The organism is Actinocatenispora comari (genome assembly GCF_017312725.1).
Taxonomy (GTDB): Bacteria; Actinomycetota; Actinomycetes; order Mycobacteriales; family Micromonosporaceae; genus Actinocatenispora; species Actinocatenispora comari.
Map to the genome: position 1 here is coordinate 1 of NZ_BOPO01000042.1, position 43,344 is coordinate 43,344.

The window sequence follows — 43,344 nt, forward strand, 5'->3', positions numbered from 1 at the left end:
ACCGTGCGCACGGCAAGCACCCGCGCCACGCCGGGTCGGACCGCGAGCACCCGGGCCACGGCGGGTCGGACCGCGAGCGCGCGGCCCGCGGCCAAACGGTCGACGGCTCGCACGGCAAGCACTCGCGCGACGGCGGCTCGGACCGCGAGCGCCCGCGCGACGGCGGCTCGTACTGCGAGCGCCCGGGCCGGGGCAGCTCGTTCGGCTGCGGTGCGTCCGCGGACGGCGAGCGGTACGGGCGGCTCGGCCGGCGGACGCACGGTGCGGCGCACCGGTGGCGTGGCCGCGTCCCGGCAGTCCGGGGCCCGGCGATCATCGGCGGCCCGGTCGGTGACCCGGCCGAGTGCCGGCAGCGGGCGGCCGGCGACCAGGGTGTCGGCCCGGCCGAGCCGACGCAGCGGTGGCGCGGTGGGCGCTCGTGGCGCCACCGCCGTCCGACGGCCGCGTACGGTTGCCGCCCGGCGCGGTTGACCGAGGCGGTGTGCCGGATCGCGAGGTCCGGTACACGGAGGTAGCCCGGTGTGGGCCCCGAGCGAACGCCCGGGGCCCACACCGCGATCCGGCGCCGCATCGTGCGGCCGAGAGCCAGGGCGGTGCGGGACCGCGGACGCGCATCGTGCGGCCGAGAGCCAGGCGGTGCGGAAGGCGCGGACGCGGCGGGGTTGTTGTGCGGAAGGCGCGGGTGCGGCGGGGTCGTGCGGAAGGCGCGGGTGCGGCGGGGTCGTGCGGAAGGCGCGGGTGCGGCGGGGTCGTGCGGAAGGCGCGGGTGCGGCGGGGTCGTGCGGAAGGCCACGTCGCGGGCTGGGCCGGCGTCCTACCGGCGGTGCGGTTGAATGGTGGCATGCCGTTTGATGCGAGTGTGCTGCCCGATGTGTCCGGACTGACGGTGGGTGTCCTCGGTGGCACCGGCCCGCAGGGGAGGGGCCTGGCGTACCGGTTGGCACGGGCCGGCCAGCGGGTGGTGCTGGGGTCGCGCAACGCCGAGCGCGGGATCGCCGCGGCGGCCGAGCTGGCGCAGCTGCCCGGGGCGGACGCGGGCGAGGTGTCCGGCGGCGACAACGCGGTGGCGGCCGGCTGCGACGTGGTGATCGCCGCCCTGCCGTACGAGGGTCATGCCGAGACGTTGACCGCGCTGCGCGGCGAGCTGGCCGGCCGGATCCTGGTCGACTGCGTGAACCCGCTCGGGTTCGACCAGCGCGGCCCGCACGCGGTGCCGGTACCGGAGGGCAGCGCCGCCGAGCAGGCCGCGACGTTGCTGCCGGACACCCGGGTCACGGCGGCGTTCCATCACGTCAGCGCGGTGCTGCTGACCGACCCGTCGGTGGCCTCGGTGGACACCGACGTGCTGGTGCTGGCCGACGACCGACCCGCCGCGGAGACGGTGCAGGCGCTGGCGAGCCGGATCACCGGCATCCGTGGCGTGTTCGCCGGACGGCTGCGCAACGCCGGGCAGATCGAGGCGTTGACGGCGAACCTGATCGCGATCAACCGGCGGTACAAGGCGCACGCCGGCATCCGCATCACCGACGTCTGACCCCCGCCGACCGGAAGGCGTTCGATGGCTGGCGAGTCGAGCCGGCGGGGGCCGTTGCCGCCGGGGCCTGGGCGGCCGGTGCCGTCCCGGGTGGTGTCGCTGGTGCCGTCGCTGACCGAATCGGTGGCACTGACCGCGCCGGAACTGCTGGTCGGCGCCACCGACTGGTGCACCGAGCCGGCCTGGCTGGACGTGCCCCGGGTCGGCGGCAGCAAGTACCCGCGGGTCGACGACGTGCTGGCGCTGGCGCCGGACCTGGTGCTCGCCAACGAGGAGGAGAACCGGCTCGCCGATGTCGAGGCGCTGCGCGCGGCCGGTGTCGAGGTCTGGGTCTGCTTCCCGCGCACCGTCGAGACTGCACTGTCCACGTTGGACGAGATGGTGCGGGTGCTGGGCGTCCCGCGGCCCGGCTGGCTGGACGCGGCACACCGCGCCTGGGCCGCCCCGCCGCCCGTCGCCGGTGCCGGCGTGGCCCGCCGGGCGCTGGTGCCGGTGTGGCGGCGGCCGTGGATCTGGCTGGGTACCGACACGTTCGCCGCGGACGTGCTGCGCCGCCTCGGTGTCACGGTGCCGCAGATCGGCGCGGACCGGTCCCAGCGGTACCCGCGGCTCGCCGTGCCGGCCGCGATCGAGCAGGCCGAGCCGGACCTGGTGGTACTGCCGGACGAGCCGTACCGGTTCAGCGCCACCGACGGCCCCGAGGCGTTCGGTGGCCTGCCCGCGGCGCTCGTCTCCGGCCGCCATCTCACCTGGTACGGCCCGTCCCTCGCCGAGGCGCCCCGGCTGCTGTCGGCCGCCCTGCCGCCGTCCTGACTCCGGCTACCGGACGCCGGCTCCGGCGTGCCGCCGCCGTCCACGCGGATCCCATCCGGTCGCCGGCGCCCGAATCCCGCCTGCGTACGGGGGTGGCCCGGCCGCGGTTGCGACCGGGCCACCGTCGGTGGGTCAGAAGGTGTGTTCCTCGGCCGGGAACGTGCCGGCGGTGACGTCGGCGGCGTAGGCTCGGGCCGCGTCGGCGAGCACGTCGTGCAGGTTCGCGTACCGCTTGACGAAGCGCGGCGTGCGCCCGGTGCGCATCCCGGCCATGTCCTGCCACACGAGCACCTGCGCGTCGCACTCGGGTCCGGCACCGATGCCGATGGTCGGGATCGCGAGCTCGTGCGTGATCCGCTTGGCCACCTGGCCCGGCACCATCTCCAGCACCACGGCGAAGGCGCCGGCCTCGCACACCGCGCGGGCGTCGGCGACCACCGCATCGGCCGCCTCGCCGCGCCCCTGCACCCGGTACCCGCCGAGCAGGTGCTCGGACTGCGGGGTGAAGCCGATGTGCGCCATCACCGGGATGCCGGCGTGGGTCAGCGCCTCGATCTGCGGCTTCATCCGGACGCCGCCCTCCAGCTTGACCGCCTGCGCGCCGCCCTCCTTCATCAGCCGTACCGCCGAGGCCAGCGCCTGCGCCGGTGACGCCTCGTAGCTGCCGAACGGCAGGTCGGCCACCACCAGCGTCCGGGTCGTCGACCGGGTCACCGCCGCCACCAGCGGCAACAGCTCGTCCAGGCTGACCCGTACGGTGGTGTCGTAGCCGTACACGTTGTTCGCCGCGGAGTCGCCGACGAGCAGCACCGGGATGCCCACCTCGTCGAAGATCCGCGCCGAGTACTGGTCGTACGCGGTGAGCATCGGCCACCGCTCGCCGCGCTCCTTGGCCTCGCGCAGGTGCGCGATGCGTACCCGTTTGATGCCGGGCCCGCCGTACAGGCTCGGTGTCCCGTCGGCGCTCTTGTCCGTCATGGCGTGCGTTCTCCCTTCCTCAAGGCCCATTCGGGTCCCTGGGTGCGGAAGCCGCCCGTCGACGGTGTGCTCGCCGACGCTGGCGTGCTCCCGCAGAGGATCTTCACATCCGAGTGTCGCATCGCGGCAGACCCGGGTTGAGAAATTCACACCGGAATCGGACCGCTCACGCCTCGCGGAAACGGTTGGTGATCGGCAGCCGGCGGTCCCGGCCGAACGCCTTCGGACTGATCTTCGGGCCGGGCGCGGACTGCCGCCGCTTGTACTCGGCCCGGTCGACCATGCCGATCACCCGGTCGACGACCGCCGCGTCGTGGCCGCCGGCGACCAGGTCGGCGCGGCTCGCGTCCCCGTCGACGTAGCGGGCCAGGATCGCGTCCAGCTCGTCGTACTCGGGCAGCGAGTCGGTGTCGAGCTGACCGGGGCGCAGCTCGGCCGACGGCGGCTTGCTGATCGAGTTCGCCGGGATCGGTTCGGTGCGCCCGCGCCGCTTCGCGTCGGCGTTGCGCCACCGGGCGAGCTGCCAGACCAGCGTCTTCGGCACGTCCTTGAGCGGGTTGAACCCGCCGACCGAGTCCCCGTACAGGGTGGAGTAGCCGACCGCGAGCTCGCTCTTGTTGCCGGTGGTCAGCACCAGGTGACCCTCCTGGTTGGACAGTGCCATCAGGATCACCCCGCGCACCCGCGCCTGCAGGTTCTCCACCGCCATCCCGGACAGCTCCAGGTTCGCCAGGAACGTGTCGACCATCGGCGCGATCGGCTGCACCCGGTAGTGCAGCCCGGTGCGTTCGGCCAGGTCCGCGGCGTCGGACTGGGAGTGCTCCGAGGAGTACTCGCTGGGCATCGACACGCCGTGCACGTGCTCGGCGCCAATCGCGTCGCAGGCGATCGCGGCGACCACGGTCGAGTCGATGCCGCCGGACAGCGCGATCACCACCGAGGAGAACCCCTGCTTGACCACGTAGTCGCGCAGCCCGGTGACCAGCGCCGCCCACACCTCCTCCTCGTCGGCGATCCGGTCGGCGATCCCGTAGGTGGCGCGCGGCGCCGGCGGCGTCGGCAGCTGCTCGGAGAGCACCGTGTGCTCGATCGCCATCCCGGCGCCCTCGGCCGGCGGGGTGCCGGTCGCGGCCGGCAGCTCCAGGTCGAGCACCATCAGCTCCTCGGCGAACTGGGCGGCCCGCGCCAGCGGCGCGCCGTCGGCGCCGACCACGATCGAGTCGCCGTCGAACACCAGCTCGTCCTGCGCCCCGACCATGTTCACGTACGCCAGCGTCGCGCCGGCCTCCACCGCCCGCCGGGCGCACAGCTCGGCGCGCACGTCGTCCTTGTTCAGCTCGTACGGGGAGCCGTTGACGTTGACGACCAGGCCCGCGCCGGCGACCCGGGCCGCGGCGAACGGGCCGCCCGCCTGCCACAGGTCCTCGCAGACGGTCAGCGCCACGTCGACGCCGCCGATGCGCACCACCTGCAGCGCGTCGCCGGGGACGAAGTAGCGGTCCTCGTCGAACACCCCGTAGTTGGGCAGGTGGTGCTTGAAGTAGCGGGTCACCACCCGGCCGCCGGACAGCAGCGCGAGCGCGTTGCGCGGGCCGCGGGCCGGGTCGGCCTCGGCGCTCATCCGGGACGGGCCGTCCGCGTCCAGGTAGCCGACCAGCACCGCGAGCCCGCCCAGGCCGTCGGTGTCCAGGTCGGCCGCGAGCGTCTGGAGCGCGGCCCGGCTGGCCCGCACGAACGACTCCCGGAACACCAGGTCCTCCACCGGGTACCCGGTGAGCATCATCTCGGGGAACGCGACGAGCTGGGCTCCCGCGTCGGCGGCCCGCCGGGTGGTGTCCCGAACGATCCGCGCGTTCCCGGTCAGGTCGCCCACGGTCGGATCCACCTGGGCAAGAGCAAGACGCAACGTCGGCATGCCCCCATCCTCGCGCACCCGGCCCGGACCGCCGATCGTCTCCCGGCCCGGCACGCCGTGGAGTCCGTCACGCCCCGGCGGCGCGCTCAGAGCGTGCGGGTGGGCGACCAGGAAAGGGCGCTCATGGTGGGGGACAGGTCGATCAGGGCGCCGGCGGCGTCGCCGGTCAGCGGCAGGGTACGGATGCCGGCCGGGGTGTCCAGCGCGCCCAGCAGCGCGGCGGCGAGGTCCGAGCCGGCCAGCGCCGGCAGCGGCCGGCCGTCGGCGAACCGCAGCGGCGGGTGCGGGTCCGCCGCGGTGGCCCGGTCGCGCCGCAGCGCGGTCTGGGTGTTGGCGTAGTCGGTCTGGGCCAGCCCGACCTCCCAGGCCGGCCACACGTCGTCCGGCGTCGGCCAGGCCAGCCGCAAGATCGTCAGGTCGATACCGGTGGCCGTCGCGGCGGCCCGGACCGCCTGCTCACCGAGCCGCTTCGTCAGCCCGTACGGGTCGGTCGCGTCCGGCTCGTCGTCGGCGTGCAGCTGCCGGCTGCCCAGCGCCGCGAACACCGACAGGCTGGACACGAACACCACGTGCCGCACGTCCGCCTTCGCCGCGGCGAGCACCGTCAGGTACGCCGACTTGACGTGCACGTCGAACGCGGTGGACGGATCGACCCGGTCGTCCGGCGTGGTCGGCGCCATCGCCATGTGGATCACCGCGTCCATCCCGGCGCAGGCGCGCGCCAGGTCGGTCGGGTCGGTGGCGTCGCCCTGCCGGTACTCGCAGTCGGCCGTCGGTGGATGCAGGTCGAGCACCCGGACCTGGTGGCGCCTGGCGAGGCCGGGCAGCACCAGCCGGCCGACGTAGCCCGCCCCGCCGATGACCAACAGCCGCATTCTTCCTCCCACGATGCCGGACCGGTGCCGGGCGGACACCGGCACGTTGGGCCGGGAAACGCACCGCGCCTCCGGCCACTGCACCGACAGCCTGTCACACCGGACCACCGGCCCTGGCGCGCGACGGGCCCCTTCCGGTGTGCCGCCCCGGATGCCGGGCCCCCGGATGTCGGCGCCCCGGATGCCGGGCCCCCGGATGCCGGGCCGTGGTCGGCGGGCCGGCCCGGGCCTCGTCCGGCGTCCGGGGCGGCACAGGCGACCCGCCGTGCCGCCGCGCCGATCCGCCGCCCGGCCAGCCGAACAATACGGTCATAAACGGTCATACGGCGACGGCCGGCGGTCTCGCGGTCCCGACATGCTGCGAGGTTGCGTGCCGAGTGCCCATCGACCGGTACGGCGAGGCACACTTCCCACATGGATCGTCAGCAGGAGTTCGTGTTGCGCACCCTGGAGGAGCGCGACATCCGGTTCCTCCGCCTGTGGTTCACCGACGTGCTCGGCACCCTCAAGAGCGTGTCGGTGGCGCCGGCCGAGCTGGAGGCCGCCTTCGAGGAGGGCATCGGGTTCGACGGCTCGGCGATCGAGGGGTTCGCGCGGGTACACGAGTCGGACATGATCGCCGTGCCGGACCCGGGGACGTTCCAGGTGTTCCCGTTCGAGGGCGGGGCGTCCGGCGAGTCGGCCCGGATGTTCTGCGACATCGCGATGCCGGACGGCTCGCCCGCCTGGGCCGACCCCCGGCACGTGCTGCGCCGCACCCTCGCCCGGGCCGCCGAGCGCGGCTTCACCTTCTACACCCACCCGGAGATCGAGTTCTTCCTGCTGGAGGACCTGCCCGCGGACGGCAGCGAGCCACGCCCGGTCGACACCGGCGGGTACTTCGACAACACCACGCACCCGGTGGCCCGCGACTTCCGCCGGCAGACGGTGCTCGCGCTGGAGCGCATCGGCATCTCGGTGGAGTTCAGCCATCACGAGGTGGCGCCCGGCCAGCAGGAGATCGACCTGCGCTACGCCGACGCGCTGACCACCGCCGACAACGTGATGACGTTCCGGCACGTGGTCAAGGAGGTGGCGCTGTCGCAGGGGGTGCGCGCCACGTTCATGCCCAAGCCGTTCACCCACCAGCCGGGCAGCGGCATGCACACCCACCTGTCGCTGTTCGAGGGCGAGCGCAACGCGTTCCACGACCCGACCGACCCGATGAAGCTGTCGCCGGTGGCCCGCTCGTTCATCGCCGGCCTGCTGCGGCACGCCCGGGAGTACACGGCGATCACCAACCAGTGGGTCAACTCGTACAAGCGGCTGTTCCCGGAGCCGATGGCCGACAACATCAACGAGGTGCCGGCGTTCGTCTCCTGGGGGCACCTGAACCGGTCGGCGCTGGTACGCGTCCCGGCGTACGGCAAGCCGAACTCGGCCCGGGTGGAGATCCGCTCGATGGACACCGCCTGCAACCCCTACCTGGCGTACGCGATGCTGCTCGCCGCCGGGATGAAGGGCATCGAGGAGAAGTACGACCTGCCGCCCGGCGCCGAGGACGACGTGTGGGCGCTGTCCGACGCGGAGCGCCGCGCGCTGGGGTTCGAGCCGCTGCCGCAGGACCTGGCCGAGGCGCTGGACGTGATGGCCGGCAGCGACTTCGTCGCCGAGACCCTCGGTGAGAGCGTCTTCGACTTCTTCCTGAAGAACAAGCGGGCCGAGTGGGAGGCCTACGCCAGCCGGGTCACCCAGTACGAACGCCGCCGCTACCTCAACATCTTCTGACCGGCACGCTCCGCGACGGAGCGGGCCGCGGGGCGGTCGTTCGCGGGCGGGTGCGGCCGGCCGGTACGACCGTTGAGCCTCCGCCGGTGGAATTGTCGCCGGGCGGGGTGCCGGGACGTGCGGGCGTTCGCTACCGTTTCGGCATGTACCCCGACGGTTCAGCCGGCGATCCCGCGAACGCGCAGCCGCAGTACAACCCGACTACGCCGATGCCGACGCCCGCGCCGCCGGCGCTGCCCGGCTACCAGCAGCAGCCTGCCTACCCGCAATCGGCGCCGCCCGCCCATCCGCAGTCGGCGCCCCCGGCGTACCCGCAGAGCCCCGCCTACCCGCAGACCCCGGCGTACCCGCAGTCGTCGCCACCGGCGGTCGTGCCGCAGTCCGGGCCGCCCGGGTACCAGCCGGCGGTGGCGCCGCAGCCGACCAGCGACCTGGTGCCGGTCACCGACCCCGCCGCGTCCTACGGCAGCGACGGCACCGCGCCGTACGGGTCGGAACAGACGCTGGTGCAGATCGGCCAGATCACCGTCACCGCGACGACCGTGCACACGCCGAACGGGTCGTTCCCGCTGCGTGGCTCGCAGTGGGTGGTCAACGACCACGTGTACACCACCCAGAAGATCGCCACCTGGGCCATCGTCTGCGCGATCGTGGGGTTCTTCTGCCTCACCGTGTTCAGCCTGCTGTTCCTGCTGTTCAAGGAGACCAAGCACAGCGGCTTCATGGAGGTCGCGGTGTCCGGCGCCAACGGCAGCGGGTTCGTCACCCAGGTCCCGATCAGCAGCCAGGCCGGCTCCGCGCAGGTGCACCAGCAGGTCAACTACGCCCGCTCGCTCGCCATGCGCTGATCGCCGCGGGTGGTTATCGCGTTGCGGAAGGGTCCGCGCGGCGGGGTATGCTGCGCGGACACGTGATGGGGGAGTCGGCATGACGCGGACGGTCGGGACGGCGGCGCTGCGGCGCTCGCTGCCGGCTGCGCCGCGACCGACCAGCCTGCGACCGACGGGCCCGTGGCGGGCCGACCGGCGACCTCGCCGGCCGGTCGGCGTGGCCTGACAGGCGTCCCGCCCCGGCTCCCGGCCCGGCCATCCGGCCCGGCCCCAGCCCTGGCACGAGCCCGTTGCGGGCCGTGACCGACCGGCGACTCGTTCGTCCACGCGGACCCGCGACGACGGGTCCGCTCCCGGTCACGTTGCCAAGGAGTACCCACGATGAAGATGTCCGGGCTGTTCGGCGCCACCCTGCACACCGCGCCGGGCAGCAGCGAGTCGGCGGGCCACCAACAGCTGCTGCGCGCCGGGATGGTGCGACAACTGGCGCAGGGGATCTTCTCCTACCTGCCGCTCGGTTGGCGCAGCATCCGCAAGATCGAGCAGATCCTGCGCGAGGAGATGGCCGCGGTCGGCGGCCAGGAGCTGTCCATGCCGGTCACCCAGCCGGCCGAACTGTGGCAGGCGTCCGGCCGGTACGACAAGGTCGGTGCGGAGCTGGCCCGGTTCGCCGACCGGCGTGGCCGCGGCATGGTGCTCGCGATGACGCACGAGGAGGCGGTGACCGAGCTGGCCCGTACCGAGGTCGGCTCGTACCGGGACCTGCCGCGGATGGTGTTCCAGCTGCAGACGAAGTTCCGGGACGACGCGCGGCCGCGGGCCGGGCTGATCCGGGTCCGCGAGTTCGTCATGAAGGACGCGTACAGCCTGGACCGCGACGCCGCGGGGCTGGCCCGGCAGTACGCCAACCAGTACCGCGGGTACTTCCGGGTGTTCGGCCGGTGCGGGGTGCCGGCGCTCGCGGTGGCCTCCGAGGTCGGGATGATGGGCGGCGAGCTCGCGCACGAGTTCATGTACCCGACGCCGATCGGCGAGGACACCCTGCTGCTCTGCGACGCCTGCGGCTACCGGGCCAACCGGCAGGTTGCGACGTTCGCCAAGCCGGCCCCGCCGGTCGAGGCGGCGCGGCCGATGCGGCGCGTCGCCACGCCGGACGCGGCGACCGTCGCCCAGCTCGCCGCCGCGGCCGGGGTGCGCCCGGACCGGATCGCCAAGGCGGTGTTCGTGCAGGCCGACCTCGGCGCGACCGAGGAGCCGGTGATCGCGGTGGTGCGCGGCGACATGGACCTCAACGAGGCCAAGCTCGCGGCCGCGCTGGGCGCCGCCGACCTGCGGCCGATGACCACCGACGAGATCACCGCGATCGGCGCCGTCGCCGGCTACGGCTCCCCGGTGGGCCTGACCGCGGCGCGGGTGGTGGTCGACGAGCTGGTGGCGGCGACGCCGAACCTGATCGCCGGCGCCAACCTCGACGGGTACCACCTGCGCGACGTCAACGTGGGCCGCGACTTCGCCCCGGATGCGGTGTGCGACATCGTCGCGGCGCGCGGCGGCGACGGCTGCCCGCGGTGCGGTGCCGCGCTGCGTACCACCCGCGGCGTCGAGATCGGGAACATCTTCAAGCTCGGCGACCGGTACTCCGCGGCGCTCGGCGCCACGTTCACCGACGCCGACGGGGTACGCCGGCCGGTGCAGATGGGCTGCTACGGCATCGGCGTGGGGCGGCTGCTCGGCTGCGCCGCGGAGGCGCACCACGACGAGCGCGGGCTGACGCTGCCGATCACGATCGCGCCGTACCAGGTGCACCTGTGCCAGCTCGGCGATGCGGCCGCGGCGGCCGCGCACACCCTGTACGAGCGGCTGGGCGCGGCGGGCGTCGAGGTGCTGCACGACGACCGCGGGCAGCGGGCCGGCAGCCAGTTCGCCGACGCGGACCTGATCGGTGCGCCGCTGCGCGCCACCGTCGGCGCGCGGTCGCTGGAGCGCGGGGAGGTCGAGCTGCACGACCGGGCAACCGGCGAGTCCTGGCCGGTACCGGTGGCGGCGGCGGCCGGCACGATCACCGCCGCGGTCGCGGACCGGCTGGCCAGGGCCAACGCGGTACCGGCGGTCGACCTGCCGCCGGAGCTGGCCGCCGGCTGACGGACCGGTAAGCGTCCGGGACGTCGTCACACCGACCTGCCGGCGGCCGTCGGCCGCACCCGGCGGCGAGCCCCGGACACCGGGCGCCCACCGCCGGCAGGGCACCGGCGGCGGGTGCCGACACCGGGCGGGCGACCGGCCGGTAACCGACCGAGCGGGCGGTGCGGCGGTCCGATCGGCCGCTGTGCCGTAACGCCGGAGAAACCGCGGTCGGGTCACCGATCGCGGTTTCGGGCGTTGTATCCGGCAGACGCGCCGTACCGAGCGTGTCGCCACGCAGACCAAAGCCGGGGGGCTGGGCGAGTGAGTACCGCTGTCATGCAAGCACCGAGCCGGGTACGGCAGGCCTCGCCGTGCGCGCTGAAGGTGGTCGTGTTGGGCGGCGGTCGCGCGGCGGGACTGGCCCGCGTCGAGGACCGCTTCGTCGACCTCGTGTCCGATGTGGACAGTGCCGGTTCGGTGCTGCGGTACGGGCAGTGCGGGTTCTCCGACCGCCTCGCCGTGCACCTGTACGGGATGCCGCCGCAGCAGCGGTACTGGTTCATGTGGGACGCGCTGTCCGCCGGTGCGGTCGCCGCGCTGGTGCTCGCCGATGCCAGCCGGCTCGGCGACTGCTACCCGGCGCTGGACTACGTCGCCGCCCGCGGCCTGCCGCACCTGGTCGCGGTGACCGGCGCCCAGCGGTACCAGCTGGCCGAGGTGCGGCAGGCGCTCGCCGTCGGCGCCGAGGTGCCGGTGCTGCTGACCGAGTCCGACCGGCCCCGGCCGGCCCGCGAGGTGCTGCACGCGCTGGTGCGGTACGCGATCGCCCGGCGCAACTCCACCGCCGCCTGACACCGCACGTTTCCGGTCGTGGCTGGTGGGTACGGGGCTGGGACGTCTGCACCTACCCGAGTGAGGAGTCCGCAGTGCTCGCGCTGACCGAGAACGCGGTGACAGTCATCCGTACGCTCACCGAACAGTCCCAGGCGCCGGATTCTTCGGGCCTGCGTATCGCCACCGAGCCGACCGGGCCGGCCGACGCCGACCAGACGCTGCGGTTGCTGATGTCCGAGGCGCCGCAGGAGGGCGATCAGGTGCTCGACGCCGGTGGTGCCCGGCTGTTCCTGGACACCTCGGCCGCCGACTTCCTCGACGACAAGGCGCTCGACGCCTCGGTGGACGGCGACGGCAACGTCAACTTCGAGGTGGCCCTGCAACCCGAGCAGTGACCCGACGCCGGGCCCGAAGCGGGGACGCCCGGGGCGGGTTCCGGCGGTACCGGACGAGGCGGTTTTCGACGTCCGAAAATGTCATACCCAGGCCGTAACGTCGGGGTATGAACCGGACCGAACGTTTGCATGCCCTCGTCGACGCACTCCGCGCGGTGGCTCCCGAGCCGCGCTCCACACGATGGCTCGCCGAGCGTTTCTCGGTGAGCGTGCGCACCATCGAGCGCGACACCGCCGCGCTCGCCGAATCGGGCGTCCCCCTCTTCGCGGTGCCCGGCCCGCAGGGCGGGTTCGCCATCGACGACACCGGCGACCGCGAGCTGCCGCCGGTGGCGTTCACCCCGGACGAGGCGGTCGCCGTGGCGGTCGGCCTCGCCCAACTGACCGGGTCGACGTTCCACGGCGCGGCCGATGGGGTGCTGGCCAAACTGACCGCCCGCTATCCGGGGCTGATCGGCGCCGCGGCCGAGGCGGTCGCCACCGGCGACGGTCTCGAGCTGCCCGCGGAAAACGACCAGTTCCCGGCGATCCCGGTCGTGTTGCAGCGCGCGCTCGCCACCGAGCGGGTGCTGGAGCTCGACTACACCGACGCCACCGGCCGCTCCAGCCGCCGCGTCGTCGAGCCCATCGGGGTGCTCACCGCGCCGGGCGACGACGGCCCGCACTGGCTGCTGCTCGCCTGGTGCCGGCTGCGGCACGGGGTGCGCGGCTTCCGCATCGACCGCATCCGCCGGGCCCGGCTCGGCACCGAGCGGGTGCCCGCTCGCCGCGCGCTGGCCGAGCTGCACGTGCCCGGCCTGATCCCCACCGAGCCGGACATTCCGGCCCAACGCCGCTCGCGGGCCGACCGCGCCGCGGGCGGCTCGGCCCGGAACGGCTCGGCCGCGGTCCCGGCGCGGAGTGGTTCGGCCGCCGGCGCGGGGCAGGCCCGCCCCGACGTCGCGCAGTGAGGTGACAGCCTGCCGGCCGGCGCGAGCGGCGCCGGCCGGCAGGCTGCGGATAGCCTTTGCCTCGTGAGTGATGCACGGACGCTTGTGGTGGAGAACGACCCGACCGACGATGTGCGGCTGCTCGGCGACTGGCTCACCGAGGCCGGGCTGACCCTCGAGGTGGTGCGGCCGCACGCCGGCGAGCCGCTGCCGGACGAGCTGTCCGGCTACGCCGGCCTGGTGGTGCTCGGCGGCGGCCTGCCCGACACCTCGTGGTACGAGCGGGAGCAGTCGCTGTTGCGCGTGGCCGGCCGGCAGCGGGTCCCGACGCTCGCGGTGTGCCTGGGCGCGCAACTGCTCGCGCTGGCGTTCGGCGGCTACGTCGAGCCGGCCGCGGCCGGCCCGGAGATCGGCCCGAAGCTGGTCGCCAAGCGCGACGCGGCCGGCCTCGACCCGCTGTTCGCCGACGTGCCGCTGATGCCCGACGTGATCGCGTTCCACCACGACGAGGTCACCGAGCTGCCGGAGGGAGCCACCCTGCTCGCCGCCTCCCCGTCGTACCCGCACCAGGCCTTCCGGTACGGCGACCGGATGTGGGCGCTGCAGTTCCACATCGAGTGCGACCGCGACATGCTGGCCGGCTGGATCGCCGACTCGCCCGACGTGGCCGCCGCCGGCCTCGACCGGGAGGCGCTGCTGGCCCGGTGCGTGCAGGTCCTGCCGGACGTGGCGGAGACCTGGCGGCCGTTCGCGCACCGGTTCGCCGACCTGGTCGCCGGTCGCAGCTCGGCGCGTACCTCGTTGCCGCTGCTGGAGGGTTGACCCCGGTGCAGTGGCGGGACCCGCAGCAGACGCCCGCCGGGAGCCGGTCGCCCGACGACCGACCGGCGCCACACCGGTCGTCGTCCGACCGGCCGGCCTCGGACCGACCCGGGTCGGATCAGCCGGCGTCGGAGCGACGCGCGCCGGAGCGTTCGGGGTCGGATCGACCGGCACCGGAGCGGTCTGCGTCGGGTCGACCGGCACCGGAGCGGTCTGCGTCGGGTCGACCGGCACCAGATCGGCCGGCGCCGGAGCGGTCTGCGTCGGAGCGGCCGGCGCCGGATCGGCGTGGGGTGGCGCGGCTGAGCCGGCTCGGTTTCGCCGAGGCGGACCGGGCGTTCCTGCTGCTCGGCCCGGCCGACGACGGCCTCGGTTGGTGGCGGGCCGAGCCTGCCGGCCCGGCCGACGCGCGGGCCGAGGAGCTGGTCCGGGCGGTCGCCGCCAGCGCCGACCCCGACCTGGCGCTGCACCAGTTGCAGCGGCTGGTCGCGGTCGTACCGGAGCTGCCGGCGGCGCTGCGGGCCGACCACGCGCTGGCCCGGCGACTGTTCGCGGTGCTCGGTGCGTCCGACGCGCTCGGCGACCACCTCGTCGGCAGCCCGGGCGACTGGGCGGTGCTGGCGAGCTCCGCCGACCCGGACGATCGGCGCGGCGTCGCCGCGCTGCGCGGCGCGCTCGCCCCGGCGGGACCCGCCGGCGGCCCGGCCGCGGTCGAACAGCTGCGGAGCTCGTACCGGCGGGTGCTGTTGCGGGTGGCGGCGGCCGACCTGACCGGGGTCCGGACGGTCGACGACGTGATGGCCGAGCTGACCGATCTGGCCGACGCGACGCTGGCCGCCGCGCTGCAGATCGCCCGGTCCGAGCGCGACGACGCGGACGAGGCCCGGCTGGCGATCGTGGCGATGGGCAAGACCGGTGGCCGCGAGCTCAACTACGTCAGCGACGTGGACGTGCTGTTCGTCGCCGAGCCGCCGATCGTGGACGGCCCGGAGCCGGCGCAGCCGGCCGACTCGGCGGCCGCGCTGCGGGTGGCGAGCGCGCTCGCGGTGCGGGTGATCGACGTGTGCCGGCAGGTCGCCTGGCAGCTGGACGCCGGGCTGCGGCCGGAGGGCCGGGACGGCCCGCTGGTGCGCACGGTGGCCAGCTACGACGCGTACTACCGGCGGTGGGCGAAGGGCTGGGAGTTCCAGGCGCTGCTCAAGGCGCGGTACGCGGCGGGCGACGCGCAGCTGGCCGACGAGTGGCTGGCCCGGGTGCACCCGCTGCTGTGGCAGACCGCCGGCGGTACCGAGCGCCCGTCCATGGTCGCCGAGGTGCGCGCGATGCGCCGCCGGGTCGAGGACCAGCTGTCCACTGTGGATGCCGAGCGGGAGATCAAGCTGGGCCGCGGCGGGCTGCGCGACATCGAGTTCGCGGTGCAGCTGCTGCAGCTGGTGCACGGCCGCTCCGACGCCGAGCTGCGGGGCACCAACACGTTGCGGGCGCTCGCCGCGCTGACCGCCGGCGGGTACGTCGGCCGGACCGACGGTGAGGAGCTCGCCGCCGGCTACCGGTTCCTGCGCACCATCGAGCACCGGTTGCAGTTGCAGCACCTGCGCCGCACCCACCGCATCCCGGACGCCGAGCCGGGGCTGCGCTGGCTGGCCCAGTCCCTCGGCTACCGCGGCGAGCCGAAGCGCAGCGCGGTCCAGGGGTTCCTGGCCGACTGGACCAAGCTCGCCCACAACGTGCGCCGGCTGCACGAGAAGCTGCTGTACCGGCCGCTGCTGGAGGCGGTCGCCCGGGTGCCGACCGACTCGCTGCGGCTGACCTCGGGCGCGGCCGAGTCCCGGCTCGCCGCGCTGGGTTTCGACGATCCGGCCGGCGCGCTGCGCCACCTCGGCTCGCTGACCGGCGGGGTGTCGCGCTCGGCGGCGATCCAGCGCACCCTGCTGCCGGCGCTGCTGCCCGAGTTCGCCGACGCGCCCGAGCCCGACCACGGCCTGCTCGCGTACCGGCAGGTGTCGGAGAAGCTCGGCCGCACCCCGTGGTACCTGCGGCTGCTGCGCGACTCGGGGCCGGTGGCGATCCGGCTGGCCCGGCTGCTCGGCGAGAGCCGGTACGTCACCGACCTGCTCACCCGCGACCCGGAGGCGCTGCGGCTGCTCGCCGCCGACGCCGAACTGGTGCCGCGCGATCCGGGGGTGCTGGCCGAGGCGATGGCCGCCGCGGTGGCCCGGCACGACCGGCCGGCGGACGCGGTCGCCGCGCTGCGCGCCCTGCGCCGGCGCGAACTGTTCCGGATCGCCTGCGCCGACCTGCTCGGCCGGCTCGACGTGGTCGCCGTCGGCGCGGCCCTCACCCAGGTCACCGACGCGGTACTGGCCGCGGCGCTCGCGGTCGCCCGGCGTGCCGCGGGCGTACCGGAGGCGCTGTCGTTCGCGGTGATCGGGATGGGCCGGTACGGCGGGGCAGAGCTCGGCTTCGGCTCCGACGCCGACGTGCTGTTCGTGTACGACGACGCGCCCGGCGCGGCCGATCAGGCGCACCAGGTGGCGGAGACGCTGCGCGCGCTGCTCGCCGCGCCGGCACCCGACCCGCCGCTGGTGATCGACGCCGACCTGCGCCCGGAGGGCCGGCAGGGCCCGCTGGTGCGCAGCCTCGACGCGTACCGCAGCTACTACCGTCGCTGGTCGCGGGTGTGGGAGGCGCAGGCGCTGCTGCGAGCCAGGTTCGTGGCCGGCGACGCCGATCTGGGCGCCCGGTTCACCGCGCTGATCGACCCGGTGCGCTATCCGGCGCACGGCCTGAGCCGCGAGCAGGTGGTGGAGATCCTGCGGATCAAGGCGCGGGTGGACGCCGAACGGCTGCCCCGCGGCGCCGATCCGGCCACCCACACCAAGCTCGGCCGGGGTGGCCTCGCCGACGTGGAGTGGACGGTGCAGCTGCTGCAGTTGCGGCACGCCGCGCACCTCCCGGAGCTGCGGGTCACCGGTACGCTCGAGGCGATGTCGGCCGCGGTCGGCGCCGACCTGCTCGGCGCCGCCGAGGCGGACGCGCTGGGCCAGGCGTGGCGGCTGGCCGGCTCGGTGCGCAACGCGATGATGTTGGTGCGCGGTCGCGGCTCCGACCAGCTGCCCCGGCACGGGGTCGAACTGGCCGGCGTGGTGCGCGCGCTCGGGTTCGCCGCGGACGATCCGGGCGAGTTCGTCGACGAGTACCTGCGCACCGCGCGGCACGCCCGGCAGGTGGTCGAGGCGCGGATGACGGTGGACGGCACGGGAGGCGCAGCGGGCGGATGACCGACGAGCCCGACCGGGATGCCGACGGGTTGGCGTCCACCCAGCCGATCGAGGCGGTGGCCGACGACCCGGACGAGGCCGGCCGGATCCCGCCCGCCGGCGGCCCGCACCGCACCGAAACCGCCCCCCGCCGCGCCGGGAACGACCGCCGCACCGGGAGCAACCGCCGGATCGGGAACGAGCGCCGCGCCGGCAACGGCGCCGGAGGGGCCGGGGACGCCCAGCGCCGGGACGGAGAGGCCCAGCGCCGCAACGGGGACGTTCCGGGTCGGGGTGCGCGTTCCGGCGCGGGCGCCGGGGACCCGCACCGGGTGTACGTGGAGGCGACCTCGCCGGCGCTGATCCCGCGGATCGGCCGGCAGCGTGACTGGGTCGACCTGGTGGACAGCTGGTTCCCGGAGCGCTACCGGGTGCCGATGATCGCCACCACGGCGACCTCGCTCGCGCTGACCGTGGCGTTCCTGTTCCTGCCGCTGGCCGGTACCGATCTCGCCGCGCAGGTCGCGCGCGGCCACTTCTTCTCCGCGCACGGCTGGTACACCATCGATTTCCGCTGGTACGGGGGGATCTATCCGTTCGGGTACAGCGTGCTCGCCGGGCCGCTCAACGCGGCGATCGGGTCCCGCGGTGTCGGTGCCGTCTCCTGCGTGCTGGCGTCGGCGGCGTTCGCGTTCCTGCTGGCCCGGTTCGCCGTGCGGCGGCCCACCCTGGGCGGCGTACTGGCCGCCATGGTCGGGGTGTTCAACCTGGTCAGCGGGCGGACCACGTTCGCGCTGGGCATCGCGATCGGGATGGCGGCGCTGGTCGGCGTGTCGCTGCCGGGCCGGGTACCGCGGTGGCTGCGGCTGGTGCTGGGCGGGGTGCTCGCCGCGCTGTCGGTGGCCGGCAGCCCGCTCGCCGGCCTGTTCGTCGGGCTGGCCGGCGGTGCCCTGCTGCTCGCAGGGCTGCGCCATCCGCCGGCATCGGCGGACGCGCCCGGCCCGGTCGCCCGAATCACCCGGTATCTGACCGGCAGGTGGCGGGAGGGGCTGGTGCTGTGCGTCGGCGCGCTGGTCGGGCTGGTGCCGAGCATGCTGTTCCCGGACGGCGGGGTGCAGCCGTTCAACGGCGACTCGATGAAGGTCTTCCTGGCCGGCGGCGTGGTCACGTTCTTCCTGATCCCGGCGCGCTACCGGGCGCTGCGGACCGGCGCGGTGCTGATGGTGGCGATGGTGCTGTTCGCCTACCTGGTACCGAGCCCGATCGGGTCGAACATCACCCGGTTGCCGATGCTGTACGCGACGCCGTTGATCGTCGCGGTCGGCACCATCGACCGCCGGCTGCTGGTCGGGGCGGTGGTGGCGCTGACCTGGTGGCAGCCGCCGCTGGTGACCGGCGATCTGGGCAGCGCGGGCGACCGGGCCGCGCAGTCGGCGTTCTACCAGCCGCTGATCGCCGAGCTGGACCGGCGCAAGCCGATCGGTCGGATCGAGGTCGTCCCGCTCTACGACCACTGGGAGTCGACGTACGTGGCGGAGGCGGTGCCGCTGGCCCGGGGCTGGGAGCGGCAGGTCGACGTGCACCGCAACCCGCTGTTCTACCGCGACACCGTGGCCCCGGACGACTACCTGGACTGGCTGTACCGCAACGCGGTCGGCTACGTGGCCGTGCCGCAGGGCACCAAGCTGGACAAGTACGGTCGGCAGGAGGCGGACCTGATCGCCGCCGGCCTGCCGTACCTCAAGCCCGTCTGGTCGAACTCCGACTGGCGGCTCTACCAGGTACGCAACGCGCAGCAGCTGGTGTCCGGGGTCGGCGTGCTGGTCGACTCGACCCCCACCGGGCTGGTGTTCGACACGACCGACTCCGGTCGGGTGCTGGTGCGGGTGCGGTGGAGCCGCTGGTTGACGCTGTCCGGCCCGGATGCCTGTTTCGGCCCGGCCCGCGAGGGTTGGGTGGAGGTCACGGTGAACGGGCCCGGCCGGTACCGGATCTCCAGCGGCTTCGTACCGCGGCAGGCCCACCGCTGCTGAAGGTTAGTGCCGTCGTAGGGTCAGGGCGGGTAATTTAGCTCCGTCAGTGGCGCTGACCGGCAGGTGGCGCCGGCCGGGAACAGGAGGCCGAGTGGACAGCACCGAGCTGGCCGGGCGACTCGCCGGGATCGTCGGCGAGCGGCACGTCCGTACCGCCGAGGGCGACCTGGAGGCGTACGCCCGGGACGCCACCCCGCTGTTCCGGCACCGGCCGGACGTGGTGGTGTTCCCCGGCGACACCGCCGAGGTCGCCGCGGTGCTGACGCTCGCCACCGAGCTGTCGGTACCGGTGGTGCCGCGCGGCGCGGGCTCCAACCTGGCCGCCGCCACCGTGCCGCTGCACGGCGGCATCGTGCTGGTGCTGACCCGGCTCACCGAGATCCTGGAGATCTCCGGTCCCGAGCTGCTGGCGCGGGTGCAGCCCGGGGTGTCGACCAAGGCCCTGGCCGAGGCGGCCGCCGGGCACGGCCTGCTGTACGTGCCGGATCCCGGCTCCCAGGTGGTGTCGACCGTCGGCGGCAACGTCGCCACCTGCGCCGGCGGGCTGCGCGGCCTCAAGTACGGGGTGACCCGCAACTACGTGCTGGGCCTGGAGGTGGTGCTGCCCACCGGCGAGGTCATCCGCACCGGCGGGCGGCTGTGGAAGGACGTCGCCGGCTACGACCTGACCCGGCTGCTGACCGGCTCGGAGGGCACCCTCGGGGTGATCACCGAGGTCACCGTCGCGCTCGTGCCCAAGCCCGCGGCGGCCCGCACCGGCGTCGCGTACTTCGCCGACCTGGCCGCGGCCGGCCGTGCCGTCGCCGCCGTGATCGAGGCCGGCATCACGCCGGCGACCTGCGAGTTCCTCGACCGTACCTGCGTGGCGGCGGTCGAGGACTACGCCCACCTCGGCCTCGACACCGAGGCCGGTGCGCTGCTGCTGTTCGGCGACGACGGCGACCCGGAGGTGGTGCAGGCGAGCCTGACCCGGATCGGCCAGGTGTGCACCGAGCACGGTGCGACCGGCGTGACCCTCGCGGAGAGCGTCGCGGCCAGCGAGGAACTGCTCGCCGCCCGGCGCTGCTCGCTGCCGGCGCTGTCCCGGCTCGGCTCGCTGACCATCCTGGAGGACGCCACGGTGCCGCGGCCGAAACTCGCCGAGATGGCCGACCGGATCGCCGCCATCGCCGCGAACCACCGGCTCACCATCGGTACCTTCGGGCACGCCGGCGACGGCAACCTGCACCCCACCTGCGTGCTGGACGTGCACGACACCGACGCGATCGAACGCTCGCACGCCGCGTTCGGCGAGATCTTCGCCGCCGCGATCGAGCTCGGCGGCACCATCACCGGCGAGCACGGCGTCGGCGCGGCGAAGCTGCCGTACCTGGAACGCCGGCTCGGCGCCGACCAGCTGGCGCTGCTGCGCCGGATCAAGACCGCGTTCGACCCCGCGGGCATCCTCAACCCCGGAAAGCTCGGTTCCTGATGGCAGGCGACAAGATCTTCGACGACGACCTGCTGAGCCGGTGCATGTCCTGCGGGTTCTGCCTGCCGAGCTGTCCGACCTACCAGCTGACCGGCGAGGAGGCGTCCTCGCCGAGGGGCCGCATCACGCTGATGCGCGCCGTACAGGAGGACCGGCTCGACGTGACCGACCCGACCGTGCTGGCGCAGTCGGAGTTCTGCCTGGGCTGTCGCGCCTGCGAGCCGGTCTGCCCGGCCGGTGTCCAGTATGGACAGTTGCTGGAGCAGTGGCGGGACACCGAGTGGCAGGGCCGGCGCCGGCCGCTTTTGGCCCGCGCGCTGATGGCGATGATGTCCTGGCTCGGGATGGCCGGCATCACCCTGCTCGGCGTGGTACGCGGCGCCGCGCTCACCCGCCGCGGCACCGCCGACGCACCGCACCTGATGCTCGGCTGCGTCGAACGCGTGCTCTATCCCCGGGTGTCCCGCTCGGCCCGCCGGCTGGTACCGGCCCTGCGCGCGCCGGCTGTGCAGGGATGCTGCGGTGCGCTGCACGCGCACAACGGCGAGTCGGGCAAGGGCCGCCGGATGGCGCAGCGGCTCGGCCGGCAGCTGCCCGGCACGATCGTCACCACCTCCGGCGGCTGCTCCGCGCACCTGACCCACGAGCTCGGCGCCGACCGGGTGGTGGAGTTCTCCGCCTGGATCGCCGCGGGCAACGGCCCGGATCCAGCCTCGCTGCGCCCGATCATGCTGGACGAGCGGGGGAAACCGTTGCCGCCGCACGCATCCGGTGGACGGCCGGCCCGGATCGGGTTGCAGGACTCCTGCCACCTGCGCAACGCGGTCGGCGTCTGGCGGCAGCCGCGCGAGCTGATCGCGCACCTCGGCGAGTACGTCGAGGTGCCGAACGCGGCGGGCTGCTGCGGCGCGGCCGGCTCGTACTCGGTGCTGCGGCCGAAGGACTCGCGCGCCGTGCTGGCGCCCAAGCTCGACGCGCTCGCCGAGCTCGACCTGGACTACCTCGCCGTGGTCAACCCGGGCTGCTACCGCCAGCTCGCCGGCGCGCTGAAGGGCAGCCGTACCAGGGTCGTGCACCTCGCCGAGCTGCTGGCCGCCGCCGGCACCGACTGAACCCGTTCGGCCGCGCCGTCGCCCTTCAGGGGACGCCGCCGGGCCCGGGACCGCCGGCCGGCGCCGTCGCTCGTCGACTCCCTGCACGGCCGGCGCCGGCGGTCGCTGACGCTGCGTGACATGGCGCATTGCGGCTCGCGCCCGGGCGCGGCGTGGCAGCCTGAGACGATGGCAGGACTGCAGGCCCGCCGTGCGCTGGGCGCGCTGGCCGCCGTGGCCGCGTTGGTACTGGTCGTGGCCGGGTGCGGTGGCTCCGGAGGCGGCTACGGCGACTCGTCGGCGAGCCCGTCGCCGCAGCGGACCACGCCGGGCGCGCTGGCGAGCCAGCCACCACACCTGGAGGCCGCGCCGCAACCGAGCGGCTCGCCCGGGTTCCCGGCGCCGACGACCGAGGCCGGCCGCCGGCAGCTGCTGACCGCGGTGTTCGACGACGCGCAGGACATGTGGGCGAAGATCTTCGCGAACAGCGGAATGCACTACCAGCAGGCGAAACTGACCATCTTCACCGGCGACGTGCACACCGGCTGCGGCGAGGCGTCGAGCGACCTCGGACCCTTCTACTGCCCGGCCGACCACGGGGTGTACCTGGACACCTCGTTCTTCACCGCGCTGCAGCAACGGTTCGGCGTGCAGGGCGGCCTGCCCCCGGCGTACGTGGTGGGGCACGAGATGGGGCACCACGTGCAGAACCTGGTCGGCACGCTGGCGAGCGTGCAGGCCGCACAGCAGGCCGCGCCGGCGCAGGAGAACCAGCTCTCGGTCCGGCTGGAGCTGCAGGCCGACTGCTACGCCGGGGTGTGGATCCACAGCAGCTACGCCCGCGACCTGGTCAGCGATGCGGACCTGAACGACGCGCTGCACGCCGCGACGGTGATCGCGGACGACTTCCAGCAGCACAAGGCGACCGGCACGGTACGGCCGGACCAGTGGACGCACGGCTCGGCCGCGCAGCGCCGGCAGTGGCTCGCCACCGGCTTCACCAAGGGCGACCCGGACTCGTGCGACACGTTCTCGGCCCAGTGACCGCTGGCGGACGTCTCAGCGCGGGTAGGGCAGGTTTCCGGTGTCGCGCGGCATGCTCGGCCGCAGCTCGTCGGGCGCCAGCACCTCCTGCGGCGCCGAACCGCCGTGCGCGAACAGCACGTACAGCGCGACGATGTTCACGCCGATGATCATGATGGCCCAGAACGGGTAGGACGGCATCACGACCATCTGGGTGAAGATGTCCAGCACGATGGTCAGCGCCGCGAGCCAGCGCACCGAGGAGATCCGGAACAGCAGCAGCACACCGCAGCCGGCCTGCACCACCGCGATCGCGAGCAGCGCCCAGCCCCAGGCGTTCAGCGGTCCGAACACCAGCACCGCGGAGGCCACGAACACCCGGGAGCCGGCGATCGCGGCGATACCGTCCAGGCCGTTCATCACCGCCAGGACGATCAGCAACAGGCCGGCGAGCGCGACGCTGTGCCGCACGTGCCGGCGTACTCGATATCCCTCGCTCGGTGCCGCGGCACTCATCGCCACACCTCCGGTCCGGCACGGATCGCGGTGTCGCGTTCCCGCGATTCGTGCCCAGTATCGGTCCGCGCCGCGGCAACCACCGGCGAAACCGCCGAAACCGCGCCGGATCCGTGGCCGGCGGCGCGCACCCGCCACCGTCGAGGGTGGCGACGTGCACGCCTCGGAGCGCCGGCCCGGTCCGGCCGGGCGGTGTGGCAGCATCTGTCGGCGTGAGCGATGTCGGTCTGTACCTGCGGCGGATGGTGGGTCGCGACCCGGGCGAGGAGCATCGCGCCTCCACCCCGCTGGAGTTGCTGTTCGACCTGTGTTTCGTGGTCGCGGTGGCGGCCGCCTCGGCCCAGCTGCACCACGGCGTCGCCGAGGGGCACCACGTCGCGATCCTGCAGTACGCGATGGTGTTCTTCGCGATCTGGTGGGCCTGGATGAACTTCACCTGGTTCGCCTCCGCCTACGACACCGACGACGTGCCGTACCGGCTGCTGACGCTGCTGCAGATCGCCGGTGGGCTGGTGCTCGCCGCCGGCGTGCCGAGCGTGTTCCACCACTACGACTTCACCGTCGTGACGGTCGGGTACGTGGTGATGCGGGTGGCGATGGTGGGGCAGTGGCTGCGGGCGGCCCGGCAGGACCCGACCAGCCGCGGCGCCACCCTGCGGTACGCGGTCGGGGTCAGCGTGGTGCAGGTCGGCTGGGTGCTGCGGCTGCTGCTGCCGGGCGTGGCCGGGCTGGTCGGGTTCCTGGTGCTGCTCGTCGCGGAGCTCGCGGTGCCGGCGTTCGCCGAGGCGCACGGCCGTGAGACGCCCTGGCACCCGGGCCACATCAACGACCGGTACGGCTGCTTCACCCTCATCGTGCTCGGCGAGTGCGTGGCCGCGGCCACCGTCGGGGTGCAGTCGGCGATCACCGACCGGGGCCTGTCCGCCGGCCTGCTGGTCACCGCGGGCGGCGGCCTGGTGCTGCTGTTCGCGATGTGGTGGCTGTACTTCAAGCACGAGGCCACCGCCGGCCTGAAGATCAAGCAGAGCCAGAACCTGCTGTGGGGGTACTCGCACTACGTGGTGTTCGCGTCGGTCGCCGCGGTGGGCGCCGGCCTGACCCTGGCCGCTGACGGCGAGACCCCGGCGACGGTGGTGGCGTTCGCCATCGCGGTACCCACCTGCTGCTACCTGGCCACCAGCGCCTACCTGCACGGGTTGCTGCTGCCCGGCTCGGTACCGGTGGTGACGTCGGCGGCGACGATCGTGCTGATCCTGGCGACCGCGGCGGTCGCCGGCGCGCTCGGCCTGCCCGCCAGCGTCGCGGTGATCGCCGTGCTGGTCACGGCCCTGCTGGTCGTGTCCATCCGGGCGGCCCGGCCGGCCGAGCCCGCCCCGACGAGCTGACCGCCCGGGCACCGCCCCGCGCCGGCCGACCGGCACGGAGAGCGGACCGGCCGGACGGGGTTCACCGGGCGACCGGCGGGAGCGGGCCGGGTGGGTGGCGCTCAGCCGACGCGGACGCTCTCGGCGAGACGGCCGGCCAGCCCGCGCGCCACCGACTCGGCATGGGTACCGCTGACGCGCAGGTTCAGCACCAGGTTCGCCCGGCGCACGATCACCCGGTAGGTCGAACCCGACGAGTACTCGGCGCCCAGGCAGCCGCCGTCGCCGGCGCCGTCGAGCGGCTCGGCGCCGGACAGGCGGGCACAGGAACTCGCGGTCAGCCGCGCCGCGCTGGCGGCCGACGAGCTGACGAACCAGCCGTCGTACCGGCCGACGACCAGCCGCACGTAGCTGACCGGCAGCGCGTCGTCGGGGCTGGCACCGGCGTCGGCCGGCTTGTCGGTCGAGCGGTACCCGCAGCTGTCGAAGTCCGCATCCAGGTTGCTGCCGCGCTCGATCGAGCGGTGCGGCAGGTCGCGGTCCAGGCCGGCGGTGACGAGCAGCCGGCAGGCGTCCGGGGTGTCCCGCACGGCGGCGCTCCACGGCCCGAGCACGCCGTACCGGGCCGCCTGCGGAGCGGCCGGCAGCAGCACGGCGACCAGCAGCGCGGGCCAGATCAGCGCGCGCAGCCCGCCGGCCGGCCGGGGAGCCGGCCGCGGCACGGCGGGCGGCAGCCAGGCCTGCAGCTCGGCCAGCTCGCGGCGGAACCGCCGGTCCGGCCACCACGGCACGGACTGCGGCGCGGCCAGCGTCACCGCCGTGCCGTGCCGCCGGCGAACCCGGACCTGCCAGGCGATCGGGGTCCAGCGCGCCCGCAGCTCGACCACCTCGTACCAGGGGATCGAGACGGTGCGCCGGGAGTACCCGAACGGCACCACGGTCAGACCGGACGCGTCGACCAGCACCCGGCTGCGGTCGGCCAGCTTGAACAGTGCCGCGAACGGCGTGCCCACGACGATCGTGAAGGCCAGCACCACCAGCGGCATGGTCAGGTCGTACGGGAAGTCGCCGAGCAGGACCGGCAGCGTCGCGGCGACCGACAGCACCACCATCAGCGGAAGCACGCCCAGCAGGACCTGCAGGTACCGGGTGCCCGAGACCCGGTACACGGCGACGGGGTACATGCCGGACATGGTGCCGGGCGCGCGCAACAACCGCGGTCCCGGGTCGGGCCGGCCGGCGGCGGGAAACGTCACCGGGCGGCCGGGTCGCCGCGGCGGGTCGGGCGCCGGTCGGTACGGTGTGCGCGTCGGGAGGCCACCCGGCGCCCCCCATCGGTACCTTCGCGGGAGTCACCGTGCGCGACATCGCCGTGTTCACCGGTTCGGCCCATCCGGCGCTCGCCGCCGAGATCTGCGAGCACCTGGAGGTGCCGCTGCAGCCGGCCCGGGTGGACCGGTTCGCCAACGACTGCCTCGAGGTGCAGTTGCAGGCCAACTGCCGGGAGCGGGACGTCTACCTGGTGCAGCCGCTGGTCGCGCCGGTGCAGGAGCACCTGGTCGAGCTGCTGCTGATGGCCGACGCCGCCCGGGGCGCCTCGGCCGCCCGGATCACGGTGGTGATGCCGCACTTCGCGTACGCCCGGTCGGACAAGAAGGACGCGCCGCGCATCTCCATCGGCGGCCGGCTGGTGGCCGACCTGCTCGTCACCGCCGGCGCCGACCGGGTGTTGACGATGGCGCTGCACTCCCCGCAGGTGCACGGCTTCTTCGCGGTACCGGTGGACCACCTGCACGCGTTGCGCGAGCTCGCCCAGCACTTCCGCGGGTACGACCTGTCCCGGGTCACCGTCGTGTCGCCGGACCTGGGGTACGCGAAGTCCGCGTCGGCGTTCGCCCGGCTGCTGGACGTGCCGGTCGCCGCCGGTGCGAAGCAGCGGTTCTCCGACGACCGGGTGGAGATCACCTCGGTGATCGGCGAGGTCGCCGACCGGGACGTGATCGTGCTGGACGACGAGATCGCCAAGGGCAGCACGATCCTGGAACTGCTGGCCCGGCTGCGCGAGCAGGGTGCCCGCAGCGTCCGGGTCGCCTGCACGCACGGGCTGTTCGCCGCCGGCGCGCTGGACCGGCTCGCCGCCCAGCCCGACGTCGCCGAGATCGTCTGCACCAACACGGTTCCGGTGCCGCACGAGTCGGTGACCGACAAGCTCACCGTGCTGTCGGTGGCGCCGGTGCTCGCCGAGGCGATGCGCCGCATCCACAACGGCGAGTCGGTCAGCGCTCTGTTCGACACCGCCTGATCCCGTTCCTCCCGCGGGCACGCCCGCCGTTCGGCGTGCCGGCGGTGCGGCACGCCCGCGGTCCGGCGTGCCCGAATTGCCCCGATGGTGTTGACGTGCCGACCTCGATCCGGTAAACAACCTTTACATTAAATGCGGGCTTTGCCCGCATACCGGGCATCGAGGAGGGAGACCCCATGGGGGACGGACGCTGGAAACGACCGCTGGTCACCGCGGCGGTGACGGCGGGCATGATCGGCGCCGCGGTGCTCGGTGTCTCGACGCCGAGCCAGGCCGCGGTGGGCGGCGCCGCGCCGTACGTGGACATGTCCAACTCGCAGGTCGGCCTGCTCGACCAGGCCGCCGGGGCGGGGTTGACCCACTACACCGCGGCGTTCGTGATCGGGTCCGGCTGCAACCAGATCTGGGGCGACACGCTGCCGGTCGGCAACGACCCCAACGTCGACGGGGAGATCGACAGGGCCCGGTCGGAGGGTGCCGAACCGATCATCTCGTCCGGTGGCGCGGCCGGCCTGCCGCTCGCCTGGACCTGCACCGACCAGAACACCATCGTCGCCGGCTACCAGGCGCTGCTCGACATCTACCAGGTGAAGTCGCTCGACTTCGACATCGAGGGCGCCGCGATCGCCGACACCGCCTCGATCCAGCGGCACTTCGCGGCGGTCAAGACGCTGGCGGCGAACAACCCGGGGCTCACCGTCTCGGTCACTCTGCCGGTACTGCCGAGCGGGCTCACCGGCGACGGGGTGAACCTGGTGCGGGCGGCGCACGACGCCGGCGTCAAGATCGACATCGTCAACCTGATGACGATGGACTACTACCAGGGCGACCAGGACATGGGCCAGGCCGCCGAGCAGGCGACCGACGCGACGCTGGGCCAGTTGCAGGGCATCGACGGCAGCTACTCGTACGCGAACCTCGGCATCACGCCGATGATCGGGGTCAACGACGACGGTTCGGTGTTCACCCTGGACAACGCCCGCTCGGTGGCGAGCTGGGCGGCCGACAAGGGGGTCGGCCGGCTGTCGTTCTGGTCGATCAGCCGGGACCAGTCCTGCGGCTCGGCGGCCGGCGCGGTGCACCCGGACGCGTCGTCGACCTGCAGCGGGGTGGACCAGAACCCGCTCGACTTCACCAAGGCGCTGAGCTGACGACGCACCGGATCGCGGCCCGCCCGGCCACCGAGCCGGCCGCGATCCGGTTGCCACACCGAGCATCCGTCGATCACACCGAGGATTCCGTTGCTGCGCCGGGGATCCGTCGCTCCTGCCGGGCATCCCGTTGCCACCCCGGGGACTCGTCGGGCGCATCGAGGATTCCCTTGCCACGCCGGGGATTCCGTTGCCACGCCGGGGACTCGTCGGTCGCGCCGGGGATCCGGCGGTCAGGCCGGGGATCCCTCGTCCGGGCGGGCCCAGATTCCGCGCACGTCGTGGATGTGGCTGACCATCAACCGTTCGGCCAGCGGGCCGTCCCCGCTGACGATCGCGTCGAGCAGCTCGATGTGGTTGCGCGACGACGCGGCCAGCTCGTCGCGTTCGGCCAGCACCGGCACCCCGTACAGCCGGGACCTGTTGCGCAGGTCGCGGACCACCTCGACCAGGTGCGCGTTGCCGGCCAGCGCCAGCAGCGCCAGGTGGAACCGCCGGTCCGCCTCGATGTAGGCGAGCACGTCACCGGTGGTCGCCGCCGCCACCACCTGCTCGGCCAGCGGTCGCAGCCGCTCGATGGTCGCCGGATCGACGGTCTCGGCGACCTTGCGTACCGCGGGCGCCTCGATCAGGGCCCGGATCTCGCTGTACTCGTCGAGCTGCGCGTCGGACAGCTCGGTGACCCGGAACCCCTTGTTGCGTACCGGTTCCACCATGCCCTCGCGGACCAGGTCGAGCATCGCCTCGCGGACCGGCGTGGCCGAGACCCCGAACCGTTCGGCCAGCACCGGCGCCGAGTAGAGCTCACCCGGCCGCAGCTCACCGGTGATCACCGCGGCGCGCAGCGCGTCGGCGATGCGCTCCCGTACGCTGCGCGGTGGTTCGAAGGAGGGCAGTGCCCCCAGACCGCCGCGGCCCGATCGACTCACCGCTCGACCTTCCTCCCCGGTCCGGCCGCGGCCAGGCGCGCGTGGGCCGCCGCCGCGACGACGATGTCCTGCCAGGCCATCCCGACGCCCTTGAACAGCCGCGGTACGTCCCGCCGGACGGTCGCGGTGCGCAGCTCGGCCAGGTTGACCAGGCGGCGCCCGTCGACGCCGGCCAGCAGCAGGTCACCCGCCTCGCGCAGCGCCGCCGACCGCGCCTCCACGTACAGCTGGCAGCGGCGCACCGTGGCGGTGTCGACCTCCCGCGCGGCCGGTTCGTGCGAGCCCATCGCGACCACGGTCGCGTGCTCGGCGAGCAGCCTGCCGTCGAACAGCGGGGTGCGCGCGCTGGTGCAGCAGACGACCAGGTCGGCGGCGCCGACCGCGCGGGCATCGTCGGCGGCGCCGACCGCGCGGGCATCGTCGGCGGCGCCGACCGTGCCGGCGTCCGCGACCTCGGCGGCCACCCCGGCCGCGACACACCGAGCGACGAACCCGGCGGTACGGGCCGGGTCACGCCCGACCACCCGCAGCCGGCGGACCGTGCGTACCGCCCGCACCGCCTCGACGTGCCCGGCCGCCTGCGGCCCGGTCCCGTACAGCAGCACGTCGAGCGGCCGGTCCTCGGTGAGCGCGGCGATCGCGACGGCCGACACCGCCGGGGTACGCAGCGCGGTCAGTGCCGGCCCGTCGAACGTGGCGAGCGGCTGCAACGTGGCGCCGTCGAGCAGCAGGTAGGTCCCGGTGATCCGGGGCAGGCCGCGGGCCGGGTTGGCCGGCGCCACTCCGGCGATCTTGACGCCCGCGTACCGGGCCGAGGACGCCGGCATCAGCAGCAGCTGCCCGGCCGGCACGTCGACGGCGGTACGGGCCGGGTCGGCCTCCGGGTCGAGGCCGTCGGACAGCGCCGCGCCGATCGCCGCGATCGCCGCGTCCATCGGCAGCAGGGCGCGCAGCGCCGCCGCGGTCAGGTGCCGGGGGACCGGCGGGTCCGCGCTCATCGCAGGACGAAGCCGGGCAGCGGGTCACGGGGATCGAGGGTGAACGCGTGCTCGCCGGTCCGGTACGCGCAGCCGTCGATCTCGGTGTGCACCGCGGGCCGGCCGTCCGCCTCGGTGGTGCCGACCACCCGGCCGAGAAACGTGCTGCCGACGATCGAGTCGTGCGTCAGCACCGCCCCGCCGGCCAGCTCGTCGGCGAGCAGCGCGAGCCGGGCCGAGGTACCCGATCCGCAGGGCGACCGGTCCACCTGGCCGTCGGCGAACACCGTCACGTTGCGCTGCCGTGGCCCGGACTCGGTCGCCGGCAGCTCGTCGTACAGGATCGTGCCGTAGACGCCGGACAACCGGTCGTCGCCGGGGTGCCGGGCCGCCTCGGTACCGGCGAGCGCGAGCTGGACCGCACGGCCCGCGGCGATCAGCTCCCGGTGCCGGTCCGGCGTCACCGTCAGGCCGAACGCCGCGGCCGGGACGCTGGCGTAGATCGCGCCGCCGTACGACACGTCGACGGTCACCGTGCCCAGCTCGGTGGCCAGCCGCAGCCCCCGGGCCAGCACGTAGGACGGCACGTTGCGAAACGTCACCGACTCGACCGCGCCAGCGCGGCAGTGCACCCGGGCGGTGACCCGCCCGGACGGTACGTCGATGCGGACGTCGGTGTCCCCGTCCGGATCGGCGGCGACCCGGCCGGACTCCACCGCCCAGGCGCCGAGGGCGATCGTGCCGTGCCCGCAGGCGGTCGAGAACCCGTCCCGGTGCCAGAACAGCACGCCGAGATCGGCGCCGGCGTCGTCCGGCGGTACCAGGAAGCAGCCGTACATGTCGGCATGGCCGCGCGGCTCGTGGCACAGCAACTGGCGCACCCGGTCGACCGGCTGGCTCGCCGCCGCGGTCACCCGCCGCTGCGCCACCGTGGTACCGGCGATCTCGGCCAGCCCGCCGGTGACGATGCGAAACGGCTCGCCGGCCGTGTGGTAGTCGACCGTCGTGTATCGCGGCATCCTTCTGGGTCCTCCTGCCTCGTTGCGGGACGCCGACGGGCTGCGCGGTCCGCGCGGACCGCTCACACCCCGCCGAGGTACGCCTCGACCACCCGGCTGTCGTCGGCCAGCTCGGCGGCCGGCGCGTCGAGCACGCACCGGCCGTTCTCGACCACGTAGCCGCGGGTGGCGATCTTCAGCGCGGCCTTCGCATTCTGCTCCACCAGCAGTACCGACGTGCCGCCTTCGTTGATCTCCGCGATCAGCTCCATCACCGCGGTCACCACCAGCGGGGCGAGCCCCATCGACGGCTCGTCGAGCATCAACAGCCGCGGCCCGGCCACGATCGCCCGGCCGATCGCGAGCATCTGCTGCTCGCCACCGGACAGCGTGCCGCCCTGCTGCTCGCGGCGCTCCCGCAGCCGGGGCAACAGCCCGTACACCCGGTCGATGCGACGCCTGGTCTCCGCCGGGTCGCGGACCAGGTAGCCGCCCATCTGCAGGTTCTCCTGCACGGTGAGGGTGGAGAAGATCCGCCGGCCCTCCGGTACGTGCACCAGCCCCAGCCCGACGATCTCCGGCGGGCTGGCCCGCGTGATGTCGTGGCCGTCGAAGACGATCCGACCGCCGGCCGGGCGCACCAGCCCGGACACCGCGGACAGGGTGCTGGTCTTGCCGGCGCCGTTGTTGCCGAGCAGCGCGACGACCTCGCCGTCGGCCACCGTCAGCGACATGCCGTGCAGCGCCTGCACCCCGCCGTACGACACGTCGATCCCGTCGATCTCAAGCATCGGCGCCGGCCTCCCGATCGATCTCCCCGGACGGCTCGCCGTCGCCGGTCTCCGCCACCCGCTCGCCGTCGCGGGTCTCCGTCGGCCGCTCGCCGTCGCCGGTCGCCGTCGCCGGCTCGTGGTCGCCGGTCTCCGCGGCCGGCTCGTCGTCGCTGCCGAGGTACGCCTCGATGACAGCCGGGTCCCGCCGGACCGCCTCCGGCGATCCGTCCGCGATCTCCCTGCCGAAGTTGAGCACCACCACCCGCTGGGACACCTCCATCACCAGGCCCATGTCGTGCTCGATCAGCACGATCGCGATGCCGAGGTCCCGGATCCGCCGGATCAGCTCCAGCAGTTCGAGCTTCTCGTTGTGGTTGAGGCCGGCGGCGGGCTCGTCGAGCAGCAGCAGCTTCGGGTGCCGGGCCAGCGCGCGGGCGATCTCCACCCGCCGCTGCTCCCCGTACGGCAGGGCCCGCGCCGGGCCGGTCCGATCGGCGCGCAGCCCGACGAAGTCCAGCCACCGGTGCGCCTCGTCGGTGGCGACCTGCTCGGTGCGCCGGTACCGGGGGGTGTGCAGCAACGCGTCGAACACGTTCTGGCGCAGCCACAGGTGGGTGCCGGCGCGCACGTTGTCCAGCACCGGCAGGTCGCCGAACAGCCGGACGTTCTGGAACGTGCGGGACACGCCGCGGGCGGCGACGGCGGACGGCCGCAGCCGGGTCACGTCGGTACCGGCGATGGTGATCGCGCCGCTGGTGGCCCGGTAGAACCCGGTGATGCAGTTGAACGCGGACGTCTTGCCGGCGCCGTTCGGGCCGATCACCGACACGATCTCCGCCTCGTGCACCTGGAAGCTGAGGCCGTCGACCGCCTTCACTCCACCGAACGCCAGGTGCAGGTCCGCCACGTCGAGCAGCGCGCTCATCGACCGTCCTCCTTCGCGGCAGGTCCGACGGGGCGGTACCCGTGGTTCGCGCTCATCGGATCCGCACCTCGCCGTCGAACGTGGCGGACCGGCGGGCGGTGCGGGCCGGCTCCCGGGTACGGGCCGGCCACAGTCCCTGCGGCCGCAGCACCATCACGATGATCAGCAGCGCGCCGAAGGCGAAGTACCGGTAGTCCGACAGCCCGCGCAACGCCTCCGGCAGCATGGTGACGAACAGCGCGCCGATCACCACGCCGGGCGTGGAGCCCATCCCGCCCAGTACCACGGCCATCAGCACCAGGGCCGACTGCAGGAAGGTGAAGCTGGCCGGGGAGATCGCGGACAGCTGCGCGCCGAACAGCACGCCGGCCAGCCCGCCCCAGACGGCGCCGGCGATGTAGGCGGCCATCTTGACCCGGTAGGTGTGCACGCCCATCGCCTCGGCGGCGTCCTCGTCCTCCCGGATGAACCGCCAGGCCCGCCCCAGCCGGGAGCGGATCAGCCGGTTCGCGCCCAGTACCGCGGCGGCGACGATGACGAGCACCACGTAGTAGAAGACGACGGAGTTGCTCAGGTCGACGCCGGCGACCGACAGGCTCGGGATGCCGTAGATGCCTTCCGGGCCACCGGTGATGGACAGGTTGTTCGCGGTGACCCGGATGATCTCGCCGAACCCGAGCGTCACGATCGCCAGGTAGTCGCTGCGCAGCCGCAGGGTGGGGCCGCCGACCACGATCCCGGCCAGTACGGTCACCACGATCACCGCCGGGATCGTCGCGAGCAGCGGCCAGTGCAGCCGGGTGGCGAGGATGCCGCTGGTGTAGGCGCCGACCGCGAAGAACGCCGCGTACCCGAGGTCGAGCAGGCCGCACTGGCCGACCACGATGTTGAGCCCGACCGCGAGCATCACGAAGATCAGCGCGCTGGTCATCACGTTCATCGCGTACGGGGTGGCGATCAGGATCGGCGCGATCGCGCCGAGGAACAGCCCGACCGGGCCGATCCACCGGCTGCGCAGTACGGTCTTCGCCGCGTTGCCGAGGCCGCCGCCACCGGCCGGCGGTTTCGGCGGCTGCACCGTCTTGGTCGTGGTCATCACACACGCTCCGTGACGCGCTCGCCGAGCAGGCCGGTCGGCCGCACGGTCAGGAACAGGATCAGGAAGGCGAACGCGAACACGTCGCGCCACTGCCCGCCGAGGAAGTGCGTACCGAACGACTCGAGCAGGCCGAGCACGACACCGCCGAGCATGGCGCCCTTGAAGCTGCCGATCCCGCCGATCACCGCGGCGGTGAACGCCTTGAGCCCGATGATGAAGCCCATCAGGAAGTTGATGCTGCCGTAGTACGAGCCGGCCATCACGCCGGCCGCGCCGGCCAGCGCCGAGCCGATGAAGAACGCCATCGCGATCACCCGGTTCACGTCCACGCCCATCAGCCGGGCGGCCACCGGATCCAGTGCGATCGCCCGCATCGCCCGGCCCTGCCGGGAGCGCATCACCATCGCGTTGAGCGTGACCATCAGCGCGATCGCCACGCCGATCAGCACCAGCTGCGCGACACCGATCCGGGCGCCGAGCACGTGCACCGAGGAACCGCCCAACCGCACCGGGTACACCTGCGGGTTCGGCCCGGCGATGATGCGCATGCCGTACTCCAGCGCGAACGACGCACCGACCGCGGTGATCAGCAGCGACAACCGGGGCGCGCTGCGCAACGGCCGGTACGCGATGCGTTCGATCGCCACCCCGGCGAGGCCGGTGCCGACCATCGACAGCAGCAGTACCACCAGCAGGGCGACGAGCGACAGCGTGGCGGTGAACCCGCTGAACGAGGTGAGCAGCGCGAAACCGATGAACGCGCCGAGCATGTAGAGGTCGCCGTGGGCGAAGTTGAGCAGCTTCATGATCCCGTAGACCATGCTGTAGCCCAGCGCGACCAGCGCGTAGAACGAGCCGACGAACAGACCGTTCCAGATGATCTGTGTCATGAGTTCCGTCCGGATCGGGCCGGAGGCGGGCCCGCAGCACGGGCCCGACTCCGCGCTGGCTAGTTCTTGAGATCGTCGGCGAGGGTGAACTTCGTGCCCTTCACCTGCAGGATCACGAATCCACCTTCGGTGAGGGTGTGGTCCGCGGTGAACTTGAGCTTGCCGGAGAACAGCGGGAACCCGTCGATCTTCATCAGTGCGGCCTCGATCTTCTTGCCGTCCGTGCTCTTCGCGTCCTTCATCGCCTTGGCCGCCACCCGCACCGCGTCGTACGACTGCGGCGAGTACGGGCCGGGTTCGGCGCCGAACTTCTTCTTGTACGAGGCGATCCAGTCACCGGCGCCCGGCATCGTGTCGGGCGTCTCGGTCATCGTCGCGTACACGCCCTGGGCGGTGGACTGCCCGGCCACGCTGATCAGCTTGCCGTCGACGCTGCCGTCGGCGACCATGATCTTCCCCTTGTACCCGGCCTGGCGCAGCTGCCGGATGATCAGCCCGCCCTCCTGGTAGTAGCCGGTCCAGTAGACGAAGTCGGGGCGGGCCGACACGATGTCGTGCACGTTGGAGCTGTAGTCGCTCTCGCCCGCGTTCACCGACTCGTGCAGCACCGTCTTCATGCCACCGCCGGCCTTGGTGATGTCGGCCTTGGTGCGCTTGGTGATGTCGGTGGAGTAACTGGTGCTGTCGTCGACCAGCGCCACCCGCGTGGCCTTCTGCTTGGTCAGCCAGCTGACCGCGGACTGCGCCTGCTGCACGCCGGTACCGTTGATCAGGAACACGTTCGGCAGGTGCTGGGAGACCAGATCGGCCGAGTTCGCGGCCGGGATGATCATCGGGATGTTCGCCTTGTTGAACACCGACAGCGTCGGCAGCGTGGCCGACGAGCAGTAGCCGCCGATCGACATCGTCACGCCGGCGGCGACCAGCTTGTTCGCCGCGCTGCTCGCGGTCTTCGGGTCGCACGCGTCGTCCTGCACGTTGAGCTTGAGCTTGCGGCCGAGCACCCCGCCCTTGGCGTTGATCTCGTCGATCGCGAGCTGCGCACCGTTCTTCATGTACGGGCCGATCGCCGAGCTGCTGCCCGACATCGGTGCGGCCATGCCGAGCGTGATCGGGCCGTCCGAGCCGCTCTTGTCGCTTCCACCGAACACGCCCTGACAGCCGCTCAGGGCAAGCGTCGACACCGCGACGAGCGCGACGGCGAGCTTCGTCTTCCGCATGCGATGAACCCCTCTGGTAGGTGCGACGGAGGTCGGCTCCGCCGGCTGGTGTCGTGCAGGTTCCGTGGGCAGCGGGCGTGGCTGCTCCGGTCCGGTGCCGTGCGTCGGCGGCCTGCGCCGCGGGTGTGTCGACGGGCGCGGCCGCAACCGGACTCGAACGCGGAGTTCAAGCGCGGCAACGGAGGTGGCCGTCGGCCGGGTTCAGGTCGGGATGCTCGCCGACGATGCGACAACCGGTGTGGTCACGCGTGCCGGCCGGTGCGGGCTGCGCACCAGCACCCCCCTTTGCCTCGGTAGCATGTGACATTGCACTGCGCCGGAGCAAGAGGCAAGTTTGCGCGATCCGACCTATGCCAATTCGTTACCCGGCCTCGGGTTCGCTCACTCAGCGCAGTTCGGCCCGCATCGACGGTGCTCAGCGCGGGAACGGCCAGGACTCATCCGACCGCAGCGGGCGACGGTCGCCGCTGTCGGTTCGCGGGAAGCGCGACCGCGGTCGCGTTCCGGCGCCACGGTCAGCGCCGTGTGGACGAGGGCGGCGACGGCCCGGTCGCGCGATCCGGCGCGCCAGGCGAACGAGGCGAACGACGAGCTCGCCGTCGAGCAACGGTTGCGCGAGCTCCTCGAACGCCTCCCCGCCGACGCCGGGCCGGACCGACGCCGGCGCTGACCGCGGCCGGCGCGAGGTCAGTCGCCGGTACCGCGGCGGTTCAGCCGACGGGAGATCGGCTGCTGGTGCACGGTGGGGGAGGGCGTCGGGCTCGGCAGGCGGGTGCGCTGCCCGGACCGGGACGTGACCGGCTGCGGCGCACCGGCCGCCAGGCTTCCGGCGGACGGTGCCGGGACCGACTCGGAGTGCGGCCGGGGGCCGAGGTCCTGCTGCGCGTTCGCGCGCTCCTGCCGCTCGTGCGCGGTGCGCCGCATCCGGGCGGCGAACTCGGCGTCCTCGACCAGTTCCGCCGGCGAGGCGGAGAACGCCACGAAGATCAGCAGCACCACGGTCACCACGCTGACCACCAGCAGCACCGGCGGGAGCAGGCCGGTGAAGGAGGTACCACCGATGCCGCCGGTGGGGTCCGGGGTCAACCGCATCGCGGCCATCCCGGTGTAGTGCATCCCGCACACCGCCACGCCCATCACCGCCGCGGCCGCGAGGGTGGCCACCCGGCCCTGGATGACCAGCGTGAACCACAGCGCCACCGCGGCCGCGACGACCGCGATCAGTACCGACAGCGTGAACAGGATGGGCTCGAAGCTCATCGTGGCCGGCATCACCATCGCCGCCATGCCCAGGTAGTGCATGCCCGCGACGCCGACGCCGGTGAGCACGCCGGCGAGCGCGATCCGGTACAGCTTGCGCGCGTCGCTGCCGACCACGGCGAGCCCGGCGCCGACGGCCACGATCGCCACCAGCGCGCTGACCACGGTCAGCGGCATGTTGTAGCGGATCGTCGCGTCGTCGAGGGTGAACCCGAGCATCGCGATGAAGTGCATGACCCAGATGCCGGTGCCGCCCAGCGAGACCGAGGCGATCAGCAGCCAGCCGCGGCGCCCACCGCCGGTCAGCACCCGGGCCCGGGCCGCGCACATCAGGCCGAGCAGGCAGCCGACGTAGGATGCTGCGTACGCCAGGATCGGCGTTAACAGTCCGTAGCTGAAGTGATGCATCGACACGGCTGGTGCCGCCTTTCGCTGGACGGCCGCGTCGCCGCGGACACGGCCCGGTGAAGATCACCGTGACACGAAGAGTTTCGGATCTTCAGCACGCGGCGTTACGCGGATTTGTCGGGACTTTAGACGATCCGCCGCGCCGGCACCACGGTGGGCTTTCGGTAGAGACAGCAACTTCGTACAGTCACTGGCAACGTGGTGTTAATAACTGGATTTGCGTAGTGGCACCGGGTCTCGCTACCGTCTGCTCTCGTGCGCCTGCTACTGCTCGTGTCGGCCTTCAATGGCCTGACCCAACGCATCTGGGACGAACTCAAGGACCGTGGACACGATGTCGCCGTCGAGTTCGCCCTCGACGAGCGCACGATCTGTGACGGCGTCCTCCAGGCCCAGCCGGACCTGATCCTCTGCCCGTACCTGAAGGAACGGGTGCCGACCGAGGTGTGGACGAAGTGGCGGACAGTGATCATCCACCCCGGCCCGATCGGCGACCGCGGACCGTCCTCGCTGGACTGGGCGATCACCGAGGGAGCCCCGGCCTGGGGCGTCACCGCGCTGCAGGCGGTCGAGGAGATGGACGCCGGCCCGATCTGGGCGCACCGCGAGTTCTCGCTGCCGGCCGAACCGATGCGCAAGTCGACGCTCTACACCGGGCCGGTGGCCGACGCCGCGGTCGCCTGCGCGCTGGAGGTCGTCGAGCGCGCCGCCGACCCGGACTTCCGGCCGGTACCGCTGGCGAGCGCGCCCCGGCCGATCCCGGACACCCGGGAACGGCCGCTGATGAAGCAGGCCGAGCGCGCGTTCGACTGGGGTGACCAGGCCGCCGACATCGTCCGCCGGATCCGCGCCGCGGACGGCTTCCCCGGCGTGCGTACCGAACTGGCCGGCGAGGCGGTCAGCGCGTTCGACGCGCACCTGGGCGAGGGCACCGGTACCCCCGGCGAGATCATCGGCCGGCAGGACGGTTACCTGCTCGTCGCCGCCGGCGAGGGCGCGGTGTGGCTGGGCCACCTGCGCCGGCGCGGTGGCGTGAAGCTGCCCGCCGCCACCGTGCTGGCCGATCATCTCGACCGGGTGCCGCAGCGCACCGACGGGCCGGCCGAGATCAGCTACCGGCGGCGCGGCCAGGTCGGCGAGCTGACGTTCCGGTTCTACAACGGCGCGGCCGGCGTCGACCAGTGCCGTCGGCTGCGCCGGGAACTGCACCGGGCCGCCCGGCAGGACACCACCGTCCTGGTGCTGCGCGGCGGCGACGACGTGTTCTGCAACGGCATCCACCTCAACGAGATCTCCGCCGCGGCCGACCCGGCCGCGCAGGCGTGGGAGAACATCAAGGCGATCAACCTGGTCTGCCGGGAACTGATCGAGGCGGCGGAGGAGCAGGTCACCATCGCCGCGTTCAGCGGCAACGCCGGCGCCGGCGGCGTGATGCTGGGGCTCGGCGCGGATGTGGTCGCGGCGCGCGCCGGCGTGGTGCTCAACCCGTACTACGACATGGGTCTGTACGGCTCGGAGCTGCACAGCTATGCGCTGCCGCGGCGGATCGGGGTGGAGCGCGCCGACAAGCTGCTCAACGAGTGCCTGCCGATCGGCGCCGGTACCGCCGCGCGGCTGGGCCTGGTCGACCTGACCGGTCCCGGCAACCCGGCCGAGTTCGATGCGTGGTTGTCGGACCTGGCCCAGCAGTACGCCGAGCCCGGCACCTGGCGCGACATCCGCGCCGCCCGCAAGCCGGTACCGCGGCCGCTGGACTACCACGAGACGCTGGAGCTCGCGGAGATGGCGCAGGACATCTTCGACGACCGGTCCGGGTTCCACGCCGCGCGCGAGTCGTTCGTCCGCAAGGTGGCCCCGTCGGCCACCCCGCCGCGCCTCGCCACCCACCGCCGCTGACCGCCCGTTCCGCAACGGCGGGATGCCGGGGCGGCGGCCCGCTACGGTACGTCGGCGATCCGGACCTCGCGGGTGTCGGCGCCGGGGGACAGGAAGGCGAGCAGCCGGCGGGCCTCGGCGGCGACCGCGGCCGTGTCGCGTACCGACAGCGCCCGGAACGGCGTCACGGTCAGCCGGGCGCCGTCCCGCCCGGCCTCGTCGGCCCAGCTGCCGCGCACCGTGCCGGCGACCAGCAGCACGCCGGGCACCAGCCCGTTGGGGCTCTGCAGATGGTGCCGGTACTCGGCGGGGACGACTCGGCTGCGGTCGGCGTGCGACAGCAGCAGGTTGTCCAGCGGCGGCAGGAACCGCACCGGCGCCGGGGTGTCCGGGTCCGGCCGCGGCGCGTCCGGCAGGTCGAACAGCTCGGCGCCGTCGGTGGTACGGAAGGTGACCAGTTGCGGCCGCAGCCGGTCCAGCACGGCGCGCAGCCCGGTCAGCCCGGACCACGCCTGCACGTCGGCCGCGGTGGCCGGGCCGAACGCGGCGAGATAGCGCAACACCAACGGATCCGGCGCCGTGTCGGTACCCAGCGGGGCATCCAGCCAGTGCTCGGCGGTGGTGTGCGCGGCCGGGCCGCTGCGGCCCCACAGGCCGCGCGGCGTGACCTGCACCAGCGCCAGCCGGCAGCGCGCCACGTGCCCCAGCGCCGCGGCGTCGTAGCCCGGCCAGCGGTCGGCGAGTTCACGCCCGAGCTCGTGGTAGGTGCGGGGCCGCTGCTCGACGAGTTCCCGCGCGGTGGCGGCCACCTTGGACGGGTCCAGTCCGTCGAGCCGGGCCCGCAGCGTGCGCAGGAACCGGTCGTACACCGGCGCCAGCCGCGGCCGCAGGTCGAGGCAGTCGGCGGCGGTGAGGGTGTGGATGGTGCCGCGCATGGCCGGGATCCGCAGTACGGTCCGGTCGGCCATCGGCGCGGCGAGCTGGTCCGGGGTGAAGCCGGCGATCCGGGACCACAGCCCCGGGTACGGCGCGGACGGCAGCTGCGCCTGCAACCCGACGAGGTGCCCAAGGGTCTCGGGTACCGGCTGGTCGGTGCGGCGCAGCAGGTGCTGGCGGGCGAGCAGGGCGCGATTGAGCGCCCGCGGCGTCAGGACGTCGGTCACCCGGCCAGTGTGCCAGCCGTTGCGGTCGGTTCCTGACCGCAAGCAGTGCCGGGTCAGGAACCGTCCGGCACCTTCGAGGCCAGCTCGGGATGGGTCGCGAGCAGATCGGAGATGGTGTCGTCGCGCATCGCCTGGAACAGCTGCGGCCCGAGCGGCTTCTGCAGCCCCTCACCCTGGTAGGCGCTGCCCTGGCCGATCGAGTAGTGCGGGATCTGCAGGGTGACGATCTTGTCGGCGGTGATGCCGCGCAGCGCCAGCGCCACGTCGACCAGCTGGTACCCGCCGAGGTCGAGGGTGATGGACTTGCCGGCCGCGCCGATCAGGTCGTTCACCTTGGACGGGTTGCTCACCACCCCCTTGCTGGTGGCCTGCTTGAGGATCTGCTTGATGAACTGCTGCTGCAGCTTCTGCCGGCCGTAGTCGCCGTCGGGCAGGTCGTCGCGCTGCCGGACCAGCTTGAGCGCCTTGTCCGCGTCGTAGTGGTGGCAGCCCTTCGGGAAGGTCAGCGGCGGACCGTTGGTGAAGCCGGGCTGGTGGCTGGTGAACCCCTGGTCCAGGCACATAGTGACGCCGCCGAGCGCCTTGGTGATGTCCTTGAACCCGTCCCAGTTGACCAGGCCGGCCATGTCCCACTCGGCCCCGGTCAGGTTCGACACGGTACGGCTGAGCAGGCTCATGCCGCCGGCGGTGTCGTTGACGTCCTTCATCCCGTCGGGGAACGAGGCGTTCAGCCGGTCCTGGCCGCCCAGGAAGCCGGTGTGCTTGTCGGCCGGGATCTGCACCCGCAGGTCACGCGGCAGCGACAGCAGGTACGCGTAGTCCATCGAGGCCGGGATGTGCAGCCACATGATCGAGTCGGTCCGCGGCTTCTGCCCGTCGGTCTTCCACGAGTCACGCAGGTCGGAGCCGGCCAGCAGGATGTCCAGCGGGCCCTTCACGTCCGAGCCGGCCTTGTGCTTGCGGGCACCGTCGCCGATCAGATTGCTGTTCGGCAGGGCGTCGTTCACCCGGTTGAGCACGATCGAACCGGCGGCGAGGCTGCCGCCGCTCAGCACGACCAGAACCACCCCGAAGACCAGCGACAGCCGTGCCCACCAGGGCGCGTGCCGGCGCTTGGCCGACCGGGCCGGCGCGGCGGACGGCCGCGGGGTCGGCGCGTCGGACGGATGATGTCGGCCCACCGGTGCCTCCCTCGGCGCTCACGGGCGTTTCGGCTGGCCGGCGCGTTCTCGCGGATCGGGCCGGTGCACCACCCAAAACGGTACGTCCCGCGCCGACCTGAGGGGCTCGACCCGGGCTGGAGGGCAAGATACCCGCCCTGGCTGGGAACCTGCCGAGTGGGCGGGAATCGGCTCCGGATTCACTCGCCCGAGTAGGCGACCACCCGAACGGGGCACCGGGCCCGGCGCGACAGCGCCCGGGCCGGGCAGTGGTGCAGGCCGCGCCGCCACCACGGTCGTGGCCGCGCGGCCAGGTAGATCGACCGCACCGGCAGCTCGGCGGCCACCGCCCGCAGCTGCTCGGCCGGCTCACCCTCGCGTACCACGAACTCCCAGGACAGACCGGTGGCCTCGAGCAGCTGGACGCAGTCGAGCCAGGCGGACAGCTCGGCGTCGTCCCGGCAGTCCAGCCAGCACGCGCCGGCCAGGCCGGCGAACCCGGAACCCAACGCCTCCACCGGCGTCAGCCCCCGCCGTACGTGCACGGCGAGCACCTGCAGGCCGTGCGCGGCGGCTTCCGCCTGGGCGGCGACCAGGGCGGCCTGGCCGGCACTGCTGCCGTCGACACCGACCATGATGCGTGCCGGGGCGCCCGTCGAGGCCGACGTGTCGTGCCGCCCCTCGCTGCCCACTGTCATGCCGACCACCCGTTTCGCCGAGGGCCTGGAGGTCCGGACAGAAGGACTGTCGACGCCTTCCGATGAGGGCCCCTTACGCCGCGTCTGCGTGCCGTGTGCATAGGAGGCTATGCATCTGTGCCGGCGCCCGCAACCGGTGGCCGCCGACAATGCGGGATCATCGAGACCGTGCCTACGAAACGGGGTAGTGCGGCGCCCGGCGAGCCGGGCGTCGACGAGTTCGCGGCGGCGCTGATCGCGCTGATCCAGGCCGCCCGACGCACCCGCGGCCGGGTGCAGAGCCAACTGTCCGACCTGTCCGCGGCGCAGCTGGTCGCGCTGGACGCGATCGCGCAGACCGGGCTGAAGGGGGTCGGCGCGGTCGCGGCGACCATCGGCGTGGCGCAACCGACCGCCACCCGCACGGTACGCACGCTGGTCAGCCGAGGACTGGTGGTTCGGGCCGTGGACCCGAGCGACGCGCGGGGGTCGGTGCTGCGGCTCACCGAGCGTGGCGAGCAGACGCTGCAGCACGCCGGCGGGCTGTTCCGGGACCTGCTCGGGCAGGCCTGGAGCGACATGTCCGGGACCGAACGGGACAGCTGCATTCCGCTGCTGCGCCGGCTGACCGACCTGCTGGACCGGCTCAGCGCCACGCCCTGAGGACGCTCGACAGTCCTTTGTGGACGCCGTAGCGTGGTGGTGCGCACCGTGACCGGCGTTGCTCCGGGCGCCCTCGCCCGACTCGACCGGGTACGGGATGTTCGATCCACGTCACGGCAAGGCTTTCGGTGGATTACCGTCGTGGTAGGCCGGCTTGCCGACGGCGTCGAGCACCGCCCGTACCGGCCGGAGGGTTCCGACGAAGGAGGAACGCTCATGAGCGAGCGAGCGAGCGCGAGCGAGCGAATCATGGGCATCGTGCGTCGTGCCTCGTCGGTGTTCCGACGAAGGAGGAACGCC

At 73.5% G+C, this 43,344-nt stretch carries 39 protein-coding genes; 20 read left to right on the plus strand and 19 right to left on the minus strand.

Annotated elements, in window-relative coordinates; translation table 11 throughout:
- The coding region (locus NUM_RS12925; protein ID WP_207125070.1) for a hypothetical protein at positions 1–428 on the minus strand (428 nt) is incomplete at its 3' end.
- Positions 429–841: 413 nt separating this feature from the next.
- Here NUM_RS12925 and npdG point away from each other — a divergent pair.
- Both npdG and NUM_RS12935 read left to right on the plus strand, forming a co-directional pair.
- A complete protein-coding gene (gene npdG / locus NUM_RS12930) occupies positions 842–1,534 on the plus strand; it encodes an NADPH-dependent F420 reductase (protein ID WP_207125071.1) in 693 nt (230 codons plus the stop codon).
- 24 nt (positions 1,535–1,558) lie between these two features.
- Complete coding sequence (locus tag NUM_RS12935) at positions 1,559–2,347, plus strand: helical backbone metal receptor (protein WP_225918537.1); 789 nt, start codon at positions 1,559–1,561, stop codon at positions 2,345–2,347.
- A 132-nt stretch (positions 2,348–2,479) separates the two neighbouring features.
- On the opposite strand, the gene panB is transcribed toward NUM_RS12935, so the two are convergent.
- The 3 genes from panB to NUM_RS12950 form a co-directional block, all read right to left on the minus strand.
- Positions 2,480–3,325, minus strand: a complete 846-nt coding sequence (panB, locus tag NUM_RS12940; protein ID WP_225918538.1) for a 3-methyl-2-oxobutanoate hydroxymethyltransferase — start codon at positions 3,323–3,325, stop codon at positions 2,480–2,482.
- A gap of 166 nt (positions 3,326–3,491) precedes the next feature.
- Complete coding sequence (locus tag NUM_RS12945) at positions 3,492–5,240, minus strand: NAD+ synthase (protein ID WP_207125073.1); 1,749 nt, start codon at positions 5,238–5,240, stop codon at positions 3,492–3,494.
- 86 nt (positions 5,241–5,326) lie between these two features.
- On the minus strand, positions 5,327–6,115 hold the full coding sequence (locus NUM_RS12950) for an NAD-dependent epimerase/dehydratase family protein (protein WP_207125074.1): 789 nt from the start codon (positions 6,113–6,115) through the stop codon (positions 5,327–5,329).
- Between the two features lie 414 nt (positions 6,116–6,529).
- Here NUM_RS12950 and NUM_RS12955 point away from each other — a divergent pair, with 414 nt between their 5' ends.
- The 12 genes from NUM_RS12955 to ypfJ all read left to right on the plus strand — a co-directional run bounded on the left by NUM_RS12955 (position 6,530) and on the right by ypfJ (position 22,715).
- Complete coding sequence (locus NUM_RS12955; RefSeq protein WP_207125075.1) at positions 6,530–7,882, plus strand: glutamine synthetase family protein; 1,353 nt, start codon at positions 6,530–6,532, stop codon at positions 7,880–7,882.
- Between the two features lie 143 nt (positions 7,883–8,025).
- Complete coding sequence (locus tag NUM_RS12960; protein WP_207125076.1) at positions 8,026–8,730, plus strand: hypothetical protein; 705 nt, start codon at positions 8,026–8,028, stop codon at positions 8,728–8,730.
- 369 nt (positions 8,731–9,099) lie between these two features.
- On the plus strand, positions 9,100–10,854 hold the full coding sequence (locus NUM_RS12965; protein WP_207125104.1) for a proline--tRNA ligase: 1,755 nt from the start codon (positions 9,100–9,102) through the stop codon (positions 10,852–10,854).
- A 318-nt stretch (positions 10,855–11,172) separates the two neighbouring features.
- On the plus strand, positions 11,173–11,688 hold the full coding sequence (locus tag NUM_RS12970; RefSeq protein ID WP_207125077.1) for an ATP/GTP-binding protein: 516 nt from the start codon (positions 11,173–11,175) through the stop codon (positions 11,686–11,688).
- 74 nt (positions 11,689–11,762) lie between these two features.
- Positions 11,763–12,065, plus strand: coding sequence for an adhesin (locus NUM_RS12975; RefSeq protein WP_207125078.1), 303 nt, complete (start codon positions 11,763–11,765; stop codon positions 12,063–12,065).
- A 107-nt stretch (positions 12,066–12,172) separates the two neighbouring features.
- Complete coding sequence (locus NUM_RS12980) at positions 12,173–13,015, plus strand: helix-turn-helix transcriptional regulator (protein WP_225918539.1); 843 nt, start codon at positions 12,173–12,175, stop codon at positions 13,013–13,015.
- 63 nt (positions 13,016–13,078) lie between these two features.
- A complete protein-coding gene (locus tag NUM_RS12985; RefSeq protein ID WP_225918540.1) occupies positions 13,079–13,816 on the plus strand; it encodes a type 1 glutamine amidotransferase in 738 nt (245 codons plus the stop codon).
- A gap of 293 nt (positions 13,817–14,109) precedes the next feature.
- On the plus strand, positions 14,110–17,097 hold the full coding sequence (locus NUM_RS12990) for a bifunctional [glutamine synthetase] adenylyltransferase/[glutamine synthetase]-adenylyl-L-tyrosine phosphorylase (RefSeq protein ID WP_207125079.1): 2,988 nt from the start codon (positions 14,110–14,112) through the stop codon (positions 17,095–17,097).
- Complete coding sequence (locus NUM_RS12995) at positions 17,094–19,109, plus strand: hypothetical protein (RefSeq protein ID WP_207125080.1); 2,016 nt, start codon at positions 17,094–17,096, stop codon at positions 19,107–19,109. The genes NUM_RS12990 and NUM_RS12995 overlap by 4 nt, the downstream gene beginning before the upstream one ends.
- Before the next feature lie 91 nt (positions 19,110–19,200).
- A complete protein-coding gene (locus NUM_RS13000; protein WP_207125081.1) occupies positions 19,201–20,580 on the plus strand; it encodes an FAD-binding oxidoreductase in 1,380 nt (459 codons plus the stop codon).
- Positions 20,580–21,692: a (Fe-S)-binding protein gene (locus NUM_RS13005; RefSeq protein ID WP_207125082.1), complete on the plus strand. Its 1,113-nt coding sequence runs from the start codon at positions 20,580–20,582 to the stop codon at positions 21,690–21,692. Before NUM_RS13000 ends, NUM_RS13005 begins: the two co-directional genes overlap by 1 nt.
- A gap of 168 nt (positions 21,693–21,860) precedes the next feature.
- On the plus strand, positions 21,861–22,715 hold the full coding sequence (ypfJ, locus tag NUM_RS13010; RefSeq protein WP_207125083.1) for a KPN_02809 family neutral zinc metallopeptidase: 855 nt from the start codon (positions 21,861–21,863) through the stop codon (positions 22,713–22,715).
- A 15-nt stretch (positions 22,716–22,730) separates the two neighbouring features.
- Here the strand turns inward: ypfJ and NUM_RS13015 are convergent, their stop codons facing one another.
- Positions 22,731–23,210 carry a DUF7144 family membrane protein gene (locus NUM_RS13015; RefSeq protein ID WP_207125084.1) on the minus strand — a complete coding sequence of 160 codons (480 nt, stop codon included), beginning with the start codon at positions 23,208–23,210 and terminating at the stop codon, positions 22,731–22,733.
- Positions 23,211–23,422: 212 nt separating this feature from the next.
- Between NUM_RS13015 and NUM_RS13020 the strand changes: the two genes are divergently transcribed.
- Positions 23,423–24,595 (plus strand): low temperature requirement protein A, encoded by a 1,173-nt coding sequence (locus NUM_RS13020; protein ID WP_225918541.1) that lies wholly within the window; start codon positions 23,423–23,425, stop codon positions 24,593–24,595.
- 101 nt (positions 24,596–24,696) lie between these two features.
- On the opposite strand, the gene NUM_RS13025 is transcribed toward NUM_RS13020, so the two are convergent.
- A complete protein-coding gene (locus tag NUM_RS13025) occupies positions 24,697–25,758 on the minus strand; it encodes a hypothetical protein (RefSeq protein ID WP_207125085.1) in 1,062 nt (353 codons plus the stop codon).
- Positions 25,759–25,931: 173 nt separating this feature from the next.
- Here NUM_RS13025 and NUM_RS13030 point away from each other — a divergent pair, with 173 nt between their 5' ends.
- Together NUM_RS13030 and NUM_RS13035 are read left to right on the plus strand one after the other, a co-directional pair.
- Positions 25,932–26,876, plus strand: a complete 945-nt coding sequence (locus NUM_RS13030; RefSeq protein ID WP_207125086.1) for a ribose-phosphate diphosphokinase — start codon at positions 25,932–25,934, stop codon at positions 26,874–26,876.
- A gap of 176 nt (positions 26,877–27,052) precedes the next feature.
- Positions 27,053–28,027 (plus strand): chitinase, encoded by a 975-nt coding sequence (locus tag NUM_RS13035; protein WP_207125087.1) that lies wholly within the window; start codon positions 27,053–27,055, stop codon positions 28,025–28,027.
- A gap of 233 nt (positions 28,028–28,260) precedes the next feature.
- Here the strand turns inward: NUM_RS13035 and NUM_RS13040 are convergent, their stop codons facing one another.
- The 8 genes from NUM_RS13040 to NUM_RS13075 all read right to left on the minus strand — a co-directional run bounded on the left by NUM_RS13040 (position 28,261) and on the right by NUM_RS13075 (position 35,838).
- Complete coding sequence (locus NUM_RS13040) at positions 28,261–28,956, minus strand: GntR family transcriptional regulator (RefSeq protein WP_225918542.1); 696 nt, start codon at positions 28,954–28,956, stop codon at positions 28,261–28,263.
- Positions 28,953–29,954: an ornithine cyclodeaminase family protein gene (locus tag NUM_RS13045; protein WP_207125088.1), complete on the minus strand. Its 1,002-nt coding sequence runs from the start codon at positions 29,952–29,954 to the stop codon at positions 28,953–28,955. The genes NUM_RS13040 and NUM_RS13045 overlap by 4 nt, the downstream gene beginning before the upstream one ends.
- On the minus strand, positions 29,951–30,952 hold the full coding sequence (locus tag NUM_RS13050; protein ID WP_207125089.1) for a proline racemase family protein: 1,002 nt from the start codon (positions 30,950–30,952) through the stop codon (positions 29,951–29,953). The genes NUM_RS13045 and NUM_RS13050 overlap by 4 nt, the downstream gene beginning before the upstream one ends.
- A gap of 62 nt (positions 30,953–31,014) precedes the next feature.
- On the minus strand, positions 31,015–31,722 hold the full coding sequence (locus tag NUM_RS13055; RefSeq protein WP_207125090.1) for an ABC transporter ATP-binding protein: 708 nt from the start codon (positions 31,720–31,722) through the stop codon (positions 31,015–31,017).
- Positions 31,715–32,629, minus strand: a complete 915-nt coding sequence (locus NUM_RS13060) for an ABC transporter ATP-binding protein (protein ID WP_207125091.1) — start codon at positions 32,627–32,629, stop codon at positions 31,715–31,717. The genes NUM_RS13055 and NUM_RS13060 overlap by 8 nt, the downstream gene beginning before the upstream one ends.
- Before the next feature lie 52 nt (positions 32,630–32,681).
- Positions 32,682–33,725, minus strand: coding sequence for a branched-chain amino acid ABC transporter permease (locus tag NUM_RS13065; RefSeq protein WP_207125092.1), 1,044 nt, complete (start codon positions 33,723–33,725; stop codon positions 32,682–32,684).
- Entirely contained in the window at positions 33,725–34,618 is an 894-nt protein-coding gene (locus NUM_RS13070; protein WP_207125093.1) for a branched-chain amino acid ABC transporter permease, read from the minus strand. Before NUM_RS13070 ends, NUM_RS13065 begins: the two co-directional genes overlap by 1 nt.
- Positions 34,619–34,677: 59 nt before the next feature.
- A complete protein-coding gene (locus NUM_RS13075; RefSeq protein WP_207125094.1) occupies positions 34,678–35,838 on the minus strand; it encodes a branched-chain amino acid ABC transporter substrate-binding protein in 1,161 nt (386 codons plus the stop codon).
- A gap of 523 nt (positions 35,839–36,361) precedes the next feature.
- Between NUM_RS13075 and NUM_RS13080 the strand changes: the two genes are divergently transcribed.
- Positions 36,362–36,508: a hypothetical protein gene (locus NUM_RS13080; protein WP_207125095.1), complete on the plus strand. Its 147-nt coding sequence runs from the start codon at positions 36,362–36,364 to the stop codon at positions 36,506–36,508.
- Between the two features lie 17 nt (positions 36,509–36,525).
- Here the strand turns inward: NUM_RS13080 and NUM_RS13085 are convergent, their stop codons facing one another.
- Entirely contained in the window at positions 36,526–37,506 is a 981-nt protein-coding gene (locus tag NUM_RS13085; protein WP_207125096.1) for an MHYT domain-containing protein, read from the minus strand.
- A gap of 255 nt (positions 37,507–37,761) precedes the next feature.
- On the opposite strand from NUM_RS13085, the gene NUM_RS13090 reads away from it, so the two are divergent.
- The gene (locus NUM_RS13090; protein ID WP_207125097.1) at positions 37,762–39,402 is read left to right on the plus strand and encodes an enoyl-CoA hydratase-related protein; all 1,641 of its coding nucleotides are present in this window, start codon (positions 37,762–37,764) and stop codon (positions 39,400–39,402) included.
- A 41-nt stretch (positions 39,403–39,443) separates the two neighbouring features.
- On the opposite strand, the gene NUM_RS13095 is transcribed toward NUM_RS13090, so the two are convergent.
- The 3 genes from NUM_RS13095 to NUM_RS13105 form a co-directional block, all read right to left on the minus strand.
- On the minus strand, positions 39,444–40,544 hold the full coding sequence (locus tag NUM_RS13095; RefSeq protein ID WP_207125098.1) for a winged helix DNA-binding domain-containing protein: 1,101 nt from the start codon (positions 40,542–40,544) through the stop codon (positions 39,444–39,446).
- A 53-nt stretch (positions 40,545–40,597) separates the two neighbouring features.
- Positions 40,598–41,725, minus strand: coding sequence for an LCP family protein (locus NUM_RS13100; protein ID WP_207125099.1), 1,128 nt, complete (start codon positions 41,723–41,725; stop codon positions 40,598–40,600).
- Positions 41,726–41,904: 179 nt separating this feature from the next.
- A complete protein-coding gene (locus NUM_RS13105; protein ID WP_207125100.1) occupies positions 41,905–42,402 on the minus strand; it encodes a universal stress protein in 498 nt (165 codons plus the stop codon).
- Positions 42,403–42,570: 168 nt separating this feature from the next.
- Here NUM_RS13105 and NUM_RS13110 point away from each other — a divergent pair, with 168 nt between their 5' ends.
- Positions 42,571–43,044, plus strand: coding sequence for a MarR family winged helix-turn-helix transcriptional regulator (locus NUM_RS13110; RefSeq protein ID WP_207125101.1), 474 nt, complete (start codon positions 42,571–42,573; stop codon positions 43,042–43,044).
- Positions 43,045–43,155: 111 nt separating this feature from the next.
- On the opposite strand, the gene NUM_RS13115 is transcribed toward NUM_RS13110, so the two are convergent.
- On the minus strand, positions 43,156–43,344 hold a 189-nt coding region (locus NUM_RS13115; RefSeq protein ID WP_207125102.1), incomplete at its 5' end, for a hypothetical protein.

Excerpts from the sequence above, each read along its gene's own strand:
- NUM_RS12935 (WP_225918537.1), top strand. The coding sequence starts at position 1,559 with ATGGCTGGCGAGTCGAGCCGGCGGGGGCCGTTGCCGCCGGGGCCTGGG.
- NUM_RS13070 (WP_207125093.1), bottom strand. The coding sequence starts at position 34,618 with ATGACACAGATCATCTGGAACGGTCTGTTCGTCGGCTCGTTCTACGCG.
- NUM_RS12965 (WP_207125104.1), top strand. The coding sequence starts at position 9,100 with ATGTCCGGGCTGTTCGGCGCCACCCTGCACACCGCGCCGGGCAGCAGC.
- NUM_RS13105 (WP_207125100.1), bottom strand. The coding sequence starts at position 42,402 with ATGACAGTGGGCAGCGAGGGGCGGCACGACACGTCGGCCTCGACGGGC.
- NUM_RS12960 (WP_207125076.1), top strand. The coding sequence starts at position 8,026 with ATGTACCCCGACGGTTCAGCCGGCGATCCCGCGAACGCGCAGCCGCAG.
- NUM_RS13015 (WP_207125084.1), bottom strand. The coding sequence starts at position 23,210 with ATGAGTGCCGCGGCACCGAGCGAGGGATATCGAGTACGCCGGCACGTG.
- NUM_RS13085 (WP_207125096.1), bottom strand. The coding sequence starts at position 37,506 with ATGCATCACTTCAGCTACGGACTGTTAACGCCGATCCTGGCGTACGCA.
- NUM_RS13065 (WP_207125092.1), bottom strand. The coding sequence starts at position 33,725 with ATGACCACGACCAAGACGGTGCAGCCGCCGAAACCGCCGGCCGGTGGC.
- NUM_RS12995 (WP_207125080.1), top strand. The coding sequence starts at position 17,094 with ATGACCGACGAGCCCGACCGGGATGCCGACGGGTTGGCGTCCACCCAG.
- NUM_RS13045 (WP_207125088.1), bottom strand. The coding sequence starts at position 29,954 with ATGAGCGCGGACCCGCCGGTCCCCCGGCACCTGACCGCGGCGGCGCTG.
- NUM_RS13025 (WP_207125085.1), bottom strand. The coding sequence starts at position 25,758 with ATGTACCCCGTCGCCGTGTACCGGGTCTCGGGCACCCGGTACCTGCAG.
- NUM_RS13055 (WP_207125090.1), bottom strand. The coding sequence starts at position 31,722 with ATGCTTGAGATCGACGGGATCGACGTGTCGTACGGCGGGGTGCAGGCG.
- panB (WP_225918538.1), bottom strand. The coding sequence starts at position 3,325 with ATGACGGACAAGAGCGCCGACGGGACACCGAGCCTGTACGGCGGGCCC.
- NUM_RS13005 (WP_207125082.1), top strand. The coding sequence starts at position 20,580 with ATGGCAGGCGACAAGATCTTCGACGACGACCTGCTGAGCCGGTGCATG.
- NUM_RS13060 (WP_207125091.1), bottom strand. The coding sequence starts at position 32,629 with ATGAGCGCGCTGCTCGACGTGGCGGACCTGCACCTGGCGTTCGGTGGA.
- NUM_RS13035 (WP_207125087.1), top strand. The coding sequence starts at position 27,053 with ATGGGGGACGGACGCTGGAAACGACCGCTGGTCACCGCGGCGGTGACG.
- NUM_RS12980 (WP_225918539.1), top strand. The coding sequence starts at position 12,173 with ATGAACCGGACCGAACGTTTGCATGCCCTCGTCGACGCACTCCGCGCG.
- NUM_RS13050 (WP_207125089.1), bottom strand. The coding sequence starts at position 30,952 with ATGCCGCGATACACGACGGTCGACTACCACACGGCCGGCGAGCCGTTT.
- NUM_RS13075 (WP_207125094.1), bottom strand. The coding sequence starts at position 35,838 with ATGCGGAAGACGAAGCTCGCCGTCGCGCTCGTCGCGGTGTCGACGCTT.
- NUM_RS12955 (WP_207125075.1), top strand. The coding sequence starts at position 6,530 with ATGGATCGTCAGCAGGAGTTCGTGTTGCGCACCCTGGAGGAGCGCGAC.
- ypfJ (WP_207125083.1), top strand. The coding sequence starts at position 21,861 with ATGGCAGGACTGCAGGCCCGCCGTGCGCTGGGCGCGCTGGCCGCCGTG.
- NUM_RS12945 (WP_207125073.1), bottom strand. The coding sequence starts at position 5,240 with ATGCCGACGTTGCGTCTTGCTCTTGCCCAGGTGGATCCGACCGTGGGC.
- NUM_RS12970 (WP_207125077.1), top strand. The coding sequence starts at position 11,173 with ATGCAAGCACCGAGCCGGGTACGGCAGGCCTCGCCGTGCGCGCTGAAG.
- npdG (WP_207125071.1), top strand. The coding sequence starts at position 842 with ATGCCGTTTGATGCGAGTGTGCTGCCCGATGTGTCCGGACTGACGGTG.
- NUM_RS12950 (WP_207125074.1), bottom strand. The coding sequence starts at position 6,115 with ATGCGGCTGTTGGTCATCGGCGGGGCGGGCTACGTCGGCCGGCTGGTG.